Genomic DNA, 57,671 nt, shown 5'->3' on the forward strand with positions numbered 1-57,671 from the left:
GCGCAAGAGAAGTGAAACATGGCTAAAATTATTTCCTTTGATGAAGAATCACGGCGGGCGCTGGAACGGGGTGTCAATGCCCTGGCCGATGCAGTGAAAATTACATTAGGCCCCAAAGGTCGTAACGTCCTGTTAGAAAAGAAATTCGGCACACCCCAGATTGTTAACGATGGGATCACCGTTGCCAAAGAAATTGAATTAGAAGACCCCTTAGAAAATACTGGTGCCAGACTCATCCAAGAAGTAGCATCAAGAACCAAGGATACTGCTGGGGATGGCACTACTACCGCCACCGTTTTAGCACAAGCTTTAATTAAAGAAGGTTTGAAAAATGTTGCGGCTGGTACTAATCCGATCAGCTTAAAGCGGGGCATTGACAAAACTATCGAGGCATTGGTAGAAGAAATTGCCAGAATCGCCAAGCCAGTGGAAGGTTCTGCGATCGCTCAAGTAGCCACAGTCTCCGCAGGTAACGATGAAGAAGTCGGCGCAATGCTGGCAGAAGCAATGGAGAAAGTCACCAAAGATGGTGTTATTACCGTTGAAGAATCCAAATCCCTGACCACTGAATTAGAAGTAGTCGAAGGGATGCAAATCGACAGAGGTTATATTTCTCCTTACTTCATCACCAACAACGAACGGCAGATTGTTGAGTTTGAAAATGCTCGGATTCTGATTACTGACAAAAAAATCAACAGTATTCAAGAATTAGTCCCTGTACTAGAAAAAGTTGCCCGTTTGGGTCAAGCACTGTTGATTATTGCCGAAGATGTCGAAGGCGATGCTTTGGCAACTTTAGTAGTCAACAAAGCGCGGGGTGTGCTGAATGTGGCTGCAATCAAAGCCCCTGGCTTTGGCGAGCGCCGCAAAGCTATGCTACAAGACATCGCCATCCTCACCGATGGTCAGTTAATTTCTGAGGAAATTGGTCTTAGCTTAGATACTGCTTCTTTGGAAAACTTGGGAACTGCCCGCAAAATCACAATTGATAAAGAAAACACCACAATTGTTGCAGGTAGCACCACCAAGCCAGAAATTCAAAAACGGATTGGTCAAATTCGCAAGCAGTTAGAAGAAACTGATTCCGAATACGACAAAGAAAAACTCCAAGAACGCATTGCCAAATTAGCTGGTGGTGTCGCTGTGATTAAAGTCGGTGCAGCCACAGAAACCGAACTCAAAGACCGCAAACTCCGCATTGAAGACGCACTCAACGCCACCAAAGCCGCCGTTGAAGAAGGAATTGTGCCTGGTGGCGGTACAACCTTAATTCACTTGTCTACCAAAATTGACGAGATTAAGAACAGCCTCAATGATGAAGAAAAAATTGGCGCAGACATTATCAAACGCGCTTTAGAAGCACCTCTACGTCAAATTGCTGACAATGCTGGTGCAGAAGGTTCTGTCATCGTTTCCAAAGTCAAAGAAACCGAATTCAACGTTGGTTACAACGCTGCTACCGGAGAATTTGAAGACTTGATTGCTGCGGGAATCATTGACCCAGCGAAAGTTGTGCGTTCTGCCTTGCAAAATGCTGCTTCGATTGCGGGGATGGTTTTGACTACCGAAGCGATCGTCGTCGAAAAACCAGAGAAAAAACCTGCTGTCCCTGACATGGGCGGTATGGGTGGCATGGGCGGCATGGGTGGTATGGGTGGTATGGGCGGTATGGGAATGATGTAATCCTACCTGCCCAGATTTCCCTGATAAATATCTTTATTTTTGTCAACAGTTTGTCTTGCCAAGACAAGCTGTTTTTTTATACACTGGCTCATTCGTCATAGCATTTTGGATTTTAGATTACAATCCTCACCAATGACCAATGACAATTGACAGTTAACACATGATTAGCAAAGTTCGTCGTCTGAGCAAAAAAGTTCGTAAGCCCAATTTCCAGGATTTTTATCATCAACCAGGAAATATACCAGGAACTCTGATTATTGATGAAAATGCAGAAGCGCCAATCATTGTTTTGTTTGATTACAACCAAACAAATTTTATCCGTAAACAAATTGCTACTCCTGAAGAATGTTTGAGTTACTTAGATACGGAATCAGTTTCTTGGGTAGATGTTCAAGGTGTAGGTAGTCAAGATATATTACAACGTTTGGGTAAAGTCTTTGAGTTACATCCTCTGGTTTTAGAAGATGTGGTCAATATGGGAGAACGCCCTAAAATCGAAGATTATGAAGACCAATTACTGATAATTTCTCGGATGGTCGTGCCGAAAGAAAATACCTGTGGGTTTTATAGCGAACAGGTAAGTTTTGTGTTAGGTAAATATTACTTGCTGACTGTGCAGGAAGAACCAGAACATGATTGTTTTGATAGTGTCAGAATGCGAATTGATAAAGGCAAAGGTATTATTCGTAAACAAGGTGCTGATTATTTAGCTTATGCTTTGTTAGATGCTATTATTGATGGTTTTTTTCCAGTATTAGAACTTTACGGTGAACGCATCGAAGAATTAGAAGAAGAAGTCATCCTGAAACCAACTCCACAAACACTCCAGCAAATTTATCAAATTAGGCGAGAGCTTTTACAATTGCGTCGGTCTATCTGGCCGCAACGAGATGCTATTAATACTTTGATTCGAGATAGTAGCGATTTAATTAGTGAAGATGTCAGAATTTATCTGCGAGATTGCTATGACCACACAGTACAAGTTATGGATATGGTAGAAACCTACCGAGAATTAGCATCAGGATTAATGGATGTATATTTATCAGCAGTCAGTAATAAGATGAATGAAATTATGAAGCTACTGACGGTAGTTTCGGCGATTTTTATTCCTTTAACTTTTGTTGCAGGTATTTATGGGATGAACTTCAATACAGATAAATCACCATACAATATGCCTGAACTAAATTGGTATTGGGGTTATCCGGCTTGCTTGGCTTTAATGGTAGCGATCGCAGTTAGTTTACTGATACTATTTTGGCGCAGAGGATGGCTCGCTAATTTTTCCAGTATTAAACATCACGAAAAGTAAAATAACTCAAATTCATCCAGGGAGATAAAAATCCAAATGATCAGAGGTAGCGGCGATCAAAATTTAGTTGTATTGACACTTTATATTATTGGTGTGTCTTACACCTTCAATCGGATGATTGAATCTATTGATGATAAAGTCAAGTATACGTATAAAGCTGATGCAGTCAACGAACAACTCACAGCCCAAGAACTCAAAGACCAAATTGGAATTTCTTTTAAACTCAATCCTGCTTATGGATTAGATGATGTCAAAGAATTGCAACTTACCATTGAAAATAAGTCAGATAATCTGGCAGTGTATGTTGACTGGGAAAACAGCACCTTAGTAGTTGAACACACCAAACAATCGCGCCGCGTAATTCGGATTTCATCATCTGTAACCCGTGACTTAGCAATCCCACAAACCCCCAGCTTAATTACTCCGAAAAAAACCCTCTCAGAAAAAATTACAGCCGAAGATGTTCTAGAGTTGGATACTACAGCCGGAACTTACTCTGCCAAAAAACCACTAGTTAGTATTAGTGGCTTAAAAAATGGTGGCCCGCCTCAGAAGAAACTATATAACGACTTTATGAATCGAGGTAAAGAGCTAGAATTTTCTTTACAGCTAGTGTTAAGAATATCTGATGTTCGCGTAGGAATAGCACCAGGTATCAATATTCCGCCAATGTATTTGATCAATTGTCCGTTCACGATCAAAAAATTACCTTGGACTTACGCTCTACCTTGGAATAAGAAGAAGAAATAATCCAAATCGAACACATTATGCCATCCAGGATTACACTGTAAGTAGGGGGAGAGTAGGCGCTGGCAGTTGCAGAACTATACATAATCATAGTTTTGAGGAAAGTCCGGGCTCCCGAAAGACCAAACTTGCTGGATAACGTCCAGTGCGAGCGATCGTGAGGATAGTGCCACAGAAAGATACCGCCATAATTAGGGAATAGGGAATAGGGAGTAGGGAATAGGGAAAAACCCCCACTCACCACTCACCACTCACTACTCCCCACTTTTGGTAAGGGTGCAAAGGTGCGGTAAGAGCGCACCAGCAACATCGAGAGGTGTTGGCTCGGTAAACCCCGGTTGGGAGCAAGGCCAGAGGAACTACGGTTGGTCTTTTACCAGTTCCGCGTATAAGAGCCGCTAGAGGCGTTTGGTAACAAACGTCCCAGATAGATAACTGCCATCTTGTAAAATTTTTTACATAGATAACAGAACCCGGCTTACTACCAACTCTCTCCTCTTTGAGTCCATAGTCAAAAGTAAAAACGAAAGACTATTGACTATTGACTATTGACCACTGACTATTGACTAATGACAATTGTTTATCCCCGCCGTCAAAGACAACTTGAAAGCTTAGTAAGAAAGTTAGGTTTGCCATTGGAAGCACCCATTAAATGGCAACTGTTGGATTTGGCTTTAACTCATCCAACGGTATCTGATTCAGCGAATTATGAACAACTAGAATTTGTTGGTGACGCAGTGGTGCGACTAGCGGCGGCTGTGATTTTGTGGGAAAAATATCCAGATTGCCAAGTTGGAGATTTTGCGGCGATTCGTTCGGTGTTAGTGAGCGATCGCATTCTCGCCCAATTAGCCAGAGAATATGGTTTAGAACTATATTTATTAGTTGCTGGCAGTGCCACCAGTGATAAAGTTGGTCAAGAATCCCGGCTGGCGGATGCTTTTGAAGCTGTGTTAGGGGCGCTTTACCTCAGCACCAATAATTTAGACCTCATCCGTTCATGGTTAGATCCTCATTTTGAACAACTAGCAACAGAAATTCGGCTTGATCCGGCTCGACTCAACTATAAAGCGGCTTTGCAAGAATGGACTCAAGCCCAATTTAAAGTTTTACCAGAATATCGCGTCGAGGAAATTAATCAACCTAACCGCAATCAAGAGCGATTTGCTGCTGAAGTTTGGCTACATGGCAAAAAACTCGGTGAAGGTAGAGGACGTTCCATCAAAGCTGCTGAACAAGCCGCAGCTAAAGTTGCTTTTTTAGCAGTGAATAATCCAGAAAATACTTGAGCAGAATTACTTTTTTGCAGAGTAAAGAAGATGATCTGGATCTAACCAAACAACATAGAAAACCTCGTCAATAAAAAAACCATGTACCCTACCATGTTCATTTGATGATAGAGAAAATTGATAAGGTGTATCAACTAGTTGTTCTTCGTTAGGTAAACCAAATCTACTTTCGCTAGTATCTTCCCATTTGATCGGATGACATCTCAGGCTACTGCTACGATTCACTAATAATTCTTGAGCAGAAAGACTAGATAAAGCTTTTAACCTTTCAAGCAGAGTCAGCCAGTAGCCTAGTTCTTTGTAGTTACAAGAAAACTTGTTGTGACTGTCCTGATAATATTTAAATGAAAAGCTGATACCTTGGAGTGGTTTCAGCTTAGTTGGTTTAATACTTGATGTGCTTTCTTGAGGAAGCTTAGTCTTTTTAATCTTCTTCGACACGAGATCCGTAATACTCCTTCATCCACTCTTTCTCAATAACTGCGCTAGAAGGTGCATCAGGCGGTAGATTGATTCTAGCCAAATTCCAGGGTTCTTCTATGTGAGTCATCTGCTCAAGTTCATAACCATCACAAGCAAAGTACTCTTGTGCAACCTCATCTAAAAACTCCTGAACCTCTTGAGGTAATTCTGGATTAGCATCTTCCAAAATTGGCTGCCAACTAAAATGCTTATACTTTTGATATAAATCAGGTATTACAGGGCCATGTACCCATGCTTGAAAATCTTCCAAGAATAAAGGAGTTTTATACAGTGCCAGATGCCAAGCTTGAGCATAGTATACAAGTTTTTGCAGCTTGAGATTACTAATAAAAGAGCCTGTTTCATTTGCCAACCAGATAAAGTAATCGGCTATGTTAAAACATGACAACACTAGTCATAACCTCCTTCAATATTCCTCCAGAGACTTCCACTTAGAGACTGATGCTGGTAATAACTGTTAACTCTAGAAAATTTTTGCTATCAGGATAGTTTAATTGTACTATATTAATCTGCTGACTGAATCATTTGAAAACCATTATTAACACCGTGGCTAGAATATATGCTAAAACCATCGGTGAATTGTATCGCAGGTTTATTTTCAGCGTGCAGACGATGTTCTGTATCTAAGAATAGTTTAGTTGGGCGATCGCAGATAAAACAATATTGCTCAAAAGGAAATACAGTTCCACTTTCAAGTACTAACTGTTCAACAACACTGGATACTTCAGGATTGTGATAACAATCTAGTTCTGAAATAAAGAAATCAAACGTAGCAGCAGTATACATCCAGTCAAATGATGAAATAGCTTTCCAATAGACTTTTTTCAACCAAAGTTGCCAAACTAATTCTGCTTGATTATGCTTCAAAATTGTATCTAAGATATTAAAATCATCTTCGCGTGGACAATTTAATTCTGAAGGAACATCTGGATTTTCTAAATAGTTGATAAATTTTTTATCCGAATCAGACAAAATCGCCTCTAACGAAATTTGTTTCCAAAAATATTTCAGTTCCTGCCTGATCATATTGATCAAATCTTCAACAAAAATATCTAATAATGAGTAATTTGATGTGTTCATTATTAGCATTTCGTTAATCGCTGCATAAGGGCTAGGACAAAAAATAATCTCTGGCAGATCATAATCTACAAGCGAGTATAAAATTTTGACTAATTCTCGATTTTTATTTTGATCAATCCGCTTAGTAGAAAAGGCTATTTTCTGCCACTTGTCCCAATAAGCTGGAATCAAAGCTGATTTTTCCGGTGTGAGCTTGTAATTTCTTGGTTTCGACATAATAACTTGTAAAATATTTAATCTACATATAGCAGTCCTAAATCATTCGTGAAATTTCCTTTCTTTTCCTTCCTCTTCTTCTTTGTGTCCTTTGCGTCCTTTGTGGTTCGTTAAAAAGAATACTTTTTCACGACTCAGATAGGATTGCTATATTATGGCTAAGTAAAATTACTTGATAAGTAAGTCGGTGGGAAAAACCAAACTATATTAAGAAAGGTTAATGAAGCTAAAACCCTCTTTACTCCTGCCTTCTGCCTCCTGCCTCCTGCCTTTTCCTAACTACAATTATTTACACCACTCTACTTATTTACTCTTGATTTTATGTGGTGCAATGACATTATTCCTCCGAAAACGGGAAAACTATGGTTAACCCCCTTTGGGGAAATTTCCATGTAAGTCCCGAATAGGAAAATGCTAAAAAAATCTTTGGTGAATGGTTTAATTTTGTCTTTTTCTCTAGTTCCCTGGCTATGCGTGGGAATGCTGGTAAATTCCAAGGCTAATGCTTTACCAGGGCAAACTACAGAAGAAGTTACAACTTGGATGAATGCTCATCCGACACTGCGCCCTGGAAGTGGTGAAAAACTATATGTGCAGAAGAGTGACACCGCCGCCCAACGATTCACGTTTCAGGCTTCAGTATTACCTCCGGGTAAAGTGGGGTTTGCCAAAGAGCGAAACCGGATTCGTTACGAACGCTTGGCAATGTACGATGCAATTAATGGGATGAGTTTTCAACGCCTGCAAGAATCTCTGCGGGTAATTTATGGCTACGATATCTATCAAGATTTTAATCAAGGTCAGGTGGTGTATGACTACCCCAGCCAAGGTGAAGTCAACTCGGCGCGGTTTGCCAAAACTCCAATTAAAGAAGCTTTACAAGGACAACTGCGTATAGGCGATCGCTATGCTTATTGGATCGAAATAGCTAAACCGCGCAACGGTAAAGCTTTCACTGGACAAATGACAGTTTTACTCAAAACTGATGTCGAAAAATTGCTGCAAGAATTACAAACTCGCTGAATCTTAAACCCCGCCAAATCCCCCAGTTGGTGGGGTTTGCCACACACCAGAAAAGATACTTTCTACAGCCAGAGAAATTCTCACTAAATCTTCTTTAAGTAGGGGTGGCCATTCTACCCCAGCTTTGCGTCCAGCTACGTATAACTGTTGTGTCTTGACACTTAACTGATAAAGGGCAAAAGTTAACTCGCGGTCTAGACTGGTTACATCTTTTAGGGCTTCAAACACAACCTTTAACGCCAACAAAATCGAGGTAATCTGACCTGGAACCGGTGGTTTTCCCTGCTTCATTCGCATCAATAAAGCATCAGGGTTGTCTTCGGTTGTGATTGTTTGAGATACAAGCAGTTTGCGGGCTGTGTCGTAATTCATTGGTCAACTTCGCGCGTTAAAATCTGATTTGGTGAAATTGCAGAAATAGTGTATTTAAAAATTTTCGCAATAAGTTTAATTGTGATCAAAAAAGGGGACGCTGTTACTGTCCCCTTTTTTCATAACTCATCAGCGATTAACTACACCGAACTCAGATGTTTTTCTACCACTGCTTGCGGGTTAGCCTCTGGGCTATCGGCTTCGGAAGGTGGTACTAATTGCCAGAACTTAGAGACAAATTCTGACCAATTTTGCAGAATTGCTTTGGCTTTGGGTGAGCCAGTGCGTTCTGCGTGAGTTCTAATTAACTCTTGCAGTTGTTTTTGGCCTGCTTCTGTCAGAACTCGCTGAATTTTGACGTTTTCCCGGTTAACTAATTCAGGGAAGGAACCATCTTCATCGAGGAAGTATGCCAAACCACCAGTCATCCCGGCTGCGACGTTACGTCCGACTTTACCGAGGACAACTATAACACCACCAGTCATGTATTCGCAGCAGTGATCACCTGCGCCTTCAACTACGGCTGTACCTTTGGAGTTGCGGACGGCAAAGCGTTCACCTGCTAAACCGTTAGCAAATAAGAAGCCGCCAGTTGCACCGTAAAGGCAGGTATTACCCACAATCACGTTCTTGGATGGGTCATAAGTGGCTTTTGCTGGGGGTTTGATGATGATTTCACCACCGTGCATCCCTTTGCCTACGTAGTCGTTGGCTTCGCCTTCGAGAGTTAAAGTAATCCCAGAGAGGTTAAACGCCCCAAAGCTTTGACCTACACTACCTTGGAAGTTGAGATTAATTTGTCCTTCAAAGCCACCGTCGCCATATTGAGATGCGATCGCACCAGCTAATCTCGCACCAACCGTTCTATCGGTGTTGACGATTTTTAAGTTCTTCGTCACTGTCGATTGGTTGCGAATTGCGGCTTGAATTTCGCTATCCGCCAACAATTGGTCATCAATTACCGGGCCATTGCTATGAACTTCTTCATGCACTAACCAGCTACGGTTTTCTTTTGTATCTGGTAGTTGCAGTAAGCAGTTGAGATTCAAGGCTTGGGTTTTAGCTAGTTTGGCTTCGGGACGGACTGTTAATAAGTCTGCACGACCGATAATTTCTGATAAGGAACGATAGCCCAATCTGGCTAACAAACTCCGCACTTCTTCCGCCACAAAATAGAAGAAGTTGACAACGTGTTCCGGGATACCTTTAAACCGCAGGCGCAGTTTTTCATCTTGAGTTGCTACACCCACAGGACAGGTGTTTTTATGGCAGACTCGCGCCATTTGGCAACCTTCGGCAATCATGGCAATGGAACCAAAGCCAAATTCTTCGCCACCCATCAATGCAGCCATCAAGACATCCCAGCCAGTCTTGAGTCCGCCGTCTACCCGCAAGATGACGCGATCGCGCAAACTATTCTGCATTAGGACGCGATGCACTTCACTTAATCCGAGTTCCCACGGTGAACCAGCGTGTTTAATCGAACTCAAAGGTGATGCACCTGTACCGCCATCATGACCAGAAATTTGAATGATGTCGGCGTTGGCTTTGGCTACACCCGCCGCAATTGTGCCGATCCCAATTTCAGCCACTAGCTTGACTGATACTTGGGCTTTCGGGTTGATTTGGTGCAGGTCAAAAATCAACTGTGCTAAGTCTTCAATGGAGTAGATATCGTGGTGCGGTGGAGGTGAAATCAAGGTTACACCGGGCTTAGACCGCCGCAACATCGCAATGTAAGGACTGACTTTTGCCCCTGGTAGTTGTCCGCCTTCTCCTGGTTTTGCACCTTGGGCGATTTTAATTTCGATTTGTTTGGCGCTGGCTAAATATTCTGGTGTGACACCAAAGCGTCCTGATGCAACTTGCTTGATGGCACTAGAAGCTGTATCACCATTCCGCAGTCCCTTCAGGTGTGGTAGGGTGGGCGAGTAACCAGATTCATCGACATCATCTAAAACGTTGTAACGTACCGGATCTTCCCCACCTTCCCCAGAATTGGATCTGCCACCAATTCGGTTCATGGCGATCGCTAAAACTTCATGGGCTTCCCGCGACAATGCACCCAAGGACATCCCACCAGTACAGAAGCGTTTGAGGATATCTTCTGCGGCTTCTACTTCTTCTAAAGGAATTGATTGGCGATCGCTTTGGAAGTCCAGCAAGTCTCTTAAAGCTGTAATTGGTCGCCCTTGGAGATATTGTTTGTAAACTTCGTAATGGTCGTATTGCTTGGTTTTCACAGCCTCATGCAATGCTTTGGACATTTCCGGGCTGTTCATGTGGTACTCACCGCCAGGACGGTAGTTAACAAAGCCCAAGTTATCCAATTTCTTGGCTGTGAGTTCTGGGAAGGCTTTGCTGTGAATTGACAAAACTTCTTGCGCCAGTTCACTGACACTCAAACCACCAATCCGAGAAGTTGTCCCCTTAAATCCCAGTTCTAATAAATCGCCACCAATCCCGATCGCTTCAAAGATTTGGGCGGCTTGATAGCTAGATAGCAAAGATATCCCCATCTTGGAGAGGATTTTCAGCAATCCTGACTCTACGGCTTTGCGGTAATTCCCAATCGCTTGTTCTAAGCTGAGGTTGGGCAATTTACCCCGTTCCATGAACTGCTGAGTTCTGGGTTCAAACCACCAATCCCGGACTGTATCTAAAGCCATGTAAGGGCAAACTGCACCTGCACCATAGCCAATCAAGCAAGCAAAGTGATGGGTACTCCAACACTGGGCGGTATCGACAATGAGGGATGTCTTTGTCCGCAAGCCTTCGCGGATCAGGTGGTGGTGGACTGCACCTACAGCTAATAAAGGTGGAATGTAGCTGGATTCTGAACTAATACCGCCACCAGCGCGATCGCTCAAGATTAATATTTTCGCACCCGCCCGTACTGACTCTGCGGCTTGGGCTTGTAAAGCTGCGACGGCAGATTTTAATCCTTCTGGGCCGTTGGCGATCGCAAATAAGGTTGATAATTCTGCCGTGGCAAAACCAGAAGCCTTGATTGCATCTAACTCAACTTCTGTCAAGACTGGGGAATCTAGCTTCAGTCTCTTGGCATATTCTGGCTTTGGTTCTAATAAATTGCCCCGTTCGCCCAATTCCACCTTCAAGGACATCACCAGCTTTTCACGCAGGGGGTCAATTGGTGGGTTAGTTACTTGAGCAAAACGCTGTTTGAAATAGTCATATAACAGGTGGGGTTTGCTGGACAATACCGCCAATGGAATATCATCCCCCATACAGAACGTTGGTTCTGCACCATTACCTGCCATTTGTTCAATCACCATTTCGACATCTTCGCTGGTGTAGCCAAAGGCAGTTTGTCGCTGAAGTAAGATTTGTTTGTCAACGGTGAATTGACCTTTGCCGTTGCCGTTGCCATTACCATTACCATTGCCATTTGTCCCATGATTGTTGACTAATGACTTCAGGTCTTGGCGATGGGTTTGCAACCATTCCCCATAGGGAAGTTGTTGGGCAATGCGTTGTTTAATTTCCCAATTTTTCAGAATTTCATGACTTTCTAAATCCACGGCAATCATTTGCCCTGGGCCTAGTCTGCCTTTCTCCACAATCTCGGCTTCGGGGAAGTCAACTACACCTGCTTCTGATGCTACGACGATGTAATCATCTTTGGTAATTACATAACGTGCAGGTCTTAAGCCGTTGCGGTCAAGGGTTGCGCCGACTTTCTTCCCATCACTGAAGACTAGCAATGCTGGGCCGTCCCAAGCTTCTTGCAAACCACTGTAATATTCATAAAAGTCAGTGATTTCGGGATAGTTTTGTAAGGAAGGCTGATTTTGATAAGCCTCTGGCACCATAATCATCAAGGCTTCCAAGGGGCTGCGTCCCGAACGTACTAATAGTTCTAGGACATTATCTAAAGTGGCGGAGTCGCTGCTATCTAAAATTACTAAAGGCTTGAGTTCATCATTGCGATCGCCCCATACTGGATGGCTAATACTCGCTTCTCTAGCCATCATCCAGTTGATATTACCCAACAGCGTATTAATTTCGCCGTTATGTCCCAACAACCGCATAGGCTGTGCTAACGGCCATTTGGGCATCGTGTTGGTACTAAAGCGGCGATGATAAACTGCAAAGGCACTCTTGTATGCGGGATTTTGTAAATCCGCGTAAAAATCTCCCAATACAGCCGAACGCACCATACCTTTATAAACAATGGTGCGGCTGGATAAAGAGCAAATATAAAAATCTTCCGAGACAGCTTTGGCTGCTTTAAAAATCCGCTTGCGGGCAATGTACAACTGTCTTTCTAATTCATCGCCAGTTTCATCCGCCGCCAGAAAAATTTGTTCTATTTGGGGTTGGTTTTCTTTGGCTTGTCTGCCCAATAAATGGGGATGTACTGGTACTTCTCGCCAGCCCAATACTGTAAATTTTTCTTCCGCCGCCACTTTCTCAACTTGGGCTTTGGTTTTTTGAGCTAATTCCCGGTCTTGGGGTAAAAATATCATCCCTACAGCCACATTGCTGGTAGACGATATTTCTATCCTGCCTGAGAAATATTCTTTTTGTAACAACTCCCAAGGAATAGCTGTTAATATCCCTGCACCATCACCAGAGTCATGGTCAGCACTACAACCACCACGATGTTCCAAGCAGGTCAATGCAGCTAAGGCTTTAGTAACGATTTCATGGCTGGCAATATTTTGGCGATGTGCAATAAAACCTACACCACAGGCATCTCTTTCCTCTACTAACCACCTTTGTCCTTGGTAGGTTTCTTGAGAGTTATTATCCGAAAATGACATTGTTTGCAATTGATTCACCCTTTGATCGTTCATAGCCTATTCCTGAAAGTTAAGTCACAAATTTTGCCACTGCTTGGGAGGGAAAGTTTCGCAATTTCGCGTCACAGTCATACATAAATCACGAGAATTTAGGGAAAAAAAATTTTAACTGCGGTTATTTATGGACTTAACCGTGTTAAAATTATTGCGTTGATTCTTCTGTGTTTATGCTGGTTTAGACAAACTACATATTGTGTTAATTTTATGTATTTGGTTTCAAAACTAAGTATTTTCCAGGTTTTTTTCAGATGATAGATGTTTGTCAGGTAGACAGTATCAACTGACCTAACACCAAATTTTTCATGAAAAACTCACTGTTGTAAAAGCTGCAAGATTCCTGATTCAGCAACAAAATCAGCGTATTACACTATATACCCATTTGACAATTCCTAAATATTTTTATTGTTGTCTATCTTGGCTGCTCACCCGTTGCAACTTTTGTTACTAATAACTGTGTCTCACCTCTAAGTAACAGCATAGCAACTATTAGTGAGGAAAGACTATTGTATATATACATTTGATGACCAAAACTATATATCTTATAGTTTGGCAGGAACTAGTGCCAGTTAAAACAGTCAGTTACAGTGGTTTTAGCTTAAACAGGGCTGGTATTTCTCATCAGAGATAACTAGCCAACATATAGGTTATCACGTTTCTGGAGAAGTTAAATCACCCAATTTCCAGAGTTAGTCACAATTAACTTTCCTGTCTTGGAAGTGATAACTTGCAAAAGCACTGGATCAAATATGTTAAAAATGCCAAATTGGTATCGCCAAAAATCTCATACTGCTGTGACTAAGCCTGCCAAACATCAAGCCTTGCGCTTAATTGCATCACCCATAATTGCCACAATCCTTAGTGTATCTCCTAATTGGATGGCGATCGCTCAACAGCCTCCGATCAATCCACAACCAGGACAGTTGCGACGACAAGCCCAATCTGCTGGTAATCAAATTTCCCTCAATGGTCGCATCATCCCCGGTGCTTGGATGGTCAAATTAGGAGAATTTGATCAGCAAGTTATTTATCTCAGTGATGGTTTATTTCGTCAGGCGATGGGAGTTGATTTTTTAAATAGCAATAATCCTAGCCAACAACCAATTCAGTGGTTTACTTCCACCCCAGAGACCTTAGTAACTCTTCTCCAAGCCGGATACCGCTATCTTGATATCACTGAGTTTACCCAAAAAGCAAATTGGCAGGTACAAGTCAATGGTAACACTTTAGTAATTGTCACTCCCCAAGCGCGAATCAAAAATCTGATTATTGGTCATGAACCTCTCAATCCTCCTAGTACTTCTACTATCCGGGAAAACCGCGTTGTGGTTGATTTAGACAGTCCCACACCTTGGATAGTTAGACAAGGATTACCCATTAAACCGACTCAAACACCAGTAGCAGATGATCCAGATGCGATCGCTCCTCAACCCACAACCATACCGAATCGAGAATGGCGCATTACCCTGGATGCTTTAACTGATCCAGCTTTAATTCAACGTTACACCCCCATAGCACCACTGCCATCTCTACCAAACCTGAGTAAACAATTACCACAACCACAACCAAACCCTGATAGATTGATTCAAAAAATAGAGGTGGTGCATAACCAAACAATTATTAGTCTGAGTGTTCCTTTTGGTTCAGCGCCGCGTATCACTACAGTAAATAACCCAAATCGCCTAATTATCGAAATTCGCCCTGATGCAATGGTTGAACGCAATATTGCTTGGGCGGATGGGTTACGCTGGCGACAGCAATTTATTAATTTAGGGAAAGATCGTTTTCCGGTAGTGTGGTTGGAAGCTAACCCCCGCAACCTGACTATAAAACCAATTTGGACAACTCCAGAAACTGTAGTCGGCACTGCGCCCTTAATTCAAACAGCGCAAAAATACTTAGCTTTAGCCGCAATTAATGGTGGCTATTTTAACCGCAATAATAAATTGCCTCTGGGCGCGATTCGCCGAGATAATCAGTGGTTATCCGGGCCAATTTTAAATAGAGGTGCGATCGCCTGGAATAATTCTGGGCAATTTTACGTAGGTCGCCTGACATTACAAGAAACTTTAACTGCTCCAAATAATTTCCGCTTACCAATTTTATTTCTCAATAGTGGTTACGTTCAAAGCGGTGCTGCTCGTTATACTCCTAGCTGGGGAAAAACTTATACTCCCCTCACAGACAATGAAAGCATCCTCATAGTTCAAAACAATGAAATTAGCAGTCAGCTATCAGGCGGAAAAGCGGGTCAAACTCCTATTCCTATTCCCCAAAATGGTTACTTGTTAACTTTGCGAGGAACGGCTACAACTACCGCCACTCAATTACCCATCGGTACAAAGGTAACTTTGGCTAGTAACACCACCCCTGTTGACTTTAGCCGTTACCCCAACATTATTGGAGCCGGGCCGTTATTAATTCAAAACGGTCAAATTGTTCTAGATGCAAAAGCTGAAAAATTCAGCAATGCTTTCATTGCCGAAAAAGCCATTCGGAGTGGAATTTGCACCACAGCCACAGGTACACTGATGATTGCTGCTGTGCATAACCGCGCTGGTGGAGCCGGGCCGACACTCGCAGAACACGCTCAATTAATGAAAAATTTGGGTTGTGTGAATGCTTTAAATTTAGATGGTGGCAGTTCAACTAGTCTTTACTTAAGCGGACAATTACTCGACCGTTCTCCCAATACTGCGGCTCGTGTACATAATGGTATTGGTATTTTTTGGCAACAAAGATAATTAGGGGTTAGGGACTAGTACAGGTTGCTGGAAATAAACAGACCATAAGAAATTGCTAAAAGGCTTGTGGTATGAATATTCTTTCTTTTGACTTTTGACTTTTGAATTTTGCCTTGTTGTACTAGCCTCTAGCCTCTCAAACTAATTTGTTAAAGATTAGAATAAGCTGTGTTGGCGCTAGGTAAAGAGTTTATGTATTCACGAGAGTTTTAGTCGTGACTCTTTACACCCCAAAGTTTGATTTTGTTATGGTTAGCAAGGTGTAATTGAATTACTGGTTTTCACGGTTGCAAGATTGCGCCAGATTTTTCCATCAATGGTTAAGAGAAAGGACAGCTTGCTATGTCTCCAAATGAGGTAACTATGGCTCAATATCAAGAAACCGCACCTGCTAAGACTCTACCACTGCCTGCGGCGATCGCTAATCGAAGTGTTGCTGCAACCGAATTGCGCCCTTGGGGTTCTTTTACTATTTTGGAAGAAGGACGTGGATATAAAATCAAGCGCATCGAAGTTAAACCCGGACATCGCCTCAGCTTGCAAATGCACCACCATCGCAGCGAACACTGGATTGTTGTTTCTGGCACCGCCAGAGTAACTTGTGGCGACCAAGAAGTACTATTGGGTAATAATCAATCAACCTACGTACCTCAATGCACCTCCCACCGTTTAGAAAATCCTGGGGTAATTCCTTTAATTTTAATTGAGGTACAAAATGGCGAATATTTGGGTGAAGATGACATTATTCGCTACCAGGACGATTATTCTCGTACAGAAAACTAATCCTCATCGGTTAATTTATTCGTCCTAACAATAAAACTCCGTAAATTTCTCACCTTAGTTATCCAGAAATTTACGGAGGTGAAATTACCAAAAGAACTAGTTGATAGTTTAGCTGCTACTTTTAACGCTACAAATCGGTATTATTTTCATCACTCAGTATTCAGTTAATCAATTATTTTTCGGCAATGAAGCAAGCTCACAGTGGCTTTTGCAAGTAAACCTCTTCATTTACAATGAAATAGCCAAAATCAGTTTTTTGAGTTTTTCAACTCCGCCATATTTTTTTAACAGGCTATGTAACTGCCCAAAAAATTCAATGATTCAACTGAGTCAAGCTGCTAAAATTGAAATTGAACGATTAAAGTCTAAGCAAAAATCTAATACCTTGGTGAGATTAGCCGTTAAACCAGGGGGATGCTCAGACTTATTTTACGATATGTCATTTGCTGAGGTTGTCCAACCAGGCGATCGCACCTTTGAAATTGGTGGTCTGCAAATTCTAGTTGACCATCAAAGTTTACAATACATCAATGAGTTAGTATTAGATTATTCCGAAGACTTGATGGGGGGAGGATTCCGTTTCCATAACCCTCAAGCTATTACTACCTGTAGTTGTGGCAATTCGTTTGCAATTCATCAAGATTCCATAGCCAATGGTCAGTAGTCAAATAGTTTATCACTCTTGGCCAGTCAAATTAGTTTGACAAAAAAGTACTAAAAAAGATATAATCAGGATTTGTTAAAACTTAGACCCCTAAGCAGCTTCACGCGCTGTGACCCATGCCAACCATACAGCAACTAATACGTAGCGAACGCGAAAAAGCGCGTCAGAAAACCAAGTCTCCAGCTCTCAAGCAATGCCCGCAACGGCGCGGTGTTTGTACAAGAGTCTACACAACCACACCTAAAAAGCCTAACTCAGCTCTCCGTAAGGTAGCAAGGGTAAGACTGACATCTGGATTTGAGGTAACAGCCTACATTCCAGGCATTGGTCACAATTTACAAGAACACTCCGTAGTCATGATTCGTGGCGGCCGGGTTAAAGACTTACCGGGCGTAAGATACCATATCATTCGTGGCACATTAGATACGGCGGGCGTAAAAGATCGCAAACAAGGTCGTTCCAAGTATGGAACCAAACGCCCGAAAGAAGCCGCTAAAAAATAAGGCAGAGGCGATTAGTCGTGCCTAAAGGCGATTAGTCGCTTTCTCTGGAAGCGATAAAAATATAAAAAGTTAGCGATCGCCCTTAAACAGTTGTGAAAATAGATATAAGCATCTATTTTCAAAATTTAAATTAGTTAAGCTACCACTGCCAGCCTGCACTCAGCGAGCAAGTGTAGGTTTAGTTGAGATTGCTGTAAGCGACAGCAGCATTTTCATTTGTCAATTTATGCCTGTGATGTTGTCGCTTTGTCTATCCCATCCAAGATAGCAAATCAGCAATTCAGGGTCGCTGCAAATGTGTAAAAAAATTGCAGCAGTCTGAGTGGCAGCTTCCACCACTCCAGTACTGCGCGGTCTGATAGCATATAATTTCGTTGCCAAATTCCGAATGTAAGGGTAAAGTATGTCTCGTCGTGGTGTAGTTCAGAGGCGGCCAGTTCCGCCTGACTCCGTTTACAATAGTCGGCTGGTGAGCATGATAATTCGCCGGATCATGCGTCACGGCAAAAAATCACTAGCTGCACGCATTGTCTATGATGCACTCAAAACAATTGAAGAGCGCACAGGTAATGCAGCACTAGAAACCTTTGAAAGAGCAGTGCGTAATGCCACACCATTGGTAGAAGTTAAAGCGCGTCGGGTGGGTGGTGCAACCTACCAAGTACCAATGGAAGTACGTTCAGAACGTGGTACTACCTTAGCACTGCGTTGGTTAGTACAATTTTCTCGCTCCAGACCAGGGCGGACAATGGCTGGCAAATTAGCTAATGAGTTAATGGATGCAGCCAACGAAACAGGTAACGCAATCCGTAAGCGTGAAGAAACGCACCGGATGGCTGAAGCCAACAAAGCCTTTGCACACTATCGTTATTAAGCAGCACAGCGATATATCTTGCCTCAAGCGGTATATCGCCGACTGAATAAAAATCCAGACGGGAATCCGTAAAAGTATAGAATCTTAACAAAGAGTAATATACAAGATATCATGAGGCAAAAACTATAGGAGGCTACTGTGGCACGTATAAACCCGCTAGAGAAAGTACGCAATATCGGTATTGCGGCGCACATAGATGCGGGCAAAACAACAACAACAGAGAGAATATTATTTTACTCTGGGATAATTCATAAAATTGGTGAAGTTCACGAAGGAACAGCTGTAACCGACTGGATGGAGCAAGAGCGGGAGCGGGGAATCACCATCACTGCTGCGGCAATCAGTACCAGTTGGAAAGATTATCAAATTAACATTATCGATACTCCTGGTCACGTAGACTTCACAATTGAAGTAGAACGCTCCATGCGCGTATTAGATGGTGTAATTGCTGTATTTTGTTCTGTAGGTGGAGTACAACCACAATCGGAGACAGTGTGGCGGCAAGCAGACCGTTACGCAGTACCTCGGATCGCCTTTATTAATAAAATGGATCGCACAGGCGCGAACTTCTATAGAGTTCACGAACAAATGCGCGATCGCCTAAGAGCAAATGCCATTGCAATTCAACTGCCCATTGGTAGCGAAAACGACTTCAAAGGCATTGTAGACTTGGTGCGGAAGCGTGCATACATTTACAACAACGACCAAGGTACAGATATCCAAGAAACGGATATCCCTTCAGAGGTGCAAGAGCAAGCTGAAGAGTACTACACCAAGCTGGTAGAAGCAGTAGCTGAAACCGATGACGCTTTGATGACTAAGTACTTCGATGGCGAAGCACTGACAGAAGAAGAAATCCGGGCAGCCCTTCGCAAAGGGACAATTGCCGGCACAATCGTGCCTGTGCTTTGTGGTTCAGCCTTTAAAAACAAAGGCGTGCAGTTAATGTTGGATGCAGTTGTAGATTACCTACCCGCGCCAACAGAAGTGCCTCCCATTCAAGGCACACTTGCAAATGGTGATACAGTCGAGCGCCGGGCGGATGACAACGAACCTCTAGCTGCTTTGGCATTTAAGATTATGGCTGACCCTTACGGTCGCCTAACCTTTGTTCGTGTTTATTCTGGTGTTCTGAAAAAAGGTAGTTATGTATTAAACGCTACCAAAAATAAAAAAGAACGCATTTCCCGCTTAGTTCTAATGAAGGCAGATGATCGCCAAGACGTAGAGGAACTACGGGCTGGTGACTTGGGTGCTGCGTTAGGATTAAAAGATACCTTAACAGGTGATACTATCACTGATGAAGGCGCACCAGTAATACTGGAATCCCTATTTATTCCAGAGCCTGTGATCTCGGTAGCGGTTGAACCCAAAACCAAGAACGACATGGATAAGCTATCCAAGGCTCTGCAATCTCTCTCCGAAGAAGACCCAACCTTCCGCGTCAATGTTGATCCAGAAACAAACCAAACTGTAATTGCAGGGATGGGAGAACTCCACCTAGAAATTCTGGTGGATCGGATGTTACGCGAATTCAAGGTGGAAGCGAATGTTGGTGCGCCACAAGTAGCTTACCGCGAAACGATTCGGAAAGCAGTTACCAACGTGGAAGGTAAGTTCATCCGCCAAAGTGGTGGTAAGGGTCAATATGGTCACGTTGTGATCAATTTGGAGCCAGGAGAACCCGGTAGCGGCTTTGAATTCGTCTCTAAAATTGTCGGTGGCGTAGTACCTAAAGAGTACATTGGCCCCGCCGAGCAAGGTATGAAAGAAAGCTGTGAATCTGGTATTTTAGCTGGATATCCCCTGATTGACGTAAAAGCGACGCTAGTTCATGGTTCTTACCACGATGTAGACTCTTCGGAAATGGCTTTCAAAATTGCTGGTTCAATGGCGATGAAAGAAGCTGTGCTGAAAGCTTCACCAGTACTATTAGAGCCTATGATGAAAGTTGAAGTGGAAGTTCCTGAAGACTTTATCGGGAACGTTATTGGAGACCTCATCTCCCGCCGAGGGCAGATTGAAAGCCAAAGCACTGAACAGGGACTCGCTAAAGTGGCATCCAAAGTTCCACTGGCGACCATGTTTGGCTACGCTACCGATATCCGGTCGAAAACCCAAGGTCGAGGTATTTTTACGATGGAGTTCAGCCACTACGAAGAGGTGCCTCGCAGCGTGGCTGAAACTATCATTGCAAAAAGCAAAGGGAACGCTTAATTAAAAAAGGAAACGAGCATTCATGGCACGCGCAAAGTTTGAAAGAACTAAACCCCACGTTAACATCGGTACTATTGGACACGTTGACCACGGTAAAACAACTTTAACAGCAGCTATCACCATGACCTTGGCTGCTCTCGGTAAAGCTGTAGCTAGAGCCTACGACCAAATCGATAACGCACCAGAAGAAAAGGCACGGGGTATCACAATTAACACAGCTCATGTGGAGTATGAAACCGAAAACCGGCACTATGCTCACGTAGACTGTCCAGGACACGCTGACTATGTGAAGAACATGATCACTGGTGCAGCCCAAATGGATGGCGCTATCCTCGTAGTTGCAGCTACCGATGGTGCTATGCCTCAAACCCGCGAACACATCCTGCTGGCAAAACAAGTAGGTGTTCCCAACCTCGTCGTCTTCTTGAACAAAGTAGATATGATCGACGACGAAGAACTGTTAGAGTTGGTAGAACTCGAACTGAGAGAATTGTTGAGCGACTATGAGTTTGATGGTGATAATATCCCCATCATCCGAGGTTCCGGTCTGAAAGCTCTGGAGAAAATGACCGCCAGCAATAAAACCCAAAAAGGTGAAGATCCGTGGGTAGATAAAATCTACGAACTCATGGAAGCTGTCGATTCCTACATTCCTGACCCAGAGCGCGATATTGACAAGCCCTTCTTGATGGCTGTAGAAGACGTATTCACCATCACAGGTCGTGGTACCGTGGCTACTGGACGTATCGAACGCGGCAAAGTTAAGGTGAACGATAACGTAGAGCTAGTGGGTCTGAGAGAAACTCGTAACACCACCGTCACCGGGATTGAAATGTTCAAGAAGAGCCTTGAGGAAGGCTTGGCTGGGGACAACGCTGGTGTACTACTGCGTGGTCTGAAGAAAGAAGACGTTGAGCGCGGTATGGTACTAGCAAAACCTGGTTCCATTACTCCTCACACCCAATTTGAAGGGGAAGTATACGTGCTGACCGAAAAAGAAGGTGGTCGCAAAACCCCATTCTTCGCTGGCTACCGTCCTCAGTTCTATGTGCGGACAACTGATGTAACCGGCACCATCAAAGAGTTTACATCTGATGAAGGTTCAGCAGTAGAAATGGTAATGCCAGGCGATCGCATCAAAGCGACAATAGAATTGATCAGCCCGATCGCTATTGAACAAGGTATGCGCTTTGCGATTCGTGAAGGTGGCCGCACCATCGGTGCTGGTGTCGTCTCCAAAATCCTCAAGTAGTACCTTTTTACCCTAAATAATGAAGAGCAGAGATGCTAAGATGCCTCTCTGCTCTTTTATCTGAACTTAATTGCGGGAATGGGGAGTAGGATAAACAAACTACTCCCCACTCCCCACTCCCCACTCCCCACTCCCCTAATAAATCAGAACCTGGAAAATTAAAGATGGCAACTCTACAACAGCAGAAAATTAGAATTCGTTTAAAAGCTTTTGACCGTCGATTGTTGGATACATCTTGCGAGAAGATTGTAGATACAGCTAACCGGACTAACGCGACAGCCATAGGCCCAATTCCCCTACCTACAAAACGGAAAATCTATTGCGTACTGCGTTCTCCTCACGTAGATAAAGATTCACGGGAACATTTTGAAACCCGTACTCACCGCAGAATTATTGACATCTACCAGCCTTCCTCTAAAACTATTGATGCTTTAATGAAGCTGGATTTGCCATCTGGTGTTGATATTGAAGTCAAACTGTAGTTTAGAAGAATTCAGGAATCAAAACTAATTAACGCATTATTAAACACAGTTAATTTATTCACCACCCATACAGAATACTCTGTGGTAGGCTACTAGCCTTTGCGTCAGGCTTTGCCCAACAATTCAACCTTAGTAGTATGCGTCTAGATACTGAGTTATAGCTCTTAGTTCCTGAATTCTTTACCAAAGACTATAGTGTGAATACGGAACTAGCCCTGAGAAAATTGATCTCAGGGCTTTTTATTTAGTGATAGAATGTAAATAAAGTACGGGAAAGCAGAGAACAATAAATTTTTAAAATTAAATTTATTCTAAGGTAACAATGACATCTTCATCTAGAATTGCTGTTCGTGAACTACCTCTGTTCCCGTTACCCGAAGTAGTTCTTTTTCCTACAAGACCATTACCATTACATATCTTTGAATTTCGCTACCGAATCATGATGAACACGATTTTGGAGAGCGATCGCAGATTCGGTGTGGTCATGGTCGATCCAGTCAAAGGTACAATTGCCAATGTGGGCTGTTGTGCAGAAATTATCCATTACCAGCGCCTACCAGACGACCGGATGAAGATGCTGACTTTAGGACAGCAACGGTTTCGTGTCTTAGAGTATGTGCGAGAAAAGCCTTATCGTGTCGGTTTGGTGCAGTGGATAGAAGATGAGCCACCTAGCAAAGATTTGCGTCCTTTGGGAGCCGAAGTTGAACAACTGCTCAAAGATGTAGTGCGCCTCTCGGCTAAGTTAACAGAACAAAATATTGAACTACCAGAAGAATTACCAGACTTGCCAATAGAGCTATCTTACTGGGTGGCTAGTAACCTTTATGGTGTTGCAGCCGAACAACAATCATTGTTAGAAATGCAGGATACGGCTGCTCGTTTAGAACGAGAAGCAGAAATTTTAACTTCTACCCGGAATCATTTAGCAGCTCGCTCAGTATTGAAAGATACTTTCAATCAGAAGTCATAAACTAAATTAACTAGAAGATGAGTCTTATTAGCGTTCTACCTTGCAGTTTCCTGATTTTATGTTCATGCAAGAGTAGTCGCTAATACCATCTATACACAGTATCTGACTCCTAAATTCTGCCAATAGAAAATAACTTTTGAAAATACAGCGTTTTTCATCTCAATGAGGTACATTCCTCTAGTCTTGAGCATCCTAGCCTCCAGCCTCTATCTCCTATCAACTTGTACTGCACTAAATAAACCGAAAAACGCTATAAATACTATCAAGCGTTGAGTAAGTCAGCAATTGATTTAATTAAGATTCCGAAGTGTTAACTGACAATACACCATAGCTACCAAAAATTTTTAATATTTCTAGATATCCTATTAAATCAGCTATAGCAGATTGCATTTTTGGTTGTTGAATATCTGTTTCTAAGTCAAGAAAAAATACATATTCTCCTAAAGAACGCTTGGTAGGACGAGATTCAATTCGACTAAGATTAATTCCTAGTTCAGCAAATACTTGCAGAGGTTTAATTAACGCACCAGGTATATTTGCAGGTAAGCTAAAAGCTAAAGAGCTATGAGTGGGATTTAAATTATTGATATGATATTCAAACTTGGCGTTATTTTGACTCACTACCCAAAAGCGAGTACAGTTTTCGGGATAGTCATTAATGCCTTGGGCGAGAATTGGCAAGTTATAAAGTTGGGCTGCTCTAGAAGAAGCGATCGCAGCTGCTGTTAAATCTTGCTTTAATAATTGTAGAGCTTCTGTTGTGGAATTACTCGGTATAATTTGTACATTTGGCAGAGATTGTCCCAACCAATTTTGACATTGGGCTAAAGCTTGGGGATGGGAATAAACCTTTTCAATTTTATCTAAACCAGAAGCGACAGAAATCAAGCTATGAACTATAGGCATCACTAAAGCCAATTGAATTTGCAAACTATCCAATTGCCATAGTGCATCCATTGTCATAGTCACACTACCTTCAATGGAATTTTCGACTGGTACAACCGCTAACTGTGTTTTACCTGCTGCCACAGCTTGGAGTGACTGCGCTATGCTGGGATATGGACATAAAGTAGCTTCAGTTCCCGTTGTTTTGGTTAGCCAGTTGACATATAAAACTGCCGCTTGTTCTGCATAAGTACCTGGTGGGCCTAAATGAGCAATAGATAAAGACATAATGTTGGAACAGGAACTATTGTGAGATTAATAGACTATACCGCAGCAAATCCATACTTGAAGCAATAAAACATTGATTTAGCTTTGTTGAACTCCACACTGCTGTTCTATCTTAAACAACGATACAGTTTGTAATTGCATTCACTAGCAGACTTACCATATTGCGTATCGGGACAACATTACATCCACCCCAACACATTGGCATAAAACTTTGATTTTTTCTTTTCAGAAGTAATTCCTAACAGCTAAATTTCATATTGAGATATAGGAATCCGGTTTGATTTCTAAATTTATTTGTGTAGGTAGGGAATAGGGAATGGGGAGTCGGGAGTAGGAAAGAAGCCTAATCTGAATGTACTGATTTTTTTCAGAAATCAAATATCAGTCCTATAGCAGTGAGTAGACACACATCACAGAGATGAAATTTGTTCTCTCATTGAACACTGGTATTATTTGTTATATTTTTGTTTCTTATACTGAAAAAAACATTTTTGGAAAATGACTGCAATTTGATTTATAATTATAAAAATATTACTAATTTATTTTAAAAATCTTGTGATTTAATAAATCTATTATTAAAGTCTGAGGTCATACATAAGTAATATCTATGTTTATTATTTGAGTAGATTAAAATAATCATTGCCATAAATTTATTACCATATAAAAGTATCAAATCACTGCTGTCTGCAAAATCATGCCTACAAGATTTACTGCTTCTCAATCGGTAAAAATTGCTGTACCGCAACAGCCTATTCCTATTCAACATTACTTGCGGCAGCCTCAACGATTGGTGAATGCTTTAGTTGATAACAGTCGTGTCCAACAGCTTTCGGAGGAAGTATTTCGGCTAAAAATGCGTCCTCTATCTTTTATGACATTGAGTATTCAACCAACTGTAGATATGAGGGTTTGGGCAGAATCCAATAGTGTAATTTATTTGCGTTCAGTAGGTTGTGAAATCCGAGGGTTTGAATATATTAACCAACGTTTTAGCCTCAATTTAAAAGGTTATTTATCACCACATCAATCTAGCAATGGTACTCGTCTGGAAGGAAAAGCTGATTTAGAAGTACAAGTAGAACTACCGCCACCATTTTCTCTCACTCCAAAGCCAATTTTAGAAGCTACTGGCAATGGTTTGCTCAAGAGTGTCTTAGTTACTGTTAAGCAAAGATTGTTGCATCAGCTACTCATAGATTATCGTCATTGGGTAACATCGCAAATGGCAGAAAAGGCTCTAGAAGATAATAGTGGCGATTTACCAATTTTGAATTTAGAATAATGGGCGTTGCTGATTAGTGGGATGTTTTTTGTGTCGCGCAAAGGCAAGGTAGCGCGTTGGGCAGTTTATCCGACTTGTAGACGCGCTTTGCGCGGCTTCTTGCAGAGTAGCGACTACCGCGCAGAAGCGCAAAAAACCGATATTTAACTCTTGTTAAAAAGGCTTAATTCACCCCGCATATATACAACGCTGAAAAATATTTACCTAGTATTAAATATGTGGTTTATTAAAAATAATGTCTCTCCTAGACTAGCTATAACAAATTAATACTTGATACTAGGTTAAATCCTTACATAGTATGGGATTTAAGATTAATAAAGTAAATTTCTATTAAATCTTTAATTTCATTTGCAAGGTAAATACAGTAATTTCAGGACGAGCAAAAAAACGCAGATGTAAACCTGTCATTCCTAAGCCTCGGTTAGTATACAAAAACATCTTACCTAGCTGATATTTTCCTAAATAATACTGTCTTGCAAAAGGCGGAAGTATAGGCGGTGTGATGAACGGTAGGCGAATTTGTCCGCCGTGAGAATGTCCTGACAGTTGCAAATCAAACCGTCCTGTTGCCGTACTGGTAATAGCAAAATCTGGTTCATGGGCTAACAATATTGCTGCGCCTGTATTGGGTAGTTTCTGCATCACTAAATCTAGGCGGCTTTTACCCATCTGCACATCATCTACACCTGCAATATGTAACATTGCATTTCCGCGTTGGAGTGTATGAATATCATTGTCCAAATAGACAATATTGCTTTTTTTTATGGCTTGGATAATTGCTGGAGTATCATTCTCATGGTCATGATTTCCTAATATGGCTACAGTTTTATCTTTGGGTGTGAAGTGATTTAAACAAACTGTTAATGAAGGGATGAATTGTGGTAAATTGCGAGTGACTAAATCACCTGTAATTGCAATTAAATCGGGTTTTTGTTGGTTAACTAGTCGGACTATCCGCTTGAGTCGTCGCGGAGTCATCCAGCGATCGCGGTGAATATCACTAATTTGGACAATGCGATAACCGTTAAATTCTGGGGCGAGATTGGGTAATGTCAGTTGTAAAGAATTAATTTCAATCCAATTCGGTTCAATTAAATGGGCATATAGTAAAGTGCAGCAGCCAAGCAATAAGCACCATCTTATAAATCGAAAAGCTGATCTGCTGGCTTTTATCAACCACTTACGAGTTATCAACACACAATCTCCTTCGCTGTGATTGCTAGTTTTTTTGCCAAGCTTGTTATTTAAAATTTCGAGTACAATTTTCTTTTATCAGAGAAAATTAAATAAAGACTCAAGTCATAAGGGAGTGGAGAGTCAGGAGTAACTAGCCCCGACAATTAAAATCGCGGCTATACAAACAAAGTCAGCCTTCTCGGACTAAAGCAAAATCAAGGGTTTAGGAACCCGCGCGGCGGTGACTGATCTTGCGGAAGTGCGGGTTTTGTTCTTGTGCAAGATGAACCACGACTTAAGTCACTTAGTCCAAGGTCAAGATGTTTAAAAACACATTCTTCCCCTACTCCCTATTCCCAACTCCCCACGTTTCTTAAGAATTAAAATAAACAGATGTGATATAATTACTGTTTCTCTACTCCTGGTTTTATGGGACTGCCAATTGTTGCAATTATCGGCCGACCGAATGTCGGCAAATCCACCCTGGTTAATCGTCTCGCTGGGGAACAAACGGCGATTGTCCACGACGAACCAGGTGTGACCCGCGATCGCACTTATCTACCTGCTTTTTGGAATGATCGCGAGTATTTAGTGGTAGATACAGGTGGTTTAGTCTTTAACGATGACACCGAATTTTTGCCATTAATTCGTCAGCAAGCACTAGCAGCCCTCAACGAAGCCAGTGCAGCCATTTTTGTAGTGAATGGTCAGACAGGCCCCACATCAGCTGATGAAGAAATCGCTCAGTGGTTACGTCAACAACCAGTACCAGTACTCCTGGCTGTGAACAAATGCGAATCTCCAGAACAAGGCTTAACTCAAGCAGCCGAGTTTTGGGAATTGGGGTTAGGAGAACCATACCCCATCTCTGCAATTCATGGCAACGGTACAGGCGACTTACTCGACGAGTTAATTAAACACATTCCATCGGTAACAGAAGTACCAGAAACCAACGAAATTAAAGTGGCGATCATTGGTCGGCCAAATGTGGGTAAATCAAGTTTATTAAATGCGTTTGTGGGTGAACAAAGAGCCATTGTCAGCCCCATTTCTGGTACAACGCGAGATGCGATAGACACCTTTATCGAACGTGATGGACAACAATATCGGCTGATTGATACCGCCGGGATTCGCAAAAAGAAAAACATAGACTACGGGACAGAATTTTTTAGCATTAACCGTGCTTTTAAAGCCATTCGCCGCGCCGATGTTGTTTTATTAGTTTTAGATGCCTTAGACGGAGTTACGGAACAAGACCAAAAATTAGCAGGGCGGATCATTGAAGAAGGTCGAGCTTGCATCGTTGTTGTCAATAAATGGGATGCTGTTGAAAAGGACTCTCATACTATCTACGATTACGAAAAAAGTCTGCAAGAGCGACTACACTTTACCGACTGGGCTTCGACTATCTTTGTCAGCGCCTTAACAGGACAACGGGTAGAAAAGATTTTAGAATTAGTTGTGCAAGCAGCAGCAGAACACAAGCGCCGTGTGACTACATCGGTAATTAACGAAGTCTTAGAAGAAGCGGTAAGATGGCACTCACCCCCAACTTCTCGCGGTGGTCGTCAGGGCAGGATTTATTATGGTACTCAAGTGAGCAGCCGACCACCGACAATTGCTCTGTTTGTGAACGATGCAAAACGCTTCAACGACAACTACCGCCGCTATATCGAAAGACAATTCCGCCAACAACTAGGCTTTAAAGGTACACCCATTCGTCTCCTCTGGCGGAGTAAGAAAGTCCGGGATATGGAAAGTGGTAATGTCAACCGCGCAACTCGCGTTTAAGAGTGCTGAGTGCTGAGTATGGAGAAGTAAAAGGAGTAGACAAGGGCGAGGGGGTAGACAAGGTAGAGTGTGCTAAACGTTAAATGTCAGAGCAAAATAGACAATAAATAGAAATCTTGACTTATCGTACTTGAGAAACTTTAATACTCAGCACTCATAACTCAGCACTCAGCACTTGAAAAATGGATTTACTGCGATCGCTCCCTCTAGGGCTATATTTAGAACAACCGCAAACTTGGCTGCATAAACTTGATCCCCGCGTCAAGATTGCTTGGTTGATGAGTTTTTTAACCAGTTACAGCTTTGCGACTAACGAATGGCGCATCTTGTTAGTCGTGCTGTTAATTATTTTTACATTAGTTGCCAAAATTCCCCGCCGAGTTTGGCAGCAACAATTAGGTTGGTTATTAACCCTTACAGTTTTAGTATTATTTATTGCCGCAGTTAGCCCCGATGGCTTGGGTGTGAGTTATCAACCCCGCCTCCCAGCTAATGAACAAATTTTAGCTCCCAAGTCTAACTCACCCAGCCCAACTCCCCAGCCAGCACTCAGCACTAAAAAATACTCTTATGTATTGTTCCATCAAGGGCCAGTGAGAATCACCCGCCGTTCTTTAGATTTGGCAGTGCGTCTCAGTACCATTTTATTTACGGTAATTTACAGTACTAACTTGTATCTGTTGACAACTGCGCCAGAAGAAATCACGGCGGCGATTGAAAGCATTATGCAGCCCTTACGCAGACTCAATTTACCTGTAACCGAAATTACCTTGACTTTAACGTTATCCTTGCGATTTATTCCCTTAGTTTTAGAAGAAGTACAGAATTTGATTCGCTCAGTCATGACCAGGGCGATTAATTGGAAAAAACTAGGGTTGAAAGGTGCGGTTAAAGTTTGGATGATTGTCGCCGAAAGACTGTTAGAAAATTTGCTCTTAAGGGCAGACCAAATGGCAAATGCGATGATGGTGCGCGGTTTTACCAGCCCTAACGAACACAAAGTCCAGTGGCATGAATTACGACTTAAAAGATGGGATTGGTTTGCGATCGCCACTTTAACTTTATTCTGGGGAGTGCGGGTAATTTCCGGTAATAAATTTTAAGCTGTTCACTCATTATGACCAAGCCTTGGCATTGGCGATCGCTCCCCCTAGAAAATCGTACTGGCGCGGAAATTTTCGCCGCCCTATTTCTACCTACCACATCATCAGGCATTGCTACCCTACTAGAAAGCCCCTACCCCACACCCACAAGCCAACCCCAACTCAGCCGCTATTCCATCTGTGCAGGCGCACCCCGCATCATCGATGGTGTACCGCAGATGTGGACACCGCAATTAGGTCAGGTTTTCCCATTTTTGGAGGAGTTGCTACAAAGTGGGGGTGTAGGGGTACAAGGGTGTACTTCGACTGCGCTCAGTAAGCAGGGTGTAGGGGAAGAAATGTTTCTCCCATCGCCCCCTGCCCCCCTGCCCCCCTGCACCGCTACCCCCCTGCCTCCTCATCTCCCCTTCACCGGTGGTTGGCTAGGCTGGCTTGGCTATGATGTCGCTTGGGAAATTGAACAGTTACCTTTTGCTAAATCTGATACTCTACCCTTCCCCGTGGCTTTTTGGTATGAACCAGAATCGTTTGCCGTTTTAGATCATGTTGAGCAAATTCTTTGGTTAGCAGGTAGTGACATTAATGATGTAGATAGGTTAAAAATTCTTTTAGAAGATAAAAATTCAGGGAATTCACTCTACCAAGTTACCTCCTCACCGCATACACCCATCACTTCTGCCCCTGAGTTCTTCACATCGCAGTCAGATTATGAAACATCAGTCAACCGCGCCAAAAAATATATTCAGGCTGGAGATATCTTTCAGGCGAATCTTTCTTTGCGGTTTACCGCATCTACAACGGCTTCTGGCTGGTCAATTTACCAAGCATTACAGAAAATCAATCCTTCACCCTTTGCCAGCTACTGGCAGACTCCTTGGGGTGAAGTAGTTAGCTGTTCACCAGAACGGTTGGTGCTGTTGCAAAATCAGGAAGCTCAAACTCGACCAATAGCCGGGACGCGATCGCGCGGTACAACCCCAGAACAAGATCATCAACTAGCACAAGAACTACTCAGCAACACCAAAGAACGTGCAGAACATATCATGCTAGTAGACTTAGAACGCAATGATTTAGGGCGAGTGTGTGAATGGGGAACAGTAAAAGTTGACGAACTGCTCACAATTGAGCGATATAGCCATGTTATGCACCTTGTCAGCAACGTTATAGGTACTTTAAAATCCGATCAAAGCGCCGTTAATTTGATTCGTGCCATGTTCCCAGGCGGCACAATCACAGGGTGTCCCAAAGTGCGGTGCATAGAAATTATCGAAGAACTAGAACCTGTGCGACGTAGCCTGTTTTATGGTTCCTGCGGCTATCTCGACTGGCGCGGTAACTTGGACTTGAATATCCTGATTCGTACTCTACTTCTAGCACCCGCATCTCCAGATGAAGGGCAGGGGGCAGGGGTGCAAGGGGACAAGGGTGCAGGAAGCGAGGGGGCAGAGGAAGAATCTCTGACTCAGCACTCACACTTCGACTCCGCTCAGTGTACAGCACTCAGCACTCACACTTCGACTCCGCTCAGTGTACAGCACTCAGCACTCAAAACTGTCTGGGGACAAGTGGGTGCGGGTATTGTGGCAGACAGTGATCCTGAAAGAGAATGGTATGAATCTCTGCACAAAGCGCAAGCACAACTAGCAGCCTTGAACCTCATAAATCACCCATGAATCACCCTGAATTGAATTGGTGCAACTCCTAATTTCTGAATGATGACTCATCAAAAGTTGGTAATTGTTGGCAATTTTGTGCCACAAAATAATAATTATGGCAACATGGAGAGAAGCCAGCGCCAACATCGATTTTAGGTCAGCTTTGGCTATTTTTGTAGCAGGGGATAAGTGACAGGTTATGGGCTTCGCTGTCAGTTGCGCCCAGTGATACAGTGAGCTTGCAAAACTGCTCAATTTCTGCGTCAGCCGAACGGTGTCAGAGTTTTGAACACTACACCCTCACAGGGAAGTCACAATTCAAAAGCCAGAGAATCTTTAACTTTTAACTTTTGACTTTTGACTTGATTCTGCCCCTTCACCCTTGGTTTTTCGTCTTACTGCGAAGTCCTACTAGGCATCATCAAGGATTTCATCACTGCCAAGCGATGGCAGAAATCACTCAATTGGAGTAGTTTTAACTAAATATTCTGACGAACAGGTATGATCATCGTCGGGATGTTTGTCTAAAACTACAAATCAATATACATACTCCCACCTTGACTCTTAAATGACTCCAGAAAATCCTGAAATCTACATCAATCATCCAACTTGGGGCTTACTTTATCGGATTTGTGTGGTTGACGACAACCAAGATATGTTCACTACACTTTATGCCCAACGCTTATTTTTTCTGGTAACAAACGACGTTAAAGGCATTAAATTTCAACCCATTGGACGTACTGAAGCCAGAATGATGTTAGAAAATCGTTTGCGGACTCTACGCCGTAATGGTTCATCTCAGGAGTACGATCAGCTTCAGAGTGTTTTCCAACGCACGTTCCAATGAGTAGTTCGATTGACGAACATATTGCCAATATTCGCGCCACACTGCCATCTTCGGTCAGGTTAATTGCTGTCAGCAAGCAAGTTTCGGCGGAGATGATTCGTTTAGCTTACAACGCCGGAATTCGTGATTTTGGCGAAAGCCGTATCCAAGAAGCTGCCACTAAACAAGCTCAGTTACAGGACTTATCTGATATTACTTGGCATTTGATTGGACATTTGCAAAGTAATAAAGCCAAAAAAGCCCTAGAACTATTTGAGTGGATTCACTCTGTAGATAATTTGAAGCTGGCGCAGCGATTAAATCAATTAGCACAGCAGCTAGGAGTTACCCCAAAAGTCTGTCTGCAAGTCAAAATCCTTCCAGACCCGCAAAAATCAGGTTGGACTGTTCCAGAATTACTGGCAGACTTAGGGGAACTCAACCAGTGCCAGTTTTTACAAATTCAAGGATTGATGACAATTCCGCCTCTGGGGTTGACTGAGGCGGAAATTTTGCATGTATTTAATAGCACTCATGATTTAGCAAAACAAATTCAGTTACAAAACTTGCCAAATGTTCAAATGCGGGAACTATCGATGGGGATGTCTGGGGATTATCAACTGGCAGTCCAAGCGGGAGCAACGATGGTAAGATTGGGAACTATTTTATTTGGCGATCGCCAATAGTTTCGCTGACAGCAATTCTTGACTATTTGTACCAGAGCTTCTAGGTAAGAAATACAGATAATTGTCCTAGAGTGCTGGTACAATAAAACACTAAAAAAATCATTAACAAAAGTAACGAAACATCAAAAAAACCTGTAATTAAGCTTTATATCCTAAAATCTTTGGGATATAATCTTGACTCATTATTGTATCTAGGTTAAGGTACAGGCGTTTACAAAAGCGTCCGTTCATTATCTATAGTTGTAACAGAAGCTACAAACAACGATAAGATTACTAAATTGTCCGTCCTTTGTAGTGATCTTTAGTGGCTACATCAACTATCAGCCAAATCGATAAAGGTAATTTGCATCAGGAGCGTACCAAATGAACAATATATTTTCCAAACTGCGAGATTTCGTAGGGCTGAACGAGCAGGTAGAATACGAATATTATGAGGAAGAACCAGATACAGATCACTACCAAAATCTGTATCAAGAGGAAAATCCTCAACCTGCACCAGCAGAAGCTACTACACAGAATCGACGTTGGCGGGAACCCATGTCTACAATGGGTAATGATGTAGCAACAGGATCAAAGTCTACGATGGGGAACGTAATTGGTATGCCAGGAGCAGTAAACGGGATTTCTGAAGTATTAGTGCTTGAACCTCGTACATTTGAAGAAATGCCCCAGGCAATTCAAGCGTTACGTGAGCGCAAATCAGTTGTACTCAACTTGACAATCATGGACCCGGATCAAGCTCAAAGAGCAGTTGATTTTGTTGCTGGTGGAACTTACGCGTTAGATGGACATCAAGAGCGGATTGGAGAAAGCATCTTTTTGTTTACGCCAAGCTGCGTACAAGTCAGCACCCAAGGTGGAGTTATTCATGAAGTACCACAACCGCCAGCGCGTCCTGTACGTACCGCCCCAACTGCCACACCAAACTGGGGAAATGAACCTAACCGCATGGCACAATAAATTGAAATTAGTCATTAGTCCTTTGTCCTTCGTCCTTTGTCCCTCGTTCTAAGATACAAATGACTAATGACAAGTGACTAATGACCAATCATAAATGACTAGAAAATTTGGCTTAATTGGTGGTGGGGTAATGGGAGAGGCGCTGTTATCCCGCCTGCTTGAGCGGGGCATCTACCAACCCTCAGAAGTAATCATTAGCGAACCCCAACCAGCGCGTCAGGCTTTTTTGCAGCAGCAATACAATGTGGCTGTGACGACAGATAATAGCTTGGTATTTCAACAAGCGCAGGAAGTCATATTTTTAGCTGTAAAACCGCAAGTATTTAGTGCGATCGCTCAAGAATTAGCAGATATTGTTTTAGCAGAACATTCCCCCTTGGTGATATCGATTTTGGCAGGAGTGCCTTTACATCACCTAGAAGCATCATTCCCAGGATTACCAGTCATTCGAGCTATGCCCAACACCCCAGCCACAGTCGGGGCGGGGATGACAGCTATCTGTTTAGGTGCGTATACAAATGCTAAACACCAGCAAAAAGCATCAGAGATATTTTCCGCCGTGGGAGAAGTGGTGGAAGTCTCCGAAAGCTTGATGGATGCTGTCACAGGCTTATCTGGTAGCGGCCCGGCTTACGTCTCTATATTGGTAGAAGCTTTAGCAGATGGTGGAGTCGCCGCAGGTTTACCCAGAGGAATTGCCAATCAACTCGCCTTGCAAACAGTATTGGGAACCGCACAATTACTGCACACCAGCAAAATGCACCCAGCAGAATTGAAAGACAGAGTAACTAGTCCTGGAGGGACAACTATTGCTGGTATTAGCCAATTAGAAAAAGCTGGATTTCGCTCGGCTTTAATTGAAGCAGTCAAAGCCGCCACAGCGCGATCGCAAGAATTGGGAAAATGAGGGGAGTGGTGAGTGGTGAGTAGGGAGTGGGGAAATTAGAAAATATGCCTATTCCCCATTCCCTACTCCCTATTCCCTACTTCCTATGACGAAGTTGACAAAAGACCCGTTAATATAGTAAACAGTCTGGTTGCAAATGTGATTGAGTGAACTATCCCGCACCGTCTCCAGAAATCAACTTAGGGTCGATATTTCCCTTTGATCTGGATCAGTTTCAGAAAGATGCGATCGCGTCCCTTAATGCTGGACGCTCCGTAGTTGTATGTGCGCCCACGGGTTCTGGCAAAACCTTAGTCGGAGAATATGCTATTTATCGCGCCCTAGCTCGAAAAAAGCGCGTATTCTACACCACACCCCTCAAAGCCTTGTCGAACCAAAAACTCCGCGATTTTCGTGAGAAGTTTGGTGCCGATTTAGTAGGACTGTTAACTGGTGATGCGTCTATTAACCGAGATGCACCAATTTTGGTCATGACCACAGAAATCTTCCGCAATATGCTCTATGGCACACCCATCGGGCAAGTTGGCATTTCCTTGGTGGATGTGGAAGCAGTGGTATTGGATGAGTGCCACTACATGAACGATCGCCAACGCGGTACAGTTTGGGAAGAATCGATTATTTACTGTCCCCGTGAAGTGCAACTAGCAGCCCTCTCCGCCACAGTTGCCAATAGCGAACAACTAACAGATTGGTTAAACCAAGTCCACGGCCCCACAGACCTGATTTATTCTGATTTTCGCCCAGTGCCTTTGGAATTTCATTTCTGTAATCCCAAAGGTCTGTTTCCCTTGCTGAATGATACGCAAAACAAAATTAATCCCCGCCTCATTAAGAAACATCGCAAAGGACAAGCTGACAAAGGTAAAAACGGCAGACCAGAAGCCCCAGGCATCATCTATACCTTAAGCCAACTCCAACAGCGAGATATGCTCCCCGCCATTTACTTTATCTTTAGCCGTCGGGGATGCGATAAAGCTGTGGCTGAGGTGGGTGATTTATGGTTAGTCAATGGTCAAGAGTCACAAATATTACGGGAGCAAATCGACGACTTTTTAAACCGTAACCCGGAAGCCGGACGTTCGGGACAAATTGCCCCCCTTTATCGCGGCATTGCTGCCCATCATGCCGGGATTTTACCTGCGTGGAAAGTACTGGTGGAAGAATTATTCCAACAGGGATTGATTAAAGTGGTATTTGCGACGGAAACCTTAGCCGCCGGGATTAATATGCCTGCCCGTACCACAGTGATTTCCACCTTGTCAAAACGTACCGACACCGGACATCGCTTGTTAAATGCTTCCGAATTTCTGCAAATGGCAGGTCGGGCTGGTCGGCGGGGGATGGATAAACAAGGTCATGTGGTGACAGTCCAAACTCCCTTTGAAGGCGCGAAGGAAGCAGCCTATCTGGCGACATCAAAACCAGATCCTTTAGTCAGCCAATTTACACCGAGCTATGGTATGGTGTTGAATTTACTGCAAACTCACACCATAGAACAAGCTAGAGAATTAGTAGAACGTAGTTTTGGTCAGTACATAGCTAACTTGCACCTCAAACCAGAATACGATGAGATAGCTGAACTGCAAGCCCAATTAGCCCAACTCCAAGAACAAATCGCGGCTGTAGATGAAAACGAAATTGCTATTTATGAGAAATTACGCCAACGTCTAAAAACCGAACGCCAATTATTAAAAACTCTGCAAAAACAAGCCCAAGATGACCGTCAAGAAGAGTTAGTCATGATGTTGGGCTTTGCTGTTTCTGGCACACTGTTAAGTCTCAAAGGCAAAAATATCACGGTTTCTGCACCTGTGATGGCGGTTTTAGTTGGTAAAAGCCCTGGAGTACAAGCGCCATATTTTGTTTGTTTGGGACAGGATAACCGTTGGTATGTGGCGACAACGGAAGATGTGATGAATTTACATGCTGAACTCCCCCGCCTGGACGTGCCAGGAGATATTCTGCCACCATCAGAATTGATCTTTAAGCCAGGACAATCTTACCGTGGGAATGAACAAACATCTGCGATCGCCAAACTCATTCCTAACCCCGATGAAACTCTAAATTTACCACCAGAAGTCGCAGAACAACTCAGTCGCGTTACCGCCGTGGAAGAACAAATCGAAAATCATCCACTGCGCCAGTCTGGTAATGCTTCGACAATTTTTAAACGCCGAGCGCGTTATGTAGAACTTGAAGCCGAACTTGAACAACTGCAAGGACAAGTCGCCCAACAATCACAACGCCATTGGGAAGAATTTCTCAATTTAATTGAGATTTTGCAACACTTTGGTTGTTTGGATAACTTAGTCCCAACAGAATTAGGACAAATGGCCGCCGCCATTCGGGGCGAAAATGAATTATGGCTAGGTTTAGTGTTTGCGAGTGGTGAATTTAACCAATTAGACCCGCAGCACTTAGCCGCAGCTGTCGCCGCGTTGGTGACAGAAACTCCCCGCCCCGATAGTCGAGTCAACTTTGACTTAAGTGAAGAAGTTGCCGAGGCTTTAGCCAAACTTCGGGGTATCCGCCGTCAAATGTTCCAACTGCAACGGCGATATAATGTGGCGTTACCAATCTGGTTAGAATTTGAGTTAATTGCGATCGTTGAACAATGGGCATTGGGTATGGAATGGACAGAACTCTGTAACCACACCAGCTTGGATGAAGGCGATGTCGTGCGAATTTTACGCCGGACTCTCGATTTATTATCTCAAATTCCCCATGTTCCCCATCTCCCAGACGTTTTGCAGCGTAACGCTTACCGGGCGATGCAGTTAATTGATCGGTTCCCAGTCAATGAGGTAGTTGAGTAGTCGGGAGAGGGGGTAGACAAGGTAGAGGGGGTAGACAAGGGTGAAGAAAAATAGTTTCTACCTTGTCTCCCTTGTCTCCCTTATCCCCTTTGTCCCCCTTCCCCCAAGAATCAAGGTGCCAGTCGAGCTTTACCTAGACGCTGCTTTTCATACCATTGTGCGATCGCTGGTGTCCACTCGGCAAAATGCGGCCACATTAATTCGCACAACTTCTGAATTTCTAACTGGGCATCTTTTTTATTTCTCAGGTCACAAAAATGCAAAAATGACCTGACATTAAAGCTCACAACAAAATGCTGGCGATAGTCAAACGGCACTATTCCTCTAGCATGTTCTTCCGACATCCCAGCTTGGAAACTTGCCGCATATCTTTTAGCTGCTTCCATACACCATTCTAAATCTGCGGCTCGTTGCTCTGGTGAGTAGTAATATTTTTTGCCTTGTCTATCTGTGTAATGACCTACAGGACGTAGGTAGAAAACATCTTCTATGTCTTTCTTGCCTTCTATGACTTCAATAAACTGATTGCCTGTATATCTGAACGAATTGTGAACAACTACACCATTAGCAACAAAATTATGCCATTTGCCATCTACTTCTAAATCATAAGTTTTTTGCAAGCCTAAATAGCGCACTTGCACAACTTTCATTGGGTGCGCTTTTAATTTTCGTCCCGTGGGTTTTGGTTTTTGAGCAAGAGCCACAATAGGAACAAAATTTTGGGCAAATTTTAGTTCTAATCCCTGGTTATGAATTTGTCTCACAGTTAAACCAGCCGATAACTGTTCTTGCAAGCAAGCTTTATCTCGACACAACCGCTCACCAACAATAACTCCGTTGGTCATTAAGTAACAATTTTGGTTATATGTAATAACTTCTCTATTATTATTCGTTACTAACTCTAAAGCTTCTCCCATAGTCTGCCAACCTCGTTCAGTTAGCAAGCGATGATTTTCTGTACAGTCTAACGTTCTGCCATCCTCTAGAGTTAAGCGATAAACAGGTTGTAGTCCTTGGTCAAAAACTTCTTTAATGTGACCAATTTCAAAAATACCTGTTTCTTCATTGAGAACACGCAATTTCATTTTTCGCAGTTGTGTTTTACAATCTCTGCGATATATTCCTGGTGCTTCTCCCTTACGTCCTCGAATTTTTCTTTCACGAAGGGCTTTTTCACCGTTAGTCCATAAATCGTAAAGTTCGGAAATTTTGATTTTTGTTAAACCACCCGAAGTTTTAACAAAAGTAACCTCACTATCTCCACTCAGACACTGAACATCAAAGCTCACTCCGACGCGATGAGTCCGGGCTTGTTGCATGACGCTGTGAGGAAAATAACCACAGTTGAAGACAATTTGCGGATGTTCTAGCGGCCCGTAATGTCCCCGTTCTCCGGCTAACAGTCGTTTAACAATAACTTCACCGCATTGTGATTCCGAAGGCCATGAGTCTCGTTCATCAACCACAAATGCGTCAGTATAGTCCTGGTGCATCGCAGCATAAATCACTTGCTGCGGATTTGGTGTTTTGGTAATAACCTCTACTCGGAATCGCTGCATGGGTTTTCTCAGAGTTGACATGAGGAGTAGAGCCTGTTTGTTACACATGACTCAAAACTCAGAACATCATCATATAGCTTTGGGTAGACTCAGATACTTTACAAAAGTTTACTAATCCTGTTACACTTCTTTACAAGCGAAAGCAATTGGGGAAAATTTGATGCGTACCAACGGTTCTATTGTTGATGATCAGGGCAAGATGAATAACTTTGCGGTTGAGCCAAAAATTTATGTAGATGAGCAAGGCGATCGCACTGGCTTTAAACCATATTCAGAACTTCTCAATGGTCGTTTAGCAATGATTGGTTTTATCTCACTGATAGCATTAGAAGTATTTACTGGACATGGCGTTTTTGGGCTTTTATCCAGTCTGTAATCACTAAATTCTTAAAACGCAATTATTTTTTAAATTTAAGAGAGACGGGAAATATCCCGTCTCTCTGTTTATATATATACAATTCAGAAGTCAGGAGCCAGAATTCAGAACTCATAATTGTCATTTTTAGAAACTGTATTTAAACCAGATGAACATTGATAATTTTCTACCTGATTCAGAAGTAAAATCAGACTTAATTAATACTTTATGGGAGGATAAATTAAAGTGTGTACTTGAATTAGAACGAGGAACAATTATAGTTCCTCGTGATGTATTACTTGAAGTAGTATCAAAGAGTTATAGGCAAAATAATTATCAAATTGGTTTTGGTAACTATTATGCGGCTCAAATAGCAATTGGAGGAGTAAAAGAATTAAACTCAGGTATTTTGTACCCACTTCACTGCTTCGCTACTATGTTTTACACTTTTGATAAAAAGCTTATAACTGTAGATATTCACTCGGAAATGCGATGAAATCGTCTAGTTACTAAGTAATGAAGACGAAGCATAGGCGTAGGTGTTCAAAACCCTTACACCCTTACACCCAGCTTCCATAGATCATCCTTGTGTGTAAGTCCTAATTCAATTGCGATGAGCAATCACAGCATAAAAAGGATCTCCCGCACCAATACCCATCAACTGTAAAAAATAGGGCATAGTTGACTGGCGAACAATCACTTCTGGAGTGGTAAATCCCGGTACTGAGGTGAAATAGTGCTTAACTAATTCGACTCTGGCGGCTTCGGAAGCATCACGCCAAGCTTGAATGGCTTTTTGAAAAAACATCCGGTTAGAAAAGCTAATAATCGCAATACCACCAGGTTTGAGAATGCGATGAATTTCGGAAAAGACGGCTTCGGGATATTGTAGATACTGCACAGAAACGCAAATCAGCACAGCATCAAAATCTTGATCTTGTAGGGGTAGCTGCGGATTGTCGTTGAGATTTTGGACAAAATAATGATTTAGGCGCGGATTGCGTGCGAGTTCTTCAGCGTTGAGTCCATGTCCTTCAATATGGGCAAACTCTATTTCTTCTGGTAAATGAGATACCCAACTGCTCATCATATCAATGATGCGAGTGTTGGGTTTGAGGCGATCGCGGTACAAATCTGTTAGCTGCTGAATAAACCCATCATCAACATGAGTGACGAAGCGAGGATAGGCATAAAATAACCGATCATCCGTATCATCTAATTTTTGGCGTTGATTTGGTCTAAGTGTCATAAATATCGATTTTTTAAAAGCTCGTTACAAAACTTAGTATAAACAAGAAAGAAAAAACAGCTATTTTTACTTCTGCTTCATCTTTGCCATTTTTATCAGATGTTTGGTTTTACCCTTTTTAATTCGTCAACAGTCTCATGGAATTCTTCGGGGATAGGTACAAGAGTTCTATACTGAAATCTGCATCAATGTCCAAATTACACCTGCGGTAACTAGTGGCACACTGAGGTTATCTGTACCGTGGGGTGATATGGCTTCAACTAAAGTTGCGAAACTCGCACTAATTAACGCTGTTAACAAAGCTTTGCTCACACTCAAAGGTACAGCTAAAGGACTCAGAAAAGAACCAGGTAAAAACATCAGTACCAAAAATATTGCTGTTGTGCTGGCTAAAAACATCGCCAGTGAACCTTCCCAAGAACGTACAGATGAACCGATTTGGTATTTGTGTTGTCCAAAACTTTTACCAATTAATGCAGCTAAAGCGTCTCCCCAAGTCATAGCCATAATTCCAGCCACAGCAATGGGGACATGATCAACTGAATTATCTGGTCGCCAGAATAACCCAAAAAGTAGCGTGACTGAAATTGCAAAATAAACTGTCCCTGGAGAACTATCTTCAGTATCCATTGCACCGATAAGTCGATAACGGTAAAGCAGATAGTTAACACCGATAAAGGTAGCGAAGGGAATAATCCCAATTTGCCAATGTTTAAACAGCAGCAACACACCAAAAATCCACATTCCGGCGCTGATGTGGATAACTTTGCGAGTTAAGTCTGGCTGAATACCAAAAAATTTTCGCAGTCCTTCACCAAGGGCTAATAAACTTATAGCGTAGGTGTAAGAAGCAGCTAGTCCAATCAGATCAGAGTTGGTCATTTGTTACTGGTCAAGGGTCAATGATTAATAGTTATTTTCGCTTTTATTGCCTTGACATAAGTAAGTCGGGGGGAAAAAACATAACTATATTAAGAAAAGTTAATTAAACTAAAACCCTCTTTCCTTCTGCCTTCTACCTCGACCTTTTTACAATTAAAAATATTTACGTCGCTCTACTTAGAATGAGATTTTGAAATTAATTACTACAGCATACCAGCGATCGCTATGACCGATAATCACCCCTAACATTCCCGCAAAGGAAAAACCCGCCACGTTATAAGGACATTCAGCATTCTTGTTAATACAATGCAATCCCATTTCATCCCAAATCGAAGTAATCTGCACGGCTAAATGTGGATCATTTGCCAAAATTGTTTTTTTAGTGACGGTGCGTTTTCACTTTGAAAATTCCTCCCCAAATCGTAAGCCATGACTTTACCCCAGGTTAAAGGGGGTTAGGGGGATCTGAATCAAGATTTAGATGTTAACCGAAATGTATTGAAAGTGGGGAGTGCGTCAATCATTAACTTTTATGCCATGAACTATTGACAGGTATATATTGTAAATCTAATATTTAGTTTATCTAATTATAAGAGAGTAGATAAACTTGTGACAGGACTGACAGGAAAAGTAAATCGGTCGGAAATACCTGCCAGCATACCGAAACCGATTATTCTAGAAACCCAAGGACTCACACGCCGCTTTGGTAAGGTTACGGCAGTTGACGACCTTAGCATCTCTGTAAAACAAGGGGAAGTTTTTGGCTTACTGGGGCCGAATGGTGCAGGTAAGAGTACCGTAATTAAAATGTTGACGACTCTGTTACCTAGCAGCGCAGGGAAAGCAACCTTAGCTGGCTATGACATCACCCATCAATCTACACCTGTGAGAAGGGTGATTGGCTATGTACCACAAGCTCTTTCTGCTGATGGTAGCCTCACCGGGTATGAAAACCTGCTGATATTTGCCAAGTTGTATGAAATTCCTAGCAAGCATCGAGAACGATACATTAAGGAAATTCTGGGATTTATGGGTTTAGCAGATGCTACCCATCGCTTAGTCAGAAATTACTCTGGTGGGATGATTCGCAAGTTGGAAATAGCTCAATCGATTTTGCATCAGCCGCAAATTTTGTTTTTAGATGAACCCACAGTCGGACTAGATCCCCTCGCACGCACTCAGGTTTGGCAATTAGTACAGAAACTTTGTACTGATTTTGGCACCACGATATTTTTAACTACCCACTTTCTAGAAGAAGCTGACAATCTTTGTGACCGAGTGGTAATTATGCAGCGTGGCGCAGAAATTACCCAAGGCGTACCCAAAGACCTCAAAGCCTCACTCGGTAAGCCGAATGCAACTTTAGATGATGTCTTTATCCACTACACAGGCGACCAATTAGTATCAGGAGTTAACTACCGTGACACAGCAAGAACCAGGCGTACTGCTCAACGGTTGGGTTAGAAACAAAGCGACGCGCAAGCATAATTTTATCTCTGCAATTAGTGAGTTAATCATTAAAACATTGGCGATCGCAGAACTAGAAGTTCGCAAACTCCGCCATGATCCCACAGATTTAGCTGTGAGAGCCGTCCAGCCAGCACTATGGTTACTCATCTTTGGGCAAGTCTTCGCCAAAACTAGAGCCATCCCAACTCAGGGAAATCTGCCTTATTTAGATTTTATGACGGCGGGAATTTTGGCGCAGAGTGTTTTATTTGTTGCCATTTTCACTGGGGGAATGACTTTAATTTGGGAACGGGATTTAGGAATTGTGCATAAATTCCTCGCCAGTCCGACACCCCGCGTTGCAATGGTATTAGGCAAAGCCGTAGCTTGTGGAGTCAGGTGCTTGTCACAGGTATTTATTATTTATGGGTTGGCATTTTTATTAGGAGTCAAGCTGAATTTACATCCCTTGGCAATTATCCAAGTCTTACTGATTGTTTTCATGGGTGCGGGATGTTTTTGTATTTTTTCCCTGATTATTGGTTGTTTGGTGAAAACCAGAGAAAGAATGACGGGAATTGGACAGTTATTAACCATGCCGTTGTTTTTTGCCAGCAATGCGATTTATCCGATTTCCTTAATGCCTGACTGGCTAAAATTTATTTCTCACATCAATCCTTTAACTTATGAGGTTGATGCTTTACGTGGCAAAATGCTACTCAACGGTACAAGTCTTTATGGATTTAGTCTGGATTGTACAATTCTCCTACTAACATTAATAATATTAACCCTCATCTGTGGCAAACTTTATCCACGGGTGGCGATGTAACTAGGAGAACTACTAGCCAATGAAGCTCGATAAACCCTCACATACGGCCACTTCTGAAGAATGTGCAGCCAAAGTCATGGAAACCATTCCATTAGTGATGCGGTTTATCAGGAAGGAGATGCGAGCGCATAACGCCGGGTTTTTGTCAATTCCCCAGTTGCGATCGCTGGCATTTATCAACCGCAATCCTGGTGGTTCATTATCTGGTTTAGCAGAACATCTTGGTGTCACCTCAGCCACAGCTTCCGCAACCATAGAACGGCTAGTACAGCGCAACTTAGTACAACGCGAACATCATCCCCAAGAGCGACGGCGGATAGTTCTCAACTTAACTGACGAGGGTAAGTATCATCTTCAGCAATCCCTCAATCATACTCGCGCTCAAATTGCTGACATTCTCAATAATTTGTCAGCCGAGGAATATTCTCAGATTGAACAAGGGTTAACCTTCTTAAAAAATGTCTTCGATCAAACGGAAATTAACTCCTAACAGCAATCAGGCTGAAAAACACGATCCCTTTGCGGCGTTAAGATTTCGAGACTATAGATTATTTACCATTGGGCGGTTACTGTTATTTATCGGCGCTCAAATGCAAACAGTCGCCATCGGCTGGGAACTGTATGAACGGACTGATTCAGCCTTGGCTTTAGGTGGTGTGGGACTCGCTCAAGTCTTACCGATTATTGCCCTCACCTTAGTTGCGGGAGATTTAGCCGATCGCCGCGATCGCAAAATCACTGTTTTATCTTCAGTTATCTTACTCGCTCTCTGTTCCCTGACTTTAGCAGTGCTTTCCTATACTAAGGGCGCAGTATTTTTAATTTATGCCTGCTTAGTGTTATCTGGAATTGCCAGGGCATTTCTCAAGCCGGCGGGTGATGCTTTGATGTGGCAGTTAATACCTGTGAGTGCTTTTACCAATGCTGCCACTTGGAATAGTAGTAGCTTTCAGTTAGCCGCAGTAATTGGCCCCGCCTTGGGTGGCTTTGGCATTGCTTTGTTAGGAAGTGCGACAGGGGTATATATATTAGCGGCGATCGCTGCTTTTTTATGTTTCTGTCTCACAGCCACAATTAAAGAGCAAAAAAATATTCGCACCAAAGAACCACTTTCTTTACAAGCACTCTCCGCCGGCGTGAAATTTCTCTGGGAGAATCAGTTGATTTTAGCCGCCATTACCTTAGATATGTTTGCGGTGTTATTTGGTGGTGCGATCGCCCTACTGCCAATTTTTGCCAAAGATATTTTGCGCGTCGGGCCAGTAGAATTAGGCTACCTGCAAGCCGCCCCTTCCATCGGCGCATTAATTATGGCTGTGAGTTTAGCCTATCTACCCCCATTACGCAAAGCCGGGCCGGCCTTACTTTGGTCAGTTGTTGGCTTTGGCGTGGTTACAATTATTTTTGGTCTATCCCGTTGGTTTTGGCTATCTATACTTATGTTGGTGTTGAGCGGTGCGTTAGATAGCATTAGTGTAGTAATTCGCCATACTTTAGTTCAAATTAAAACACCCGATCATTTACGTGGTCGAGTAGCGGCAATTAATAGCGTGTTTATCAGTGCTTCTAACGAGTTGGGTGGTTTTGAATCTGGTTTAGCGGCTGCCATATTTGGCCCGATTGCGGCGGTGGTGGGCGGTGGTGTTGGCACAATTTTAGTAGTGCTGGCAGTCGCTAAGATTTGGCCTGGTATGGTTAAACTTGGGTCATTGGAAGAATTAGATTAAAGTCTAAATAGCGTTACTTAAATTGACATCATCTAAATCTGCTCCTGTTATAGCAATCCTACGTGATTTGTAAAAATTGAAAGGCTCAAATCCCAGACTTCTTTGAGAAGTCGGGGATATTGTTGTTCAAAAGTGATTTAGGACTGCGATAAATCAGCATTATTTAATTCTATTCCACTCAAATCCACTCCTTCGAGGCATAAATCTCGAAGATTTTCATGATGAATTTGTTTTTATCCTGCGGCTGATTTTCCTAATAGTGTCCCAGCATTGAATACTAAGCAATTCTCCTCTCTCCGCGCCCTCTGCACCTCTGTGGTACCCTACCCTTCGGGAATTTGCGTCTACGTTAAATCCCTAGCCTGGGACGTATACCATAATGCCTATAGCGCCAATAATCGCGCAGAATACGGTCATGATCAAAACATAAATTAGTCGGTACAAGCCAAGACTCAAAAACACCTATACCCTTGGCATCATCTCCCGCCTTTGGTTCTCCCGTAGCTGTAGCCAAAAATACTATGCTAATCGTATGCTGACGGGGGTCGCGGCTGGGGTCAGAATACACCAAAAATTGTTCAATCAACTCAACCTTTAAACTAGTTTCTTCTTCAGCTTCTCGCTTGGCTGCGACTTCTACCGATTCACCATAGTCAACAAAACCACCGGGAATTGCCCAACCAAAAGGGGAATTAAGCCTTTCAATTAACACTATTGGCCGATGTGGTTGGTCAATTAATTCAATGATGATATCAACCGTTGGCGCGGGGTTGCGGTAACTCATAGTCAAGATTCAATAGTCAATGGTCAATAGATCACTAAGTCATAACACATAACAAATGACTAAGGATACAAGACCAGAGCTTCCTTTTCTGTGGTAAATTCAATGCGATCGCCCAGCGTATCCTCCAGACTTATACTTGAAATTACATAAATATGCCTTTTCCTAGATCAAGTGGCATTTTGCTGCACCCTACTTCTTTACCCAGCCGATTTGGTATTGGTGATTTAGGTTTAGCAGCCTACAAGTTTATTGATTTTCTCCGCGAGAGTTACCAGCAATATTGGCAAGTTTTACCTTTGGGGCCGACTGGTTACGGTAACTCTCCTTATGCGGCTTATTCTGCAATGGCGGGTAATCCTTTCCTCATCAGTCCCGAAAAACTCCAAGAACAAGGTTTACTCGCTGAAGCAGACTTTGCGAATCTGCCAGAATTTAACAATTCTCAGGTAGACTACGACAAAGTAATTGCCTTTAAAACCCAACTGCTCAAAATAGCCTGCAAAAATTTTCAAAGCCAAGCAACGCCTCTACAACAAACTGAATTTGCAGGTTTCTGTGACAGTAAAGCTTATTGGTTAGATGATTATGCTTTATTCATGGCGCTAAAAGATGCCCATGAGGGTACAAGTTGGCATACTTGGGAACCAGAACTAGTCAAGCGCGAACCAGCAGCACTTGAGCAAGCAAAGCAGCAGTTAAGTGCAGAGATTTTTTATTATAAATTCATCCAATTTGAGTTTTTCCGTGAATGGTCAGAACTCAAAGCCTATGCCAATATGAGTGGCATTCAAATTATTGGCGATATTCCGATTTATGTCGCCCAAGATAGTGCTGATGTCTGGTCGCATCCTGAAATTTTTTGTTTAGATGAGGAAACCAGAGAACCAAAATTAATGGCAGGAGTTCCACCAGATTACTTTAGTGCTACTGGTCAATTGTGGGGAAACCCGGTTTACGACTGGGAAGAATTACAAAACCAAAACTTTAAGTGGTGGATAGGTCGCTTTGAAGCGATGCTGGATTATCTCGATGTGATTCGCATTGACCACTTTCGCGGATTTGAAGCTTATTGGGCTGTTCCCCAAGGGGAAGAAACTGCAATTAATGGCGAGTGGGTGAAAGCACCGGGAGATGAATTGTTTGCTGCTATTAAGGAAGCTTTGGGTAAGTTACCTGTATTAGCTGAAGATTTGGGCGTAATTACCCCAGAAGTAGAAGCACTACGCGATAAATATGAATTTCCGGGAATGAAGGTATTGCAGTTTGCTTTTGGTTCTGATCCCGGTAATCCCTTTTTACCATTCAACTACTCGCGGAATTTCGTAGTTTATACCGGAACCCATGACAACGATACCAGCGTTGGCTGGTTCGATAAAGCAAATGATTACGAAAAGCGTAACTTCCTACTTTATTTAGGTTGTATCAGTCCTGAAGGTGTGCATTGGGATATTATTCGCTTGGCTTTTAGTTCTGTCGCCAATCAAGCAATTATTCCCTTGCAGGATGTTTTAGGCTTAGGAACCGACGCGCGGATGAATTTCCCCAGTGTGGCTGAAGGTAATTGGGGCTGGCGCTATCATACAGAAGCACTGACTCAAGAATTAAGCGATCGCTTAAAAACTCTCACCCAATTATACGGCCGCGCCCCACAACCAAGATAAGGGAACTTGGACAGGGGTAGGAAGCAAGGGAAACAGGACTTACGCACCAAGATTGTCTGTGGAGATTGGGTTTAGGGGTGAAAGGGTATGGGAGGGTTTTCAAAACCTACAGCCCTACACCTGACCCAAACATTGATTTTTCGTCTCATTGCGTAAGTCCTGTGTAATTAAGATTGGGGCTTGGCGGCGGCAATTTTCACTTCTTCTGCTTTCCCCGGTTCTCCCATTTGTCTAGCTTCTTGCTGATTCACACTCATCATCACACCTCCAGCATTATCGGTTTTGACGGTGAGTTGCTCTTGGGCTTTCCAAACCCGATGGCTTCCCTCTGGTAAAACTCCTTCAAACTCGGTTTTACCATCAGCCACTACCCGAATCCAAGAAGCGGCTTTTAAGGTGACACCAATCTGTACAGTTTGATTTTCTTGATTGTTGCTGACAGACTCGGCGGCTGTATTTTCTGGTTTAGAATTAGGCGCGGGCTGGGAAACAGTTTCTGGTTGTGAGTTATTATCAGCACTCAATTCTGCACCGTTTAATACTTTAGACAAACTGCTGACAGAGCAAATAATTACAAATATGTACAGCAAGTAAAGATGAACTGGCCGTAATAGTTTCAGTGACCGATTCACAGGCGCAACCGCCGTGGGAGTAGCTGGGATCACAGTTACAGGAAAAGCCTTCGCAAATTCTGTCCCGTTAAAACCTAGTGCGTCAGCATATTGACGAATAAATCCTTGAATGTAAACTGGTTCTGGTAAGTCTTCGAGATTACCTTCTTCAATCGCCTGCAACAACCGCCGCGAAATTTTGGTAATCACCACCATTTCTTCTAGAGATAAACTTTTTTCTTGACGCGCCGCCCAAAGTTGAGCGCCCATTTCTTTCAGCTTTTCGGCACGTTGTTGTTCTAGAGTTAGGGTTGGTTGCTCATTGTTTTTGCTTTTAACCTTAAACCACTTCATGATTTAACTTTACTCCTTCCCTCAGCTGAGTCTTTAATAGTTCTGCCCTTAATGCTGTTGTGCAGAAAACGAATTTCTGCATCACTCAAATACCGATATTGACCTTCACATAAAAAGGTTTGTTTTGGCTGTTTTAATTGAATTGTGCCTATAGCAGTTCGATGTAATTTAATGACTGGATGTCCCAAAATCTCGGCTACGCGCCGAATTTGGCGATTTCTACCCTCCTTTAAAACGATTTCTAAACAACTGTTTTCCGCAGAACTTTCTATAAAATTTACTTGAGCAGGCAGCGTTTTTCTTCCATCTAACATCACACCTTGAGACCACTTTTCGATTATTGCTGGCGAAGGATGACCTTTGACTACAACTCGATAAGTTTTTGGAATACTATGGCGTGGATGAGTGAGTCCAAAGGTTAATTCTCCATCATTGGTGAGAATTAATGCGCCTGTAGATTCTGCATCTAAACGCCCAACAGGATGAATCCCTAAACCTGCACGTAACTTTTTAGGTAATAAATCCAAAACAGTCTTTCTGCCTTGGGGATCGGCGCAAGTTGAAACTACTCCTGGTGGTTTGTTGAGCAGCAGATAAATTAAGGGGGGACGTTCTGCGGCAGAAATTAACTTGCCATCAATGGCGATCGCATCTTCTTGGGTGTTAACTTTTTGACCTAAATTTGCGACTACTCCATTTACCTGCACACGCGACTGCCGAATCATTTCTTCCGCTTCTCGCCGTGAGGCAATACCTAACTGTGATAGTGCTTTTTGTAATCTGACCTCCATGTTGAAATTACTTATACTTTATTCAACCTTTAAATAATAATCATATTTGCATTTTGTCCTGAATCGCCATAGATGTTAAATTTAAGGCTTGTTTCAGTTTAGTTAGTTGATGAGCTAAAATTCATCAACACAATAGTTCCATGCCTGAAAATAATTCCCAAGCAAAGGGTGCAAATAAAATACGAATTATCACCAATGTCCTCACTACAGCGATCAAACTCTGGTTAAGGTCGCAAGTGAGTCATGTGTCTCAGTTAGAGGTGGATATTCAAGCGAGCGATCGCCAACTTCTCTCAGGTCGTATTCCTTGGGTTTCTATTGCTGCAAGCGATGCAGTCTATCAAGGCCTCCATATTACACGAATTCAACTCGTTGCGGAGAACATTCAAATCAACATAGGCGCAGTACTGAAGGGCCAGCCCTTGCGACTGTTGGCAACAGTACCAGTGGTTGGCGAACTGATCGTAGATGAGAAAGACCTCAACAGTTCTGTCTCATCAGAACTATTATCTACTGCTTTAAATGAAGTACTGGTTCAACTTGTACCAGAACACTGCCTAAAATCCAAGCAAATGGCTTGGGAAAAAATTATTTTGGAGAATCATCGAATAATTCTGGGTGCTATCCTAACACGTCCCAGCGACAATATACCTCTGGAAATATCTTTAAATTTAGATTTATTTGGTAATCAAGAATTACGGTTATCACAGATTAAAGTGATAGAAAATGGTTCGCCTTTAACTTTAAGTAACGAAAATTACAATTTAGATTTAGGTTCTGATGTCGAAATTCAAGAACTAAAACTGATCCCCGCTCAATTGGTGTGTCGCGGAAAAATTAATGTGAATCCGTGAGAAGTTGGAAGTGTGAAGACAAGGGGGACAAGGAAGACAAGGGGACAAGGAGGACAAGGGAGAAAAGCACAAAAGATTATTGACTCCTGACTTCTGACTTGTATCAAAATACAGTTCATATCAGCTACTGTTCCCTGTTCCCTGTTACTTAATCAACGGCAATAACAATGTGACGAAGTAGTAAACTAACGGGGCTGTAAAAATATAGCTGTCGGTGCGGTCTAAAATGCCGCCATGACCGGGGATCAGTTGTCCAGAGTCCTTTACCCCAGCATCGCGCTTCAGCATAGATTCTGTTAAATCGCCCAATAGACTAGCAATGCCAATTAGTAAACCCAAAGCTATACCTGTAAACAAAAATTGGGGTAACTGAAGATAATAGCAGCCTGCGATCGCCACAGCCACACTACCAGCAATGCCAAATACTGCGCCTTCTACAGTTTTTTTCGGACTAATATCTGACAAACGAGTTTTACCAAAGAATTTGCCAAACACATAAGCGCCAATATCTGCCGCCCAAATACATAAAAACGCCAATATAGTAAATGTAAACCCTGGTGGTATAGCAGCTAAATTGTTTGGGTCTAAAATCTCAGCCCAAGAATTAGGCCAGTAACCGTTGAGAGGAATATTACTCACGGCTGCACTGCCAATTCCCCGTAGTCTTACCCAATAGCTTGACAGATAAGCTACATAAAATAGTCCCATAATCGAAGCGGAAACATCAGCGATCGTCGCCATTTTGGGCTGAAATAGCAAGTAAAAACAAATCACAGTCCCACCCAGAGGTAATACTGCATCTGCTAAACTGCCATCGACTGTACAGATAATTAGCAAGACTTGGCTGACAAAGATAGTGGTTTTTGCTGCCGGGACAATGCCTCTAGCCTGCACTAAATTAAAATATTCCAGTTGCCCTAAAAAGATGCTGACAGCAATCGCAACAGTGAAGTACCAACCTCCTAATAGGGTAGCTACCAAAGCAAGGGCGATCGCAATAATTCCGCTAATAATTCGAGACCAAGGCATAAAAGAAAAGTATGAAGTGTGTAGACGCGCTTTGCGCGGCTTCCCGTAGGGTAGTATGAAGTGTGTAGACGCGCTTTGCGCGGATTGCCGCAGGCTAGTGTTAATTTCAGACTTCAGCCTTCACACTTCATCCTTGAGATTTAGTCTAGTTTCTCACCACTGAGGATAAAAATGGGATCAACGGCGGTAAAAATTTGAGAAAAGCCTTTTGTCTCTAAACGATTGACGGCAGACTGAACAACTTCAATATTCACTGCGCGTAACTGAGAAAAGCTTTGAGAGATAGCATACAGACTTTCTAGATTACCAGCTGTCGCCACGACGCGGCCTGATGATGGCAAATAATCCCAGACAGTTTTTAAAATATCCTGAATGTGTCTTCCGCCTTCGATGCAAACCCTGTGAGGTGCTGTCTGAATTTCATGTAAACATTCTGGGGCGCTACCTTCTATGACCTCCACATTTTTGACCTCAAAGCGATCGCAGTTACGCTTAATTAAATTCGCCACTTCTTCATCTCGTTCTACAGCAATAATCTTGCCCTGGGGACACAGTAGCCCAATTTCTACGGGGATCGTCCCTGTACCTGCACCGATATCCCAAAATACAGAGTCAGGTTTGAGGCGTAGTTGAGCAATCAACAACAGTCGCACTTCTCGTTGAGTAAAGGGAATTCCCGGCAAATGCTCAAATAATTCGTCGGGAATGCCGGGTGTAACGTAAGGCCAATGTTGGGTAGGCATATTAAAGATATATTTATACTAAAGATACTCGCTTGTTAAATTTAGACAAGTTACAGACCATCGAAAGTTTGACAACGTAGCATCATCAGCAATTATGATAACTGAGCAAATATTAGGCGGTCGCTACGAAATTCAACAGCAATTAGGCAAAAAGGCAGGGCGACGGACTTTTGTTGCTCGTGATTTAACAACTCAAGAATTAGTCATCATTAAGTTACTCTCATTTAATAGTGACTTTGAATGGGATGATCTCAAGTTATTTGAGCGTGAAGCCGAAACATTAAAATCTTTATCACATCCTGCTATCCCTCGGTATTTAGACTATTTTGAGGTAAATTCACCAACTATCAAAGGCTTTGCTCTCGTACAAACTTATATCCCGTCCCAAACTTTAGAGCAGTGTTTACAATCGGGGCGGAGTTTTACAGAAGTTGAAGTTAAACAGATAGCCACGGCAGTTTTAGAAATTTTGATTTATCTACATGGTTTAAATCCACCTGTGATCCACCGTGATCTTAAGCCTAGCAATATTTTATTGGGCGATCGCTCTGGTAATAGTGTCGGTCAAGTCTATTTAGTTGATTTTGGTTCGGTGCAAACAGTCTTGGCTACTGAAGGGGGAACGCGGACTGTAGTTGGTACTTACGGTTATATGCCACCAGAACAATTTGGTGGACGCACAGTACCTGCATCTGATTTATACAGTTTAGGCGCAACTTTAATTTATTTAGTTACAGGTACTCACCCGGCTGATTTACCCCAAAAAGATTTACAAATTCAATTTGATCATGCTGTTCATCTGAGTTCGGGTTTGAAGCAGTGGCTACAGTGGATGACTGAACCGAGTTTAGACAGGCGGTTGAGTAATGCAAATGCAGCCTTAGCAGCTTTGGAACATCCACAACTTTTACAAAAACTCCAACCAGCAGAAATTAACTTGTCAGACTGGATTAGAGGTCATTGGTATTGGGATGGAAATAATTGGGTTTCTAATAATCTAGACGTTGGCATTTCCAAACCTGCTGGCAGCAAAATTCAACTCACAAAAAATGGGGATGCGCTAGAAATTACAATTCCGTCAAAGGGTTTTGATATATCGACCTTATATGGAGCTGGATTTGCGATCGCGTGGCATTCTTTTCTTTTATTTTGGACTATTACCGTTATTGTTTCAGCTTTTCCGGTTGGTATTCTCTTTGCGCTCTTCTCCCTACCTTTTTGGAGTGGTGGCTTGGCAATGATTTGGGGCATACTATTTGATTTATTTGGCAGTCTACGATTACGAATAAATAACAACCAATTTAGCTTAAAGCGGCATTTGTTTGGCTTTACATTTAATCGCCCACACGCCTCGCCCAGAGACAAAATCAACCATTTAGTTTACATTCCTGAGCATTTTACGAAAAATCAAGAAGGTATTCGCAAGCTAGTTCCAGCACAACTGGATATTTGGGTTGGTAGAGAAAAATACTGCCTTGGTGGTTACACAGATATAACTTTATCAGCAGCAGAAATAGAATGGTTAGTTTATGAATTAAGCTATTGGTCAGGTATCCCCATTACCCAAGACGGGTGAGAGAAAAAAGGTGTGGGGAGTGTGGAGGGTAATTTTTTGGATACTTAGCTAGAAATCCCACACAAAATTTCGTTCACCCACCCAAGACTAGGCAAGATTGTTTTAGAAGTAGCTCGTACAACATCGGTTTATAGTTGACTACAGAAGCTTGAGAGAGGAAACTTGTATGTTTGGACTGGGATGGCCAGAGGTGGGTATCATTGCCATAGTCGCGCTGCTGATTTTTGGCCCGAAAAAAATTCCCGAACTGGGAAATGCACTGGGCAAGACTCTACGGGGTTTTAAAGAAGAATTGAATAATCCCAATGATGAAAAGAATTCGGAAAAAGAAGAGGAATAAGGTATAGGTTACAGGTTATATAGGAATCCGATTTGATTTCTGAATCTAGTTATGTAGGTAGGGAGTAGGGAATGGGGAGTAGGGAGTAGGAAAGACGGCTGATCTAGGTGTACTGATTTTTTTCATAAATCAAATATGAGTCCTATACCATTTCACTTTAAAAATGATACAGACATGAAAGCAGCGCCTCGACTTCGCTCGGCGACCGGAATCAGAGTTGCAGAGGAAGTGATTTGTATCAGTAATTTCGTGAATTGGTATTACAGGCTGGTTTTGATTGCTAAACAGCCCTGACGCTGTTGAGGTGAAAATATAAAGGCGCGAAAATTTCGCGCCTTTACTAATGAAAAATCCTAAATTGTATTTACAGCAGGGTACAGGTGAGTGAGGGACAAATTTTCAGAAAAAAGCGTATATTAAAGAACTTTTAACCTGATACCTGTTCCCTGCTATAAAAGTGTGTTGATCACCGAGGAAGGTGACACCCCATTTTGACTTTCTGTAGCGTTTGTGGGAGTGTTTTGTAGAGGCACTTCTTCTTTAACTAGACCACGCACTTTAATTAACTTGATGGCGCGGCTGACGCTCTCTGGCAAAATTACCACCAGGCCGTTTTCTGGAGCCATATCCAAACCTTTGTTAATAGCTTGGGTTTCGTCCATAACAACTTCGCAACGGGCATCGGGTTTAACTTGTGTAATTCCCTTCATAATCAGTTGCGAAGCTGATCCCCGTGGTCTACCGCGTGTGTCATCATCTTCTTTAACGATGATGTAGTCGAAAATATCGGCGGCTAGTTTACCTAAAGTCACAAAGTCTTCGTCGCGGCGATCGCCAGGGCCACCAACTACGCCAATTCGCTGTCCTGTGTTCCAATTACGCACAAATGCACCAACCGCTTCGTAACTGGCTGGGTTGTGAGCATAATCTACTAAGGCGTGGAATGTTCCTAAATTAAATAGGTTCATTCTGCCAGGGGTTTGACTCACGGATGCACGGAATGTCCTTAAGCCAGCGCGAATTTGTTCAATGGTGACGTTCTGTACAAAGGCTGCCAAACTCGCGGCTAAGGCGTTGGCAATCATAAATGGTGCGCGTCCACCCATTGTCAACGGAATTTGTTCAGCCCTTTCGATGCGGTGTGTCCAATCGCCCTTGACAATTGAGAGATAGCCGTTTTCGTAAACTGCGGCGACTCCTCCCTGTTGAATGTGCTTGCGGACTAATTCTGAGTCCGGGTTCATGGTGAAGTAGGCAATATTCGCCTTGGTTTTTTCGGACATTGCCGCCACACGGCGATCGTCAGCATTAAGTACAGCATAGCCATCAGGGTATATGGCTTCGGCGACTACACTCTTGAGGTTGGCTAATTGATCGATGGTATCAATATCACCTATACCTAAGTGATCGGCAGCAACATTCAGCACGATACCGACATTTGCAGCTTCAAACCCTAACCCGGAACGTAAGATGCCACCACGGGCGCTTTCTAATACAGCTACTTCTACAGTTGGGTCTTGCAGAATCAAGTGGGCGCTTTGGGGGCCTGTGTTGTCTCCGGCTTCGACCAAGTAATCCCCGATATAAGTTCCATCTGTAGTTGTGTAACCTACTACCTTACCCGTTTGTTTATAAATATGTGCCAGCAGTCGGGTAGTGGTAGTTTTACCATTTGTACCTGTGATGCTGAGGAGGGGAATCCGGCTGGATTGTTCGTTGGGGAACAGCATATCCATCACTGCGCCAGCAACATTGCGGGGAATCCCCGAACTGGGGGCAACGTGCATCCGAAAACCGGGAGCCGCGTTGACTTCCACAATGACTCCATCAACTTCGCGCAAAGGGCGGCTAATATCTGTGGTGACGATATCTAAGCCAGCGATATCTAAACCGATGGTCTTCACAACCCTTTGAGCAATCCAAATGTTTTCTGGGTGGATTTCGTCAGTCCGGTCTACAGCAATCCCACCTGTACTGAGGTTAGCAGTTGCCCGCAGGTAACAAATTGTACCTTTGGGTAATATGCTGTTGAGGGTATAACCTTGGCGTTCTAGCAGTTGGTAGCTAGTGCGGTCAAGTTCAATCTTGGTGAGAACTTTGTCGTGTCCATCGCCACGATTGGGGTCTTTGTTGGTTTCTTCAATTAATTCAGCGATCGTATATCTACCATCACCAACGACATGAGCAGGTACACGTTCTGCTACGGCCACTACTTTGCCATCTACCACAAGTACCCGATGGTCGCGCCCAACGTAATACCGCTCAACAATGATTGACCGGGAAACTTGTCTAGCTGCTTCGTAGGCTGCTTCTGCTTCTTCCCAGTTTCTAATATCAATGGTGATGCCGCGTCCATGATTGCCGTCTAGTGGCTTAATCACGATGGGATAGCCACCAACATATTCAATCGCTTCTTCCAAATCATCCAAAAAGTTAATCACAGTACCTCTAGGTACTGGGACACCAGCTGCTGCTAAGATGCGCTTTGTCGCTTCCTTATCACAAGCTAGTTCTACTCCCAGGATGCCGGTTTTATCTGTCATTGTGGCTTGCATTCGCTTTTGGTTCACGCCATAACCTAGCTGAATCAAAAAGCGTGCGCTTAGCTGCATCCAGGGAATGCCTCTTTTTTCTGCTTCTTTAACAATTGCTTCTGTAGAGGGGCCTAAAGAAGCGTCACGCCAAAAGTCTTTCAGGTCTTGGATATCTTGTTCTAATTCCGCCTTGGGATAGCGGCCGCGATCAACAATGCTTTGACACAGCCTGACTGCGGCTCTGCCTGCATAGCGTCCCGCTTCTTCGTTCAGGTATTCGATGACTACCTGATAAACGCCAGGAGTAGAAGTTTCACGGGTGCGACCAAAGCCGACGTGCATTCCGGCTAGTTCTTGGAGTTCTAAAGCTACGTGTTCCACAATGTGGCCCATCATAGTACCTTCTCGTACCCGCATTAGAAAACCACCATGACAGCCAGGCGAACAATAAT

General features: G+C 42.9%; 49 protein-coding genes, 1 other RNA gene and 3 pseudogenes (1 of these 53 running past the window's edge). 35 read left to right on the forward strand and 18 right to left on the reverse strand.

Annotated features, from left to right (window positions below):
• Window positions 1–18: 18 nt before the first annotated feature.
• From groL to rnc, 5 genes are all read left to right on the forward strand, one after another.
• A complete protein-coding gene (gene groL / locus H6G79_RS05655; protein WP_190591622.1) occupies window positions 19–1,683 on the forward strand; it encodes a chaperonin GroEL in 1,665 nt (554 codons plus the stop codon).
• Window positions 1,684–1,843: 160 nt separating this feature from the next.
• Window positions 1,844–2,992 (forward strand): magnesium/cobalt transporter CorA, encoded by a 1,149-nt coding sequence (gene corA / locus H6G79_RS05660; RefSeq protein ID WP_190591623.1) that lies wholly within the window; start codon window positions 1,844–1,846, stop codon window positions 2,990–2,992.
• Between the two features lie 36 nt (window positions 2,993–3,028).
• Window positions 3,029–3,742, forward strand: coding sequence for a hypothetical protein (locus tag H6G79_RS05665; RefSeq protein ID WP_190591624.1), 714 nt, complete (start codon window positions 3,029–3,031; stop codon window positions 3,740–3,742).
• Between the two features lie 48 nt (window positions 3,743–3,790).
• Window positions 3,791–4,236, forward strand: an RNA gene (gene rnpB, locus H6G79_RS05670) — RNase P RNA component class A.
• Window positions 4,237–4,308: 72 nt separating this feature from the next.
• A complete protein-coding gene (rnc, locus tag H6G79_RS05675; protein WP_190591625.1) occupies window positions 4,309–5,028 on the forward strand; it encodes a ribonuclease III in 720 nt (239 codons plus the stop codon).
• A gap of 6 nt (window positions 5,029–5,034) precedes the next feature.
• On the opposite strand, the gene H6G79_RS36605 is transcribed toward rnc, so the two are convergent.
• The 3 genes from H6G79_RS36605 to H6G79_RS05690 form a co-directional block, all read right to left on the reverse strand.
• On the reverse strand, window positions 5,035–5,469 hold the full coding sequence (locus H6G79_RS36605) for a hypothetical protein (RefSeq protein ID WP_190591626.1): 435 nt from the start codon (window positions 5,467–5,469) through the stop codon (window positions 5,035–5,037).
• A complete protein-coding gene (locus tag H6G79_RS05685) occupies window positions 5,453–5,902 on the reverse strand; it encodes a Panacea domain-containing protein (protein ID WP_190591627.1) in 450 nt (149 codons plus the stop codon). Before H6G79_RS05685 ends, H6G79_RS36605 begins: the two co-directional genes overlap by 17 nt.
• Before the next feature lie 113 nt (window positions 5,903–6,015).
• Window positions 6,016–6,807, reverse strand: a complete 792-nt coding sequence (locus H6G79_RS05690) for a DUF6745 domain-containing protein (protein WP_190591628.1) — start codon at window positions 6,805–6,807, stop codon at window positions 6,016–6,018.
• A gap of 411 nt (window positions 6,808–7,218) precedes the next feature.
• On the opposite strand from H6G79_RS05690, the gene H6G79_RS05695 reads away from it, so the two are divergent.
• On the forward strand, window positions 7,219–7,830 hold the full coding sequence (locus H6G79_RS05695; RefSeq protein WP_190591629.1) for a hypothetical protein: 612 nt from the start codon (window positions 7,219–7,221) through the stop codon (window positions 7,828–7,830).
• Window positions 7,831–7,833: 3 nt separating this feature from the next.
• Here H6G79_RS05695 and H6G79_RS05700 read toward each other — a convergent pair whose 3' ends face one another.
• Both H6G79_RS05700 and H6G79_RS05705 read right to left on the reverse strand, forming a co-directional pair.
• On the reverse strand, window positions 7,834–8,202 hold the full coding sequence (locus H6G79_RS05700) for a Dethiobiotin synthetase (protein WP_190591630.1): 369 nt from the start codon (window positions 8,200–8,202) through the stop codon (window positions 7,834–7,836).
• Window positions 8,203–8,342: 140 nt separating this feature from the next.
• Window positions 8,343–13,022: a glutamate synthase-related protein gene (locus tag H6G79_RS05705; protein WP_190591631.1), complete on the reverse strand. Its 4,680-nt coding sequence runs from the start codon at window positions 13,020–13,022 to the stop codon at window positions 8,343–8,345.
• A gap of 752 nt (window positions 13,023–13,774) precedes the next feature.
• Here H6G79_RS05705 and H6G79_RS05710 point away from each other — a divergent pair.
• From H6G79_RS05710 to H6G79_RS05750, 9 genes are all read left to right on the forward strand, one after another.
• Window positions 13,775–15,769, forward strand: a complete 1,995-nt coding sequence (locus tag H6G79_RS05710; RefSeq protein ID WP_190591632.1) for a phosphodiester glycosidase family protein — start codon at window positions 13,775–13,777, stop codon at window positions 15,767–15,769.
• Between the two features lie 363 nt (window positions 15,770–16,132).
• Complete coding sequence (locus H6G79_RS05715; protein ID WP_190591681.1) at window positions 16,133–16,552, forward strand: phosphomannose isomerase type II C-terminal cupin domain; 420 nt, start codon at window positions 16,133–16,135, stop codon at window positions 16,550–16,552.
• A 316-nt stretch (window positions 16,553–16,868) separates the two neighbouring features.
• Window positions 16,869–17,216: an iron-sulfur cluster assembly accessory protein gene (locus H6G79_RS05720; RefSeq protein ID WP_190591633.1), complete on the forward strand. Its 348-nt coding sequence runs from the start codon at window positions 16,869–16,871 to the stop codon at window positions 17,214–17,216.
• A gap of 116 nt (window positions 17,217–17,332) precedes the next feature.
• The gene (rpsL, locus tag H6G79_RS05725; RefSeq protein ID WP_062297066.1) at window positions 17,333–17,719 is read left to right on the forward strand and encodes a 30S ribosomal protein S12; all 387 of its coding nucleotides are present in this window, start codon (window positions 17,333–17,335) and stop codon (window positions 17,717–17,719) included.
• Between the two features lie 403 nt (window positions 17,720–18,122).
• Window positions 18,123–18,593, forward strand: coding sequence for a 30S ribosomal protein S7 (gene rpsG, locus H6G79_RS05730; RefSeq protein WP_190591634.1), 471 nt, complete (start codon window positions 18,123–18,125; stop codon window positions 18,591–18,593).
• A 138-nt stretch (window positions 18,594–18,731) separates the two neighbouring features.
• On the forward strand, window positions 18,732–20,810 hold the full coding sequence (fusA, locus tag H6G79_RS05735; protein ID WP_190591635.1) for an elongation factor G: 2,079 nt from the start codon (window positions 18,732–18,734) through the stop codon (window positions 20,808–20,810).
• A 22-nt stretch (window positions 20,811–20,832) separates the two neighbouring features.
• Window positions 20,833–22,062, forward strand: coding sequence for an elongation factor Tu (gene tuf / locus H6G79_RS05740; RefSeq protein WP_190591636.1), 1,230 nt, complete (start codon window positions 20,833–20,835; stop codon window positions 22,060–22,062).
• A gap of 164 nt (window positions 22,063–22,226) precedes the next feature.
• The gene (gene rpsJ, locus H6G79_RS05745; protein ID WP_015113498.1) at window positions 22,227–22,544 is read left to right on the forward strand and encodes a 30S ribosomal protein S10; all 318 of its coding nucleotides are present in this window, start codon (window positions 22,227–22,229) and stop codon (window positions 22,542–22,544) included.
• 322 nt (window positions 22,545–22,866) lie between these two features.
• Window positions 22,867–23,517: an LON peptidase substrate-binding domain-containing protein gene (locus H6G79_RS05750; RefSeq protein ID WP_062297079.1), complete on the forward strand. Its 651-nt coding sequence runs from the start codon at window positions 22,867–22,869 to the stop codon at window positions 23,515–23,517.
• A 294-nt stretch (window positions 23,518–23,811) separates the two neighbouring features.
• Here H6G79_RS05750 and pheA read toward each other — a convergent pair whose 3' ends face one another.
• Window positions 23,812–24,690: a prephenate dehydratase gene (pheA, locus tag H6G79_RS05755; RefSeq protein WP_190591637.1), complete on the reverse strand. Its 879-nt coding sequence runs from the start codon at window positions 24,688–24,690 to the stop codon at window positions 23,812–23,814.
• 694 nt (window positions 24,691–25,384) lie between these two features.
• Between pheA and H6G79_RS05760 the strand changes: the two genes are divergently transcribed.
• Both H6G79_RS05760 and H6G79_RS37255 read left to right on the forward strand, forming a co-directional pair.
• Entirely contained in the window at window positions 25,385–25,972 is a 588-nt protein-coding gene (locus H6G79_RS05760; protein WP_190591638.1) for a DUF1997 domain-containing protein, read from the forward strand.
• Between the two features lie 21 nt (window positions 25,973–25,993).
• Complete coding sequence (locus tag H6G79_RS37255) at window positions 25,994–26,119, forward strand: hypothetical protein (RefSeq protein WP_277877214.1); 126 nt, start codon at window positions 25,994–25,996, stop codon at window positions 26,117–26,119.
• 183 nt (window positions 26,120–26,302) lie between these two features.
• On the opposite strand, the gene H6G79_RS05765 is transcribed toward H6G79_RS37255, so the two are convergent.
• The gene (locus H6G79_RS05765) at window positions 26,303–27,169 is read right to left on the reverse strand and encodes a metallophosphoesterase (protein WP_313933882.1); all 867 of its coding nucleotides are present in this window, start codon (window positions 27,167–27,169) and stop codon (window positions 26,303–26,305) included.
• 408 nt (window positions 27,170–27,577) lie between these two features.
• Here H6G79_RS05765 and der point away from each other — a divergent pair, with 408 nt between their 5' ends.
• The 8 genes from der (at window position 27,578) to H6G79_RS05805 (ending at window position 37,892) form a co-directional block, all read left to right on the forward strand.
• On the forward strand, window positions 27,578–28,939 hold the full coding sequence (gene der / locus H6G79_RS05770) for a ribosome biogenesis GTPase Der (RefSeq protein WP_190591639.1): 1,362 nt from the start codon (window positions 27,578–27,580) through the stop codon (window positions 28,937–28,939).
• A gap of 182 nt (window positions 28,940–29,121) precedes the next feature.
• Window positions 29,122–30,042 (forward strand): energy-coupling factor transporter transmembrane protein EcfT, encoded by a 921-nt coding sequence (locus H6G79_RS05775; RefSeq protein ID WP_190591640.1) that lies wholly within the window; start codon window positions 29,122–29,124, stop codon window positions 30,040–30,042.
• Window positions 30,043–30,056: 14 nt separating this feature from the next.
• The gene (locus H6G79_RS05780) at window positions 30,057–31,715 is read left to right on the forward strand and encodes an anthranilate synthase component I (RefSeq protein WP_190591641.1); all 1,659 of its coding nucleotides are present in this window, start codon (window positions 30,057–30,059) and stop codon (window positions 31,713–31,715) included.
• A gap of 550 nt (window positions 31,716–32,265) precedes the next feature.
• Window positions 32,266–32,544 (forward strand): transcriptional coactivator PipX, encoded by a 279-nt coding sequence (gene pipX / locus H6G79_RS05785; protein WP_190591642.1) that lies wholly within the window; start codon window positions 32,266–32,268, stop codon window positions 32,542–32,544.
• Window positions 32,541–33,209 carry a YggS family pyridoxal phosphate-dependent enzyme gene (locus tag H6G79_RS05790; protein WP_190591643.1) on the forward strand — a complete coding sequence of 223 codons (669 nt, stop codon included), beginning with the start codon at window positions 32,541–32,543 and terminating at the stop codon, window positions 33,207–33,209. Before pipX ends, H6G79_RS05790 begins: the two co-directional genes overlap by 4 nt.
• Before the next feature lie 363 nt (window positions 33,210–33,572).
• Window positions 33,573–34,169, forward strand: coding sequence for a cell division protein SepF (locus tag H6G79_RS05795; protein WP_190591644.1), 597 nt, complete (start codon window positions 33,573–33,575; stop codon window positions 34,167–34,169).
• A 94-nt stretch (window positions 34,170–34,263) separates the two neighbouring features.
• Entirely contained in the window at window positions 34,264–35,076 is an 813-nt protein-coding gene (proC, locus tag H6G79_RS05800) for a pyrroline-5-carboxylate reductase (protein WP_190591645.1), read from the forward strand.
• Window positions 35,077–35,222: 146 nt separating this feature from the next.
• On the forward strand, window positions 35,223–37,892 hold the full coding sequence (locus H6G79_RS05805) for an RNA helicase (protein WP_190591646.1): 2,670 nt from the start codon (window positions 35,223–35,225) through the stop codon (window positions 37,890–37,892).
• Between the two features lie 110 nt (window positions 37,893–38,002).
• Here H6G79_RS05805 and thyX read toward each other — a convergent pair.
• Window positions 38,003–38,437: pseudogene (gene thyX / locus H6G79_RS37615) on the reverse strand (FAD-dependent thymidylate synthase); the annotation flags it as partial.
• A gap of 3 nt (window positions 38,438–38,440) precedes the next feature.
• A pseudogene (locus tag H6G79_RS37620) lies at window positions 38,441–39,451 on the reverse strand (FAD-dependent thymidylate synthase); the annotation flags it as partial.
• A gap of 160 nt (window positions 39,452–39,611) precedes the next feature.
• Between H6G79_RS37620 and H6G79_RS05815 the strand changes: the two are divergent.
• Together H6G79_RS05815 and H6G79_RS05820 are read left to right on the forward strand one after the other, a co-directional pair.
• Entirely contained in the window at window positions 39,612–39,827 is a 216-nt protein-coding gene (locus tag H6G79_RS05815) for a chlorophyll a/b-binding protein (protein WP_190591648.1), read from the forward strand.
• Window positions 39,828–39,975: 148 nt separating this feature from the next.
• Window positions 39,976–40,302 carry a hypothetical protein gene (locus H6G79_RS05820; RefSeq protein ID WP_190591649.1) on the forward strand — a complete coding sequence of 109 codons (327 nt, stop codon included), beginning with the start codon at window positions 39,976–39,978 and terminating at the stop codon, window positions 40,300–40,302.
• A gap of 108 nt (window positions 40,303–40,410) precedes the next feature.
• Here the strand turns inward: H6G79_RS05820 and H6G79_RS05825 are convergent, their stop codons facing one another.
• The 3 genes and pseudogenes from H6G79_RS05825 to H6G79_RS05835 form a co-directional block, all read right to left on the reverse strand.
• Entirely contained in the window at window positions 40,411–41,055 is a 645-nt protein-coding gene (locus tag H6G79_RS05825; protein WP_190591650.1) for a class I SAM-dependent methyltransferase, read from the reverse strand.
• Between the two features lie 168 nt (window positions 41,056–41,223).
• Complete coding sequence (locus H6G79_RS05830) at window positions 41,224–41,937, reverse strand: diacylglycerol/polyprenol kinase family protein (protein ID WP_190591651.1); 714 nt, start codon at window positions 41,935–41,937, stop codon at window positions 41,224–41,226.
• 216 nt (window positions 41,938–42,153) lie between these two features.
• A pseudogene (locus tag H6G79_RS05835) lies at window positions 42,154–42,333 on the reverse strand (penicillin acylase family protein); the annotation flags it as partial.
• A 213-nt stretch (window positions 42,334–42,546) separates the two neighbouring features.
• On the opposite strand from H6G79_RS05835, the gene H6G79_RS05840 reads away from it, so the two are divergent.
• From H6G79_RS05840 to H6G79_RS05855, 4 genes are read left to right on the forward strand one after another with little or no spacing between them, the layout of a single operon-like run.
• Window positions 42,547–43,401 carry an ATP-binding cassette domain-containing protein gene (locus tag H6G79_RS05840; RefSeq protein WP_190591652.1) on the forward strand — a complete coding sequence of 285 codons (855 nt, stop codon included), beginning with the start codon at window positions 42,547–42,549 and terminating at the stop codon, window positions 43,399–43,401.
• On the forward strand, window positions 43,358–44,215 hold the full coding sequence (locus H6G79_RS05845) for an ABC transporter permease (RefSeq protein WP_190591653.1): 858 nt from the start codon (window positions 43,358–43,360) through the stop codon (window positions 44,213–44,215). Before H6G79_RS05840 ends, H6G79_RS05845 begins: the two co-directional genes overlap by 44 nt.
• 19 nt (window positions 44,216–44,234) lie before the next feature.
• Window positions 44,235–44,705 carry a MarR family winged helix-turn-helix transcriptional regulator gene (locus H6G79_RS05850; RefSeq protein ID WP_190591654.1) on the forward strand — a complete coding sequence of 157 codons (471 nt, stop codon included), beginning with the start codon at window positions 44,235–44,237 and terminating at the stop codon, window positions 44,703–44,705.
• Window positions 44,674–45,942, forward strand: coding sequence for an MFS transporter (locus H6G79_RS05855; RefSeq protein ID WP_190591655.1), 1,269 nt, complete (start codon window positions 44,674–44,676; stop codon window positions 45,940–45,942). The genes H6G79_RS05850 and H6G79_RS05855 overlap by 32 nt, the downstream gene beginning before the upstream one ends.
• Before the next feature lie 349 nt (window positions 45,943–46,291).
• Here the strand turns inward: H6G79_RS05855 and H6G79_RS05860 are convergent, their stop codons facing one another.
• Window positions 46,292–46,726 (reverse strand): NUDIX hydrolase, encoded by a 435-nt coding sequence (locus H6G79_RS05860; protein ID WP_190591656.1) that lies wholly within the window; start codon window positions 46,724–46,726, stop codon window positions 46,292–46,294.
• 152 nt (window positions 46,727–46,878) lie between these two features.
• On the opposite strand from H6G79_RS05860, the gene malQ reads away from it, so the two are divergent.
• Window positions 46,879–48,387, forward strand: coding sequence for a 4-alpha-glucanotransferase (gene malQ / locus H6G79_RS05865; protein ID WP_190591657.1), 1,509 nt, complete (start codon window positions 46,879–46,881; stop codon window positions 48,385–48,387).
• Between the two features lie 167 nt (window positions 48,388–48,554).
• On the opposite strand, the gene H6G79_RS05870 is transcribed toward malQ, so the two are convergent.
• The gene (locus H6G79_RS05870) at window positions 48,555–49,352 is read right to left on the reverse strand and encodes a RodZ domain-containing protein (protein ID WP_190591658.1); all 798 of its coding nucleotides are present in this window, start codon (window positions 49,350–49,352) and stop codon (window positions 48,555–48,557) included.
• Window positions 49,349–50,143 carry a pseudouridine synthase gene (locus H6G79_RS05875; protein WP_190591659.1) on the reverse strand — a complete coding sequence of 265 codons (795 nt, stop codon included), beginning with the start codon at window positions 50,141–50,143 and terminating at the stop codon, window positions 49,349–49,351. Before H6G79_RS05875 ends, H6G79_RS05870 begins: the two co-directional genes overlap by 4 nt.
• A gap of 140 nt (window positions 50,144–50,283) precedes the next feature.
• On the opposite strand from H6G79_RS05875, the gene H6G79_RS05880 reads away from it, so the two are divergent.
• Complete coding sequence (locus H6G79_RS05880; protein WP_190591660.1) at window positions 50,284–50,997, forward strand: DUF2993 domain-containing protein; 714 nt, start codon at window positions 50,284–50,286, stop codon at window positions 50,995–50,997.
• 144 nt (window positions 50,998–51,141) lie between these two features.
• Here H6G79_RS05880 and H6G79_RS05885 read toward each other — a convergent pair whose 3' ends face one another.
• A complete protein-coding gene (locus tag H6G79_RS05885; RefSeq protein ID WP_190591661.1) occupies window positions 51,142–52,026 on the reverse strand; it encodes a phosphatidate cytidylyltransferase in 885 nt (294 codons plus the stop codon).
• Between the two features lie 140 nt (window positions 52,027–52,166).
• On the reverse strand, window positions 52,167–52,769 hold the full coding sequence (gene cbiT, locus H6G79_RS05890) for a precorrin-6Y C5,15-methyltransferase subunit CbiT (protein WP_190591662.1): 603 nt from the start codon (window positions 52,767–52,769) through the stop codon (window positions 52,167–52,169).
• A gap of 94 nt (window positions 52,770–52,863) precedes the next feature.
• On the opposite strand from cbiT, the gene H6G79_RS05895 reads away from it, so the two are divergent.
• Window positions 52,864–54,345, forward strand: a complete 1,482-nt coding sequence (locus H6G79_RS05895; RefSeq protein WP_190591663.1) for a serine/threonine-protein kinase — start codon at window positions 52,864–52,866, stop codon at window positions 54,343–54,345.
• Window positions 54,346–54,511: 166 nt separating this feature from the next.
• Window positions 54,512–54,685, forward strand: coding sequence for a twin-arginine translocase TatA/TatE family subunit (tatA, locus tag H6G79_RS05900; protein WP_190591664.1), 174 nt, complete (start codon window positions 54,512–54,514; stop codon window positions 54,683–54,685).
• Between the two features lie 449 nt (window positions 54,686–55,134).
• Here tatA and cphA read toward each other — a convergent pair whose 3' ends face one another.
• A protein-coding gene (gene cphA / locus H6G79_RS05905; protein WP_190591665.1) for a cyanophycin synthetase crosses the window boundary here: on the reverse strand, window positions 55,135–57,671 show its 3' portion. It continues 169 nt past the right edge of the window; 2,537 of the gene's 2,706 nt are visible here — the last part of the coding sequence; its start codon lies off the right edge, out of view; it ends in the stop codon at window positions 55,135–55,137.

The organism is Anabaena sp. FACHB-83 (assembly GCF_014697485.1).
Classification (GTDB): Bacteria; Cyanobacteriota; Cyanobacteriia; order Cyanobacteriales; family Nostocaceae; genus Nostoc_B.

Bases quoted from the DNA above. Each gene is read 5' to 3' on its own strand.
- H6G79_RS05795 (WP_190591644.1), top strand. From the start codon at position 33,573: ATGAACAATATATTTTCCAAACTGCGAGATTTCGTAGGGCTGAACGAG.
- tuf (WP_190591636.1), top strand. From the start codon at position 20,833: ATGGCACGCGCAAAGTTTGAAAGAACTAAACCCCACGTTAACATCGGT.
- H6G79_RS05780 (WP_190591641.1), top strand. From the start codon at position 30,057: ATGACCAAGCCTTGGCATTGGCGATCGCTCCCCCTAGAAAATCGTACT.
- pheA (WP_190591637.1), bottom strand. From the start codon at position 24,690: ATGTCTTTATCTATTGCTCATTTAGGCCCACCAGGTACTTATGCAGAA.
- H6G79_RS05705 (WP_190591631.1), bottom strand. From the start codon at position 13,022: ATGAACGATCAAAGGGTGAATCAATTGCAAACAATGTCATTTTCGGAT.
- rnc (WP_190591625.1), top strand. From the start codon at position 4,309: ATGACAATTGTTTATCCCCGCCGTCAAAGACAACTTGAAAGCTTAGTA.
- corA (WP_190591623.1), top strand. From the start codon at position 1,844: ATGATTAGCAAAGTTCGTCGTCTGAGCAAAAAAGTTCGTAAGCCCAAT.
- H6G79_RS05775 (WP_190591640.1), top strand. From the start codon at position 29,122: ATGGATTTACTGCGATCGCTCCCTCTAGGGCTATATTTAGAACAACCG.
- H6G79_RS05825 (WP_190591650.1), bottom strand. From the start codon at position 41,055: ATGACACTTAGACCAAATCAACGCCAAAAATTAGATGATACGGATGAT.
- H6G79_RS05820 (WP_190591649.1), top strand. From the start codon at position 39,976: ATGAACATTGATAATTTTCTACCTGATTCAGAAGTAAAATCAGACTTA.
- H6G79_RS05760 (WP_190591638.1), top strand. From the start codon at position 25,385: ATGCCTACAAGATTTACTGCTTCTCAATCGGTAAAAATTGCTGTACCG.
- H6G79_RS05885 (WP_190591661.1), bottom strand. From the start codon at position 52,026: ATGCCTTGGTCTCGAATTATTAGCGGAATTATTGCGATCGCCCTTGCT.
- cbiT (WP_190591662.1), bottom strand. From the start codon at position 52,769: ATGCCTACCCAACATTGGCCTTACGTTACACCCGGCATTCCCGACGAA.
- H6G79_RS05830 (WP_190591651.1), bottom strand. From the start codon at position 41,937: ATGACCAACTCTGATCTGATTGGACTAGCTGCTTCTTACACCTACGCT.
- H6G79_RS05870 (WP_190591658.1), bottom strand. From the start codon at position 49,352: ATGAAGTGGTTTAAGGTTAAAAGCAAAAACAATGAGCAACCAACCCTA.
- H6G79_RS05720 (WP_190591633.1), top strand. From the start codon at position 16,869: ATGATTCAACTGAGTCAAGCTGCTAAAATTGAAATTGAACGATTAAAG.
- groL (WP_190591622.1), top strand. From the start codon at position 19: ATGGCTAAAATTATTTCCTTTGATGAAGAATCACGGCGGGCGCTGGAA.
- H6G79_RS05790 (WP_190591643.1), top strand. From the start codon at position 32,541: ATGAGTAGTTCGATTGACGAACATATTGCCAATATTCGCGCCACACTG.
- H6G79_RS05850 (WP_190591654.1), top strand. From the start codon at position 44,235: ATGAAGCTCGATAAACCCTCACATACGGCCACTTCTGAAGAATGTGCA.
- H6G79_RS05855 (WP_190591655.1), top strand. From the start codon at position 44,674: ATGTCTTCGATCAAACGGAAATTAACTCCTAACAGCAATCAGGCTGAA.
- der (WP_190591639.1), top strand. From the start codon at position 27,578: ATGGGACTGCCAATTGTTGCAATTATCGGCCGACCGAATGTCGGCAAA.
- rpsG (WP_190591634.1), top strand. From the start codon at position 18,123: ATGTCTCGTCGTGGTGTAGTTCAGAGGCGGCCAGTTCCGCCTGACTCC.
- H6G79_RS05860 (WP_190591656.1), bottom strand. From the start codon at position 46,726: ATGAGTTACCGCAACCCCGCGCCAACGGTTGATATCATCATTGAATTA.
- malQ (WP_190591657.1), top strand. From the start codon at position 46,879: ATGCCTTTTCCTAGATCAAGTGGCATTTTGCTGCACCCTACTTCTTTA.
- H6G79_RS05875 (WP_190591659.1), bottom strand. From the start codon at position 50,143: ATGGAGGTCAGATTACAAAAAGCACTATCACAGTTAGGTATTGCCTCA.
- H6G79_RS37255 (WP_277877214.1), top strand. From the start codon at position 25,994: ATGTTTTTTGTGTCGCGCAAAGGCAAGGTAGCGCGTTGGGCAGTTTAT.
- H6G79_RS05750 (WP_062297079.1), top strand. From the start codon at position 22,867: ATGACATCTTCATCTAGAATTGCTGTTCGTGAACTACCTCTGTTCCCG.
- H6G79_RS05695 (WP_190591629.1), top strand. From the start codon at position 7,219: ATGCTAAAAAAATCTTTGGTGAATGGTTTAATTTTGTCTTTTTCTCTA.
- H6G79_RS05700 (WP_190591630.1), bottom strand. From the start codon at position 8,202: ATGAATTACGACACAGCCCGCAAACTGCTTGTATCTCAAACAATCACA.
- proC (WP_190591645.1), top strand. From the start codon at position 34,264: ATGACTAGAAAATTTGGCTTAATTGGTGGTGGGGTAATGGGAGAGGCG.
- tatA (WP_190591664.1), top strand. From the start codon at position 54,512: ATGTTTGGACTGGGATGGCCAGAGGTGGGTATCATTGCCATAGTCGCG.
- rpsL (WP_062297066.1), top strand. From the start codon at position 17,333: ATGCCAACCATACAGCAACTAATACGTAGCGAACGCGAAAAAGCGCGT.
- H6G79_RS05715 (WP_190591681.1), top strand. From the start codon at position 16,133: ATGGCTCAATATCAAGAAACCGCACCTGCTAAGACTCTACCACTGCCT.
- pipX (WP_190591642.1), top strand. From the start codon at position 32,266: ATGACTCCAGAAAATCCTGAAATCTACATCAATCATCCAACTTGGGGC.
- H6G79_RS05710 (WP_190591632.1), top strand. From the start codon at position 13,775: ATGTTAAAAATGCCAAATTGGTATCGCCAAAAATCTCATACTGCTGTG.
- H6G79_RS05665 (WP_190591624.1), top strand. From the start codon at position 3,029: ATGATCAGAGGTAGCGGCGATCAAAATTTAGTTGTATTGACACTTTAT.
- H6G79_RS05690 (WP_190591628.1), bottom strand. From the start codon at position 6,807: ATGTCGAAACCAAGAAATTACAAGCTCACACCGGAAAAATCAGCTTTG.
- rpsJ (WP_015113498.1), top strand. From the start codon at position 22,227: ATGGCAACTCTACAACAGCAGAAAATTAGAATTCGTTTAAAAGCTTTT.
- H6G79_RS05895 (WP_190591663.1), top strand. From the start codon at position 52,864: ATGATAACTGAGCAAATATTAGGCGGTCGCTACGAAATTCAACAGCAA.
- H6G79_RS05880 (WP_190591660.1), top strand. From the start codon at position 50,284: ATGCCTGAAAATAATTCCCAAGCAAAGGGTGCAAATAAAATACGAATT.
- H6G79_RS05815 (WP_190591648.1), top strand. From the start codon at position 39,612: ATGCGTACCAACGGTTCTATTGTTGATGATCAGGGCAAGATGAATAAC.